Raw genomic sequence first — 56,943 nt, forward strand, 5'->3', positions numbered from 1 at the left:
GCTTTGCCTTTGTAGGCAACTCCGAATAGGCTGTAGGAAAATTCATCCTATGATTGGACGAAAGCGTAAAGCTCATGACAGACATCGCCCCGTTGATCAAACGCTCCCTGGTGGACCAAGCCCTGGAGCAGTTGCGTTGGCGCATAACCGAAGGAAAATGGGCCATCGGCGAACGCCTGCCCACCGAACCGGAGCTCTCCGCCGAGCTAGGCATCAGCCGCAACACCGTACGAGAGGCCATGCGTGTATTGGCGTTTTCCGGCTTGATCGAAATCCGCCAGGGCGATGGCAGCTATTTGCGTTCGATGACCGACCCGCTGGGGGCGATGCGTGCGTTGTCCCATTGCTCGCTGGAACAGGCGCAGGAAACGCGGCAGATCCTCGAAGTGGAAGCCATCGGGCTCGCGGCGTTGCGCCGTAGCGATGACGACCTCGTCGCGCTACGCCAAGCTCTCCAGGCCAGCGCCGCGTTGTATCACGGTGAACTGGAGGCCTACATCAGCGCCGACCTGGTGTTCCACCAATGCTTGGTGGACGCGGCGCACAACCCAGCCCTAAGCGAGCTGTACCTTTATTTTTCAAGCATCGTCGGCGCCCAACTGCGCCAGACCCTGAACACCTCGCCGCGTCGCCAGGCCGTGTTCGACCTGCATGTCGCCCTGCTCGACGCCGTGGAGCACCAAGACCCGGAACGCGCCAAATCCCTCTGCCGGCAGTTGATCAATGAACCTTGAAGCCCCAAACAAACAACGCGCAACCGAACTGGAAGAACTGCTGATCGATGCCGAAGCCGACGACGAGCTGGTCCAGCAGCACGAGCCGGTGGTCAGCCGGCCGTGGCTGTTGCTGCTCGGCCTGGTCCTGGTGGCGTTGAACCTGCGCCCGGCGTTGTCGAGCCTGTCGCCGCTGCTCAGCGAAGTGTCCGCCAGCCTGGGTTTGTCGGGGGCCAGGGCCGGTTTGCTGACCACCTTGCCGGTGCTGTGCCTGGGGCTGTTCGCGCCGCTGGCGCCGATCCTGGCCCGGCGTTTTGGCGCCGAGCGCGTGGTCCTGGGGATTCTGCTGACACTCGCCGGCGGCATCATCCTGCGCAGTTCTCTCGGGGAGTTCGGGCTGTTCGCCGGTAGCCTGCTGGCCGGTGCGAGCATCGGCATCATCGGTGTGTTGCTGCCGGGCATCGTCAAGCGTGATTTCGCCAGGCAGGCCGGCGCCATGACCGGTGTCTACTCCATGGCCCTGTGCCTGGGCGCGGCCCTGGCTGCTGGCGCGACCGTGCCCTTGAGCCATTATTTCGCGGGCAGTTGGGCCATCGGCCTGGGCTTCTGGATGGTCCCGGCCCTGGTGGCGGCGCTGTTCTGGTTGCCCCAGGTCGGCCAGAAACACAGCGCCCATCAGGTGGCTTACCGGGTCAAGGGCTTGCTGCGCGACCCGCTGGCCTGGCAGGTCACCGTGTACATGGGCCTGCAATCCTCCCTGGCCTACATCGTGTTCGGCTGGTTGCCGTCGATCCTGATCGGTCGCGGCTTGAGCGCCACCGAGGCCGGGCTGGCGCTGTCGGGCTCGATCATCCTGCAGTTGTTCAGTTCCCTGGCCGCGCCGTGGCTGGCCACACGCGGCAAGGACCAGCGCCTGGCAATCGTGGTGGTGATGCTGCTGACGCTCGGCGGTCTGTTCGGTTGCCTGTATGCGCCACTGGATGGCCTGTGGGGCTGGGCGATTCTGCTGGGCCTGGGGCAGGGCGGTACCTTCAGCCTGGCGCTGACCTTGATCGTGCTGCGCTCCCGGGACTCCCATGTCGCCGCCAACCTGTCAGGCATGGCCCAGGGCATTGGCTACACCCTCGCGTCGATGGGCCCGTTTGCGGTCGGCCTGGTGCATGACTGGACTGGCGGCTGGACGGCGATCGGTTGGATCTTCGCCGTGATCGGACTCGGCGCGATTATCGCGGGCCTTGGCGCCGGTCGTGCACGCTACGTAAACGTCACCAGCGAGAAAGTCTGAAGGCAGACACTTTCGACAGTGCCTGCATGGCACGCCACTCCAGTGCTCTGCCAGTGGATGGTGGCTTTTTCGTAGTTGTTGTATCGGCTTTCAATCACTCAAAAGGTTATCTGTTTCTGGTCGATAACGCCCAACAGGATTAGGCAATCATTCCTGCACTGGGCCCTCATGGCGATTGCATCAGTGTCACAGGTTGCCGCTGGATCAATAGCCATGGAGAGGGAGTGATGGTTTCGCCGCAAGGTTCAACCCCAGGAGCGAGCCGTAAACCAGATCCGCCGGTTGTCCCCCCGCTTCATTGGCAGCACATGAATATCCTGGTGGTGGAGGATCATTCAGCCTACCGGCTGCTGTTGGGCTGGATGTTGCAGAAGCTGGGCCTGGGGTACGAATTGGCCGCCGATGGGTTCATGGGGCTGAAGGCGTTTACCCGCCGGCCCTTTGATTTGGTGATCTGCGATTGTCAGATGCCGTTTATGGATGGTTACAGCATGGCCAGCGCCATTCGCCAGCATGAGCACGACCACGGATTGAGGCGAGTACCGATCATTGCCTTGACCGCCAATCTGCAAAACGATACCCCCCGGCGCTGTCGCGAAGCGGGCATGGATGCCTGGCTGCTCAAACCACTGACCCTGGAACAATTGCACGCCGTGCTGATGCACTGGCTGCCTGGCAGTGATGCTCCGCAAGCCGGCCAGGAGACTGCCCCAGCCCCTGGCTGGCCAACCCGCGCCACGCTTGTCGCGACGTTTGGCAGCGACGCGATCGTCGATCAACTGCTCGAAGGCCTGCTGGTGGAAGCCTGGGAAGACTATCGCGTCTTGCGCCACGCCCGTTCAACGCTGAACGCCTCACTGGCTGCCGAGCGCCTGCATCGCCTGGTGGGTAGCCTGGTATTTCTGGGCGGCAGCGACCTTGAGTCCACTGCCACGCAATTGATCGAGCAGGTCCAGTCCGGCGATGTTGCTTCCCACTCGGTGCAACTGGAGCTGTTCCAGGCACGTTTGTGCGTTTATCTCGAATACTTGTCCCGTCTCTGAATCCGCGCCTGCAAGGGCTTTTCGTTTCCGAGTGAGCTTGACTGTAGGTGTTTTCCTGTTGTTTTGTAGGCAAAAATTTAGCTAGTACAGAACATTGGGCGTGGCTGCAAGTGACGCTTTGTTAGCTGTTGTTGATGATTGCCGGCGGAGGTATTTTGCGCTGATTCAAGTTGCAATCATTCGTGGGTACCTATGCTTCGAGTAATTATTGCTGACGATCACCCTATTGTTCGCATCGGGCAAAGGGTCGTGATCGAGGCGAATGGAAGATGCACAGTGGTCGGTGAGGCCGACGGTCCTGATCAGTTGCTTGACGTGTTGAGCACAACCCCGTGCGACGTGCTGGTCACGGATTTCGCCATGCCAGGTGGCCAGCAGGCCGATGGCTACGGTTTGTTGGGCCTGCTGCACCGCCAGTATCCGCAGGTGCCGGTGATTGTGGTGACGATGTTCGCCAGCATCGCCATCTTGCGTGCAGCTTTTTCCCATGGTGTGCGCGGCTTGGTCGCCAAGAGTGCTTCGGCCAAGGAGTTGCCCCAGGCGATCAAGGCCGTGTGTGCGGGCCAGACCTTCACCAGCGAATCCCTGCGCTTGCAGTTGGTGGAGTCAGGGGTGGGCGACCAGTCCGGGCAGCCTAAATTGTCCGACAAGGAGCGCGAGGTGGTGCGAATGTTGGCCAGCGGCATGACAGTCAGCCAGATTGCGGCGCAGGTCAACCGCAGTATTTCCACCATCAGCAAGCAGAAAAGCACGGCCATGCAACGTTTGAGTATTTCGACGGATGTCGATTTGTTTGCTTATGCGCGCGATACGGGAATGGTGCCGTAGAAAGCAATGGCATTCTCGTGTTACGCGGACTATCGTTCGGCATCCCTGTTCATCCTGCGAAAACTGCCCATGAGTGATGCCCATAACGCCCTGATCACTGAGTTCTATAGCGCCTTTCAGCGCCTGGATGCCGAAGCCATGGCCGCCTGTTATACCCAGGACGTGGTGTTCAGCGATCCGGCCTTCGGCGAACTGCGCGGGCAGGACGCCGGCGACATGTGGCGCATGCTCACCACTCGGGCCAAGGATTTTTCCCTGACCTTTGACAACGTGCGCAGCGAGGGCAACGCGGGCAGCGCGCACTGGGTGGCGACATACCTGTTCAGCGCGACCGGCAATACGGTGGTCAACGATATTCAGGCGCGCTTCGTGTTTCGTGACGGCAGGATTTGCGAGCATCACGACCATTTCGACCTGTGGCGCTGGTCGCGCCAGGCGTTGGGCACCAAGGGCCTGTTACTGGGCTGGACGCCCTTGGTGAAAAATGCCGTACGCGCCCAGGCGCGCAAAGGTTTGAAGGCATTCCAGGCCGGTCGTTGATAAGCTGGGTGCTTCTGTACAGTGCCGAATCCCGTCGTGAACACGCCTGAATCCAAACCCTGGTTCGTCTACCTGGTGCGCGCCGCTAATGGCTCGCTGTATTGCGGCATCAGCAATGACCCGGTGCGCCGGTTCGCCACGCATCAGAGCGGCAAGGGCGCGCGGTTTTTCCTCTCCAGCCCCGCCGTTGCGCTGGTGTATACCGAGCAATGTGCGAGCAAAGGCGAAGCACTGCGCCAGGAACGCTTGATCAAGAAATTGAAGAAGAGCGCCAAGGAGTGCCTGGCGACCAGTGGTTCATCAGGCTGACTGACAGGTTCCCATCAGGCGCCATAACAAAATATTTGCAATCAAGGGTGAGGTAAACCGCTCGCCCATCCGTGTAGTGCTTGAAACTGCGATCAATTCGCATTAACAGCGTTTTTACACGGGTGCTCACAGCATGAAATCGACGGCGGGCGGTAGGGTCAAACAATGGCTGGGAGCCTCGGTATTTTCAGTCTCGGCGCTGGCGTTGCTGCCCTTGGCCGTGGCACAGGCGCAGGAACAGCAAAGCGCCCAGTTCACGTTTGCTCTGGCGGCCAAACCACTGCCCCAGGCGCTGAGTGATTTCAGCCGGGTCACCGGGATCAGCGTGATCTATACCGATGAAGCGCCTTACGGCCTCAACGCCCCGGCGCTCAACGGGCAGATGAGCGCGACCCAGGCGCTGCAACGCCTGCTGGGCAACTCCGGCTTCACCTTCCGCCAGATCGACGCCCGTACCCTGGCGCTGGAACCGCTGCCCGCCGACGGCGCGGTCAATCTCGGCGCCACCACCATCAGCGCTGCCAGCCCTGGCCAGGACAGCACCAGCTACCAGCCGCCGCCGACCAGCTCGGTGATGCGCTCCCAGGGCCTGCTGCTGGAAACCCCGCAAACCGTCAACGTGGTACCCGCCCAGGTCTTGCGCGATCAACAACCGCGCAACCTGGATGACGCGCTGGGCAATATCAGCGGCATCACCCAGTCCAACACCCTCGGCAGCACCCAGGACGCGGTGATGCTGCGCGGCTTCGGCGACAACCGCAACGGCTCGATCATGAAGGACGGCATGCCGGTGGTGCAGGGCCGTGCGTTGAACTCCACCGCCGACCGCGTGGAAGTGCTCAAGGGGCCGTCGTCGTTGCTGTACGGCATCCAGGACCCGGGCGGCGTGGTCAACATCGTCAGTAAAAAGCCCGAGTTGGTGCAGTCCACGTCCTTGACCGCGCGCGGTTCGACCTTCGGCAGCGGCAAGAATGGCAGTGGCGGCAGCCTGGATACCACCGGCCCGATTGGCGACAGCGGCCTGGCCTATCGCCTGATCGTCGACCATGAAGACGAAGACTACTGGCGCAACTACGGCACCCACCGTGAAACCCTGGTGGCGCCGTCGCTGGGTTGGTATGGCTACGCGACCCAAGTGGTGTTCGCCTATGAGCACCGCGAGTTTCTGTCGCCGTTCGACCGCGGCACGGCCATCGATCCAAAAACCAATCACCCGCTGAACATCCCCGCGACCCGCCGCCTGGATGAGCCGTTCAACGATATGGAAGGCCGCTCCGACCTGTACCGCCTGACCGTCGACCACGACCTGAACGACGACTGGAAAGCCCGCTTCGGCTACAGCTGGAACCGTGAAACCTATGACGCCAGCCAGGTGCGCGTGGTCAAGGTCAACACCAACGGCACCCTCACCCGCAGCATGGACGGCACCCAGGGCGCGCTGACCACTGACCGCTTCGCCACCGCCAGCCTTGAAGGCAAGGTCGACGTGGCCGGCATGCGGCACGACCTGGTGTTCGGGCTGGACGATGAATACCGCAAAATCCACCGCGCCGAGCTGATTCGCCAGGCGCCACGTGGCAGTTTCAACTTCAACGATCCGGTCTACGGCAATGAAGTGGCGGGCTCTAACGTCAGCGCGCCGGACAGCAACCAGACCGATCTTCTGCGCAGCGATTCGCTGTTCTTCCAGGATGCCCTGCACCTGAACGACCAGTGGATCCTGGTGGGCGGCGCGCGCTACCAGATGTACGACCAATACGCCGGTAAAGGCGTGCCGTTCACTGCCAACACCGACGGCAACGGCCAGAAGTGGGTGCCGCGTGCCGGGCTGGTGTACCGCTACACCGACGAACTGTCGTTCTACGGCAGCTACACCGAGTCGTTCAAACCCAACTCCACCATCGCGCCGTTGGCCAACAAAACGGTGCTGGACGGCAGCCTGCAGCCGGAAGAATCCAAGGCCTGGGAGCTGGGTACCAAGTTTGACCTGCCGGGGCGCATCACCGCGAGCGCCGCGCTGTTCACCATCGATAAGCGCAACGTACTGGTGCAGGTGGGCGAGGGGTTGACCTCGGTCTACAGCGTGGCGGGCAAGGTGCGTTCCCGTGGCCTGGAACTGGATGCCAGCGGCCAGCTGAGCGATAAGTGGAGCCTGATCGGCAGTTACGCCTACACCGATGCCGAGGTCACCGACGACCCGACGCTCAAAGGCAACCGCCTGCAAAACGTGGCGAAAAATACCGCGTCGTTGTCGGCCGTGTATGACTTCGGCAGCCTGCTGGGTGGCGATCAACTGCGCGTCGGTGCCGGTGCGCGCTACGTCGGCGAGCGGGCAGGGGATGCGGCCAACAGCTTCGAATTGCCGAGCTATACCGTGGCCGATGCGTTCGCCAGCTATGACACCAAAATCGACGGGCAGAAGGTCAAGTTCCAGCTCAATGTGAAAAACCTTTTCGACCGCACTTACTACACCTCTTCGGTGAACACACAGTTCGTGTCCATCGGTGATGCGCGGCAGGTGTCGGTGTCCAGCACCCTTACCTTCTGACCGGATTTGCTTTTTTGTGGGAGGAGGGGGATTGCACCCTCCCACATTGACACCTGAGCTGTTAGCGTTGCCGGCATTCGATGCCTACGGAAAACGCTACTGATGCACTTTGGACGATGGTTACACACCAGCGCGCTGCTGGTCGGCTTGAGCTTGTTACTGGGCGGCTGCGCCAGCGTTTCACACCCCGCCACCCCAGCGGCGCTCGACCAACTGTTGGCCGACCCGGCGTTGCGTGGCGCCACGGTTTCACTGACGGTGCGCGACGTACGCAGCGGCGACATGCTGTATCAACACAATCCGAGCACGCGGTTGGTGCCGGCTTCCAACCTCAAGCTGCTGACCACCACGGCGGCGATGGATGTGCTGGGCGCGCAATACCGCTTCGCCACGCAGCTGCTCAGTGACGGCACGCGCCAGGGCGAACGCCTGACCGGCAACCTGTACCTGCGCGGCCTCGGCGACCCGACCTTGCAGCTCGCCGACTACCAGGCCCTGGCGGCGCAATTGGCCAGCCAGGGCATCCGCCAGGTCCAGGGCGACCTGGTGTTCGACGACACCTGGTTCGACGCTGAGCGCTTGGGGGTCGATTGGTCCCAGGATGATGAAACAACCTATTACGGCGCGCAGATTTCGGCGCTGACCGTGGCGCCCAACGCCGATTTCGACGCCGGCAGCGTGCTGGTCACGGCCACGGCACCGATGCGGACCGGCCTGCCGGTGACGGTCGAGATTTATCCGCCCACCGACTACCTTCAACTGAGCAACCGCGCCCTCAGCGGGCCGGGCAACACCTATGGCGTCAACCGCCGGCATGGCACCAACCTGTTGCAGCTCAGCGGCACCGTTGCGCCGGGCAGGCAGAGCGAGCAACTGGTCAGCGTATGGGAGCCGACGCAACTGGTGGCCAACCTGTTCGAGCAGGCGCTGGCGCGGCAATGCATCCAGGTGATGGGGCGCCGGGTGATCGGTGCTGCGAGCCCGGCCACGGCGAACGTGCTGGTCGAGCATCGATCGGCGCCCTTGCAGGAATTGATCACACCGCTGCTCAAGCTCTCCAACAACAACATGTCCGAAGCCTTGCTCAAAGCCATGGGCCGCAAGACCGCCAACAGCGGCACGGCGGCGGCGGGCGTGGCGGCGGTGGCCGGGTTTCTCAAGCGACAGGGGGTGGATACGAGTACCTTGAGCCAGGTGGACGGCTCGGGCCTGTCACGGCGTAACCTGCTGTCGTCGCAAACCCTGACCGACCTGCTGCTGGCCGCAAGCAAACAGCCGTGGTTCGATGCCTGGTACAACGCATTGCCAATTGCCGGCAACAGCGATCGTATGACCGGCGGCAGCTTGCGCTATCGGCTGCACGCCACGGCCGCCGAGAACAACCTGCACGGCAAGACCGGTTCCATGAGCGGGGTGTCGTCCCTGAGCGGTTACCTCACAGATGCCCAAGGACGGCGACTGGTGTTTGCGATGATCAGCAATAACTACCTGAGCGACACCGCCAGCATCCATGCTCTGGAAAACCGCCTGGCCGTGGCTCTGGCGCAGTGGCACGACTGACTCAGGGCTGATAACCCATACGCCAACTCACGGCCCGGGTCGCCGCCAGCAAGCGCTGCGCCGCCGGGCCGTCTTCATCGGCGTGGAACAGCGAAGTAGGGCCGACCACGGTCATCACCGCCGCCACGTGCCCCACGGCGTTGAACACCGGCGCCGACAACGCATCCACCCCCGGCATCAGCAAACCATGCACAAAGTGCAGGCCACGCTGACGGATCTGCTCGCAGGTGATGGCGTAGGCCTGGTCGTCCGCCAGGGTATGGGCGGTGCCGGCCTGGATTTCGCGCTCGCGCAATTCCACGGTTTCCCGAGTCGGCAGATAGGCGCTGAACACCAGCCCGGTGGACGAACTGAGCAGCGGCAAGACTGAACCCAGTTGCGTCACCACCGTAACCGCGCGCACCGCCGGTTCGATGTGCACCACGGTCGCGCCCTGGTTGCCCCACACCGCCAGAAAGCAGGTTTCATTCAAGTCATCGCGCAGCTCCGCCAGGGGCATCGCGCCGACTTTCAGCACATCCATGCTGCCCAGCGCAGCCAAGCCTACGCGCAAGGCTTCGCGCCCCAGGCCATAGTGGTTGGTGGCGGCGTTCTGTTCAGCAAAGCCCGAGGCGATCAGCGCCTGCAGGTAACGATGGACCTTGCTCGCCGGCATCTGCACATGCTCGGCCAGGCGCGACAGTGAAGTGGCCGGCGACAGTTCGGCCAGGGCCTTGAGGATATCGGTGCCCACTTCGGCCGAGCGGACTTTCTGTTTACCGGTGTCGCGGGGCTTTTCCATGGGGGAGCGAGAATCCGAGAGATGAGTGGGCGTCTTTATAGCTTGACGGTCCATGGCGATCAAATTACGTTAAGCGTAACTGGATTACGATAAAAACAACTGACCCCCAGAGGATGCTCCATGAACCTCGAATACCTGTCGGGCTTCGGCAATGAATTCGCCAGCGAAGCCCTGCCCGGCGCGCTGCCCGTCGGCCAGAACTCGCCGCAGAAAGCGCCCTACGGGCTGTATACCGAACTATTCTCCGGCACCGCGTTCACCATGGCGCGCAGCGAAGCCCGGCGTACCTGGCTGTACCGCATCCAGCCATCGGCCAACCACCCGGCCTTTAGCAAATTGGAGCGGCAGTTGGCCGGCGGGCCCCTGGGCGCGGTGACGCCGAACCGGCTGCGTTGGAACCCGCTGGACATCCCAGGCGAGCCGACTGACTTTATCGACGGGCTCGTAGGCATGGTCGCCAACGCCGGGTCGCAAAAACCGTCAGGCATCAGCATTCACACTTACCTCGCCAACTGCTCAATGGAGCGCGTGTTCTTCAATGCCGACGGCGAACTGTTGATCGTGCCCGAACAGGGCCGTTTGCGGATCGCCACGGAGCTCGGCGTGCTGGAGGTCGAGCCGCTGGAGATTGTGGTACTGCCACGCGGGCTCAAGTTCCGCGTCGAACTGCTCGATGCCCAGGCGCGCGGTTACGTCGCCGAAAACCATGGCGCACCGCTGCGCCTGCCGGACCTGGGCCCCATCGGCAGCAACGGCCTGGCCAATCCGCGCGATTTCCTCAGCCCGGTCGCCCACTACGAAGACCTCAAGCAGCCGACCACGCTGGTACAGAAATTCCTCGGCGAACTCTGGGCCTGCGAGCTCGACCATTCGCCGCTTAACGTGGTCGCCTGGCACGGCAATAACGTGCCGTACAAGTACGACCTGCGTCGCTTCAACACCCTCGGCACGGTGAGTTTCGATCACCCGGACCCGTCGATCTTCACCGTATTGACCTCGCCCACCAGCGTGCACGGCCTGGCCAACCTCGACTTCGTGATCTTCCCGCCGCGCTGGATGGTCGCCGAGAACACCTTCCGCCCGCCGTGGTTCCACCGCAACCTGATGAACGAATACATGGGCCTGATCCAGGGTGCCTACGACGCCAAGGCCGAGGGCTTCCTGCCCGGCGGTGCGTCGCTGCACAGCTGCATGAGCGCCCATGGCCCGGACGGCGAGACCTGTACCAAAGCGATCAACGCGGATCTGGCGCCGCACAAGATCGATAACACCATGGCATTCATGTTCGAGACCAGCCAGGTGCTGCGCCCCACCCAGTTCGCCCTGGAATGCTCGCAACTGCAACCCGCTTATGACGCGTGCTGGGCTTCGCTGCCCGCCACCTTCAACCCGAATCGGAGATAACCCATGACTCAACCCACACAACCCCGCAGCTGGGTCGCCTGCGCCAACGGTCACGCGGATTTCCCCCTGCAGAACCTGCCGCTGGGGGTGTTCAGCATCAACGGCTCGGCGCCGCGCAGTGGCGTGGCGATTGGCGACGCGATCCTTGACCTGCACGCCGCCCTGGATGAGTTTGACGGTGAAGCGCGGCGTGCCGTCGAGGCGACTGCAGGCGGTCAGTTGAACGCCTTTTTCGAACTCGGCCGCGGCCCACGCGTGGCTTTGCGCGAGCGCCTGCTGGAACTGCTCGCCGAAGGCAGCAAGCTGCAAACCCGCGAGGCGCAGGTGTTGCACCGTGCCGCCGATTGCCAGATGCACCTGCCGGCCAAAATCAATGATTACACCGACTTCTACGTCGGCATCGAACACGCGCAGAACGTCGGCAAACTGTTCCGTCCCGACAACCCGCTGTTGCCCAACTACAAGTACGTGCCGATCGGCTATCACGGCCGTGCCTCGACCATTCGTCCCTCGGGTACGGACGTGCGCCGCCCCAAAGGCCAGACCCTGCCGGCCGGCCAGGCCGAGCCCACCTTCGGCCCTTGCGCGCGCCTGGACTATGAACTGGAACTGGGCATCTGGATCGGCCAGGGCAACACCATGGGCGACGCGATTGCCATCGGCGATGCGGCCGAACATATCGCCGGTTTCTGCCTGCTCAACGACTGGTCGGCACGCGATATCCAAGCCTGGGAATACCAGCCGCTCGGGCCGTTCCTATCCAAGAGCTTCATCACCAGCATCTCGCCCTGGGTAGTCACGGCCGAAGCGTTGGAGCCGTTCCGCAAGGCGCAACCGCCGCGGCCCGAAGGCGATCCGCAGCCGTTGCCGTACCTGCTGGACCCTCGCGATCAAAAGGCGGGCGCCTTCGATATCGAATTGGAAGTGCTGCTGACCACCGCTTCGATGCGTGAACAGAACCTGCCGGCCCATCGCCTGACCCTGAGCAACACCCAGCATATGTACTGGACCGTGGCGCAAATGGTTGCGCACCACAGCGTCAACGGGTGCCAGTTGCAAGCTGGTGACCTGTTTGGTTCGGGTACGTTGTCGGGGCCGCAGCCGGGGCAGTTCGGCAGCCTGCTGGAGATCACCGAAGGCGGCAAAAAGCCGATTGAACTGGCCTCCGGCGAGGTGCGCAAATTCCTCGAAGACGGCGATGAAATCATCCTGCGTGCGCGCTGCAACCGCGAAGGCTTTGCCTCCATCGGTTTCGGCGAATGCCGTGGCACTGTGGTCGGCGCACGCTGAGGGGGCGGGGTGATGGAACTCTATACGTACTATCGTTCGACCGCGTCCTACCGGGTGCGCATCGCCCTGGCACTCAAGGGCCTGGATTTCACGGCGGTGCCGGTCAACCTGCTGGTGCCGGCAGGCGGAGCCAATCGCCAGCCTGAGTACCTGGCGATCAATCCGCAAGGGCGTGTGCCGGCCTTGCGCTGCGATGACGGCGAGCTGTTGATCCAGTCGTTGCCGATCATCGAATACCTGGAGGAATATTATCCACAGGTGCCGCTGCTTTCCACGGACCTTGCCGCCCGAGCCCACGAACGCGCCGTGGCGTCGATCATTGCCTGCGACATTCACCCGTTGCACAACTCCAGCACCCAGAACCTGCTGCGCCAGTGGGGCCATGATGAGGCGCAATTGCTCGATTGGATCGCGCATTGGATCAGCCAGGGGCTCGGGGCGGTGGAGCAGTTGATTGGCGATCACGGGTTCTGCTTTGGCGAACAGCCGGGCATGGCCGATGCGTTCCTGATCCCGCAGCTGTATGCAGCCGAGCGTTTCAAGGTGCCATTGGCGGCGTACCCGCGTATCGGGCGGGTGGCCGCACTGGCGGCGCAGCATCCGGCGTTCGTGCAGGCGCACCCGGCCAATCAACCTGACACACCATAATTCCCATAACTTGCACAGAAACAAAATGTGGGAGTGGGCTTGCCCCCGATAGCGGTATGCCAGCTATGAATATGTCGACTGGCACACCGCCATCGGGAGCAAGCCCCCTCCCACAGTTTTTGATCAGCGCCAGCCAATAAAAATAATGAAAGGTACCTTGCGATGCACAATCAGATTGCCAGCTTTCGCGCGGCACTCGACGCCCGTCCGGTGTCGCGCTATCAGTGGTTGATTCTCCTGCTACTGGCATTGCTACTGGTGACCGATGGCTACGACGCCCAGGTGCTCGGCTATGTCGTGCCGGCATTGGCCAAGGACTGGGGCCTGGAAAAAGCCGCGTTCGGTCCGGTGTTCAGCGCCAACCTGCTCGGCCTCACAGTGGGCTCGCTGCTGGTGACGCCACTGGCGGACCGGTTCGGTGTGCGGCGTATCCTGCTGGCCTGTGTGCTGATCTACGCCAGCCTCACGGTATTGATGGTGTTCGCCAACTCCCTGACCACGCTGATGGCCGCACGCTTTATCTGCGGCATCGGCATGGGCGGCGCGATGCCCAGCGCCATGGCCTTGATGTCGGAATATTCGCCGCCACGCATGCGCACCCTGATGGTGACCCTGGCAGCCTGTGGCTTCTCGTTCGGCGGCGCGGCCGGTGGGTTTGTGGCGGCGGGGTTTATCGACGGTTTTGGTTGGCAGGCGGTGTTCCTGGCGGGCGGCGTTACGCCGCTGCTGTTGTTTCCGTTCCTGGTGTGGCGGTTGCCCGAATCCCTGCCGCGCCTGCTGCGCGATGCGCCGCCCTACGCGCGCTTGCACAAGGTCACGGCGCGCATGTTGCCCGATTGGCGGGCGCCCCTGGCGAGCGATGCGCAGAATCGCCAGGAACAGGGCAGCCGGTTGACCGTGGTGGAGCTGTTCCGTCACGGCTACGCGCGCCCCACGGTGCTGATCTGGGCGACCTTTTTCGTCAGCCTGATCCTGCTGTATTTCATGATCAGTTGGCTGCCGTCGCTGTTGCTCGAAAGCGGGCTGGCGCTGAACCTGGCCAACCTGGTGACCTCGATGTTCCTGTTTGCCGGCACAGTGGGCGCCATCGGCATGGCCTGGTTCGCCGATCGGCTGAAAAGCAAAGTGCGCCTGTTGTCCGCTGTGCTGGCAGCGGCGGCGGTGTGCACGGTGCTGCTGGGCCTGAATCATGACAATCCGCGTTACCTGGTGGCGTGCGTGTTTGCCGCCGGGTTCTGCATCATCGGCGGGCAACTGACCCTCAATGCGTTCGCCAGTAATTTCTACCCGGCGCACGTGCGCGCCACCGGTACGGGCTGGGCATTGGGGGTGGGGCGATTCGGCTCGATCCTGGGGCCGTTGTTCGGCAGCCTGCTGCTGGCGATGCATATTCCGGTGCAGCAGATTTTCTTCTTCTGTGCGATTCCGGCGGTGATTGCGGCGCTGTTGATTATTCAGGTGCGGTCGCCAGGTACGAGCGAAGCCATGAAGCCGTCGCCGGGCGACCTGCTCAAAGCGCCCTAATGCACTACGGAATTGGGCGGCAGGTGCCCCAGCCGCTCGGTCAGGCGCAGGCGCTGGATAGGGTCTTCGCTGAGCATCAGCGCGTGTTCCAGGTCAAACCGCTCGGCGCTCGGGCAGTCCAGGCGCTGATACAGGCTGGCCCGCGCCAGGTAGTCGGCGGCGCTGGCATTGCCCAGTTCGAGCACACGCTCGGCATCCGCCAGGGCGGCCAGTGGTTCGTCGTTGGCGAGGTACAGCTGGCGCAGGTTACGTGACAGCCGCTGCAGGATCGCGCGCGGATCGGCGCTGTGCAGGTGCTCTGCCTGCAGTTTGAGATTGGCTCCGTACTGGCGGTGCAGCAGTTCGCGACAGTCGTTGGGGTACAGCCGCCGACCGCCGCACGGGTCCAGCAGGTGATCGGCGCCGGGTACCCGCAGCAGGAAGTGGCCGGGGAAATTCACCCCGACCAGGGGAATCTCCAGGCGCCGTGCCAGCTCCAGCGCGATCAGGCCCAGGGCCAGGGGTTGCCCGCGTTTACGTTGCAATACCTTGTCCAGCAACGCGGCGGCGGGGCGCAGCGGGGTGAAGTCATCCTGGGCAAAGCCAAGGTCGTTCATGCAGCGCAGCAGCGGCTGGCCCAGTTCATCGGCCGGCAGCGTGGGCATGCCCAGGCTGACCTGTTGGTGCAGCAGGCCGAACGCCTGCAGGATCAGCTGTGGCTGTACGCCAGCGTCATGCTCGGCCGCAATCCACAGCGCGGCTTCGAACAGCGCAGGGGGTGAACGGTCCAGGCAGGCGAAAAAGGCTGTGCGGGGATTCATTGCATTCTCCGGCGGATGCCCTCGTTTTAGCCTTGCTGCGAATTTTCGTCCAGCATCTTAAGTAAATATCCCACGCTCTTATGCCGCGAGTCCCACGAAACGGGGACGCTTATTCCAGTGCGATCGAGCAGTTTGCTGCTGTCAGCCTATACTTGGGCCACTACCAGAAGTGATTCGGGAGCACGACGATGTTTGCGCTCATGCACAGCACCCGCCTGGAATCGCTGCACCTGAGCGTCGACCCGGTGAGCGGGCTGAAGGCGATCATCGCCATTCATAACAGCCGCCTGGGCCCGGCCCTGGGCGGCTGCCGCTATCTTGCCTACCCCGATGATGAAAGTGCCATGGCGGATGCCGCGCGCCTGGCTCAAGGCATGAGCTACAAGGCCGCTTTGGCGGGCTTGCCGGTGGGCGGCGGCACGGCGGTGATCCTGCGCCCCGCCCATGTGGAGAGCCGCGCAAGCCTGTTTGAAGCCTTCGGTCGCTGTGTGGAGCAACTGGGCGGGCGCTACATTACCGCCATCGACAGCGGCACCTCTGTCGCCGACATGGATTGCATCGCCCAACACACCCGGTTCGTCACCAGCACCACGGCCGCCGGTGACCCTGCACCGCATGCGGCCATGGGCGTGTTCACCGGCATCCGCGCCACCGCCATGGCTCGCCTGGGCAGCGACAACCTCGAAGGCCTGCGCGTGGCGGTGCAGGGCCTGGGCAATGTCGGTTACGCCCTGGCCGAACAACTGCACGCGGCGGGTGCCGAACTGTTGGTCAGCGACATCGACCATGGCAAGGTGCAACTGGCCATGGAGCAATTGGGTGCCCACCCCATCGCCAACGACGCTTTGCTCAGCACGCCCTGCGATATCCTCGCGCCTTGCGGCCTGGGTGCGGTGTTCAATCGCCAGAGCGTCGGCCAACTGCGCTGCGCCGCCGTGGCTGGCTCTGCCAGCGCGCAATTGACCAACCTGCAAGTGGCCGACCAACTGGAAGGGCGCGGCATCCTCTACGCCCCGGACTACGTGATCAATTCCGGCGGCCTGATCTATGTCGCGCTCAAACACAGCGGCGCCGAGCTGGCGAGCATCACCGCGCACCTGTCCAACATCGGCAAGCGCCTGACCGAAGTCTACGCCCATGCCCAAGCCGAAAAACGCTCCCCGGCACGGGTCGCGGATGAGCTCGCCGAGCGCCTGCTGTACCAATGAACAGGCATTAAAAAGGCCCTGAATCCATGATTCAGGGCCTGTTCAATTCGGGCTTTATTCCGCCGCCGCGTTCAGCAACTCGGACAACGCGTCCGGCTGGCTCTTGAACGCCTTGGCAAATACATCGCGGTTCTTCGCCATGTAGATCCCGGCTTCCTCCACCTGCTGCTCGCTCAAGGACGGCACGGCTTTTTGCAACACTTCTGCCAGCAACTCAGCGAGTTCAAGCATCTTGTCATGACGGTCAGCTTCGGCTTTATCCATGAACAAACGCTCCAGATCTCGGCTGCTGCGGTATACCACTTCGACGGCCATTCACCACCTCACATGCCTTCACGATAGTTGTCTTTTGCGACTACTGTATTTATATACAGCGAAAAGCATAAGCCAAACGCGGGGGTTTGGATAGTAGGTTTTTAATGTAGTTGGGAAATGGGGGTTTGCTACAGCGCAAATGCTCATTGTGGCGAGCACGCTCGCCCCTTTGCTCTAGGTCTGGTGAGCGCCCTGATTAATCTGTGTCTCATGCCATCGAGCCATCATCTTATGCACGTGCTGGCCTTTTTTCTGCATGCAGAACAACCGTCACGTCCCTCCCGCATTATCCGGTCGAGCCGACCTAAGGAAACATCATCGTGAAAATCAACTGGGCCGAAAAGCTGCGTCAACAAGTCCATGGGCTGGCCGAGTCGCTGGGCAATCTGTTTGTGGAGTCGTTCCACTACCTGGCGCTGTTCGCCATCGGGGCGGTCACTGCCTGGGCGGCGGTGATGGAGTTTCTCGGGATGCTGGAGAACGGGCATATCAAGATCGATGACATCTTGCTGCTGTTCATCTACCTGGAATTGGGCGCCATGGTCGGGATCTATTTCAAGACCAACCACATGCCGGTGCGCTTCCTGATCTACGTGGCAATCACCGCGCTGACGCGTCTGCTGATCTCCAACGTGTCCCATCACAACCCGCCGGATGTGGGCATTATCTACCTGTGCGGTGGGATTCTGCTGCTGGCCTTCGCGATCCTAGTGGTGCGCTACGCGTCGTCGGCCTTTCCGTCGGTGAAGGTCGAAGGCCCGCGTCGTAAGGGCGAGGCGAGCCTGGAAACCGAGAAGGGCGAGCTTTAAAGCCCGACGCTGAACGGCAGGCTACGGGTGGGCGGTGGCTGCAAGAGCTTGTGATTGTCGCCATCGGTCATCACCGCGAGGATTTCCATGGCGCTGTGACCCTGCTCGATGGCGATGCCGAACTGGATGCTCTGCACCAGGCGCTTGAGCCGTTGCGGGTCGTTGCGTTGTTCGGCGCTGATCATGCGTTTGGCCACTACGCCGCTGTCATCGGAGAGCGTGAGCATGATGCTGCCGTCCAGCCGCTGGATGCTCAGGTTGACGCGGTATTGGGGGCTGAAGGTGTCGGTGATGATCTGAAAAGGGTTGTCCATGGTGCGTTACCGCCTGATAAGAACATGCAGTCATTGACGACCGGTGTCGGGAATAGTTCGCGTTGCCTGACCACCGGCCAAAGTCCGTTTTCCTCAGAGGCTGTACAGCAAGGGCCGTGCCGTACAGCGCACTGCCAGACGATCAGCAACTCATGTGGGAGGGGGCTTGCCCCCGATAGCGGTCTTCCAGCCGAGCATTTATTGGCTGACACACCGCTATCGGGGGCAAGCCCCCTCCCACATTTGATACAGGTTGTGCTGGGAACGGTGATCCGTTTCAGGGCAGTACGCAAAAAACGACCGCTGACGGCGCAGTCATCCCGGTCAGCACTCCACCCAGCTGACCGCCAGGCCGCCCCGTGACGTTTCTTTGTATTTGTCATGCATGTCGGCGCCGGTATCGCGCATGGTGCGAATCACCCGGTCGAGGGAAATAAAGTGCTTGCCGTCGCCGCGCAGGGCCATTTGGGTGGCATTGATCGCTTTGACCGCCGCGATGGCGTTGCGCTCGATGCACGGCACCTGCACGAGGCCGCCAACCGGGTCGCAGGTCAGGCCGAGGTTGTGTTCCAGGCCGATTTCGGCGGCGTTTTCCAGTTGCTCAGGTGTAGCGCCGAGGATCTCTGCCAGCCCGGCGGCGGCCATGGCGCAGGCCGAGCCGACTTCGCCCTGGCAGCCGACTTCGGCACCGGAGATCGAGGCGTTTTTCTTGCAGAGGATGCCGACGGCGGCGGCGGCCAGAAAGAAATTGACGACGTCGTCATCGGACGCGTCGGCGTTGAACTTCATGTAGTAATGCAGCACCGCCGGGATGATCCCTGCCGCGCCATTGGTCGGTGCGGTGACCATGCGCCCGCCTGCGGCGTTTTCTTCGTTGACGGCGAGGGCGAACAGGTTGACCCACTCCATGGCTGACAAGGTCGAAGTGATCACGTTGGGCTTGCCGATTTCCAACAGGCTGCGGTGCAATTTCGCAGCGCGACGCGGTACATCCAGCCCACCGGGCAGAATGCCTTCATCGCGCAGGCCTTGTTCCACACACTCGCGCATCACCGACCAGATATGCAGCAGGCCGCTGCGGATGTCTGCGTCGCTGCGCCACGCTCGTTCGTTGGCCATCATCAACTCCGAAACCCGCAGGCCGTGCTGGTTGCACAAGGCCAACAGCTCGACGGCGCTGGAAAACTCGTAGGGCAATTGCACATCGCTGGTCGGCGCAATGCCCGACGCGGCTTCGGCAGCTTCGATGATGAAACCACCGCCCACCGAATAATAGGTTTGCTCGCTTAGCAGGCCGCTGTCGCCATAGGCGTGCAGGGACATGGCGTTGGGGTGGTAGGGCAGGCTTTCGTCGAGCAGCAGCAGGTCGGTGTGCCAGTCGAAGGCAATGTTCTGCTGGCCGGCGAGGAGCAGTTGACCGGACTCGCGCAGTTGCTGGATGCGCGCGTTGATCGAGGTGGGGTCGATGCGATCCGGCCATTCTCCCATCAAGCCCATCACACAGGCGCGATCGGTAGCGTGGCCGACGCCGGTAGCTGACAGCGAACCGTATAAACGCACTTCGACGCGGCGGGTTTCACTGAGCAATCGCTGGTCGATCAATGCCTGGGCAAAGGTCGCCGCAGCGCGCATCGGGCCGACGGTATGGGAGCTGGACGGGCCAATGCCCACCTTGAATAGATCGAAAACACTGATAGCCATGCTAAAGCCTTACAAGCAATGGAGTAGAAATCGCTGCCATGTTTTGTAGAGCAGGCGGAATTGACGCGATACTGAGCCTCTGGATCAGCACTGACCAACGAATTATCCTAAGACACTCTTTAGCAGGACTAAACGCTATGACCCGCCCCCTTCATGGCCAGACGTATGGCTGGCTGCATGTGTTTTCATGCGCTGCACGGCACTTGTCGTTCACCCGCTGCGCCGAAGAACTGCACATCACGCCGGGGGCGGTGAGCCAGCAGATTCGCCAGTTGGAGGAGCGCCTGGGCTTTCGACTGTTTCATCGGCGCGCCAGGGGCGTGGAGCTCAGCGCCGAAGGGCAACGCCTTGCGGCGGTGGTGGGGGAGGCCTATGGCAGCATTGACGCCGAATTACAGCGCCTGGACGCTGGGATGATCAGCGGCACCTTGCGCCTGCGTTCGATCCCGTCGTTTCTTGGCAAGTGGCTGACCCCGCGTCTGCCACGGTTGCAGCAGCGCTTTCCAGACATTCAACTGCGCCTGGTCGCCGAAGACAGCAGCATCGCCCTGCACGAGGGCGACTTCGACCTGGCCGTCGACCTGAACGACGGTAGCTACCCAGGCCTGTTATCCACAGCGCTGCTGGACGAACAGATCTTTCCGGTCTGCGCCCCCAGCCTGCTACGCGGGCGCCCGCCGTTGCATGGGCCGGCGGACCTGGTGCATTTCCCGCTGTTGCACGACATCACCGCCTGGCGTGGGAGTTATGAGTATGCCGAATGGGAGTTTTACCTGGATGCCATTGGTTACCACGACGCCGATGTGCGCCGCGGGCACACCTTCAACCGCAACCACCTGACCATCGAGGCCGCCATTGCCGGTATGGGCGTCGCGATTGCGCGACGCACATTGCTCAACGATGAACTGGAACGCGGCAGCCTGATCGTGCCGTTCGGCCTGGCCGTGCCCAACCACAAACGCTACGTGCTGCTGTATGCGCCAGGCGCATTGAACCATCCGGGCGTGCGTGCGGTGCATGATTGGCTGGTGGAGGAGGCGGGGATTTTCCGGGCACTGCACCCAATGGGAGCGGGGCAATTGTGAGGATATTCAGGGGTAAGAAGATGTAACTAACTCCCCACCCTAACAGCGTTTTTGCTTGTCGTCAGGGTTAATTTGTAATGTAGGATTTATCTTTGCAAAGGGGTTGAATTGTTTCAGCGAGTGCTCAATTGTGTAATCAGGAGGTCATGGTTTCACCACCCCGGTGTTGCAGTTTGTGATCTCTGGCGAGCTAGCTGAAAAGGGAAGAACTATGCAAATCCAAGTCAATAGCGATAACCATATTGAAAGCAGCATCCGACTGGAGGAGTGGGTACGTACTACCATTGAGAGCACGCTCGAACGTTATGAAGAAGACCTGACCCGTGTCGAGGTCTACCTGCGGGATGAGAACGGCGACAAGCCCGGTCCCCACGATTTAAGTTGCCGTCTGGAGGCACGTCCAAAAGGCCATCAAGCGATTTCGGTCTGCCATAAAGCCGATACGCTGGAACAAGCGATCGATGGCGCGGCCACCAAGCTCGACCACGCGCTGGAACATCTATTCGGCAAACTGCAAGGCAAGCCCCGCGCTGCCGGTAAAAACCAGCCGACCACCAAAGTCAATGAAGATGAGCTTGAACAGGAGTTTCTGGAAAAAGAACGGGCCGTATTCAACGGCTGATAGTTTTTTTCACTCCCCATTGAAAACGGGCCTGCGCATGCAGGCCCGTTTTCGTTCAACGGCGCTGTTTGAAGAAATACCCGCTAAGCATCGCCAGCCCGCAAGTACCCAACCCTGCAAAGAGCATGGCCCAGCCGGCGCCGTTGCGCAGCGCCGCCTGGGCCTCGTTGAACGCCAATCCCGGCGCGTCCAGCTTGCCCGCCGCGATGTGCTGGCTGAGGGCCGGCCAATCTATTGCCGTGCTTGGCGGCATGACCTCGGCCAGGTAATGGCTGATCCCCAGCAACAGCACCAGGCCCATCAACGCGATGTTGAGCGCCAGGGTGATCAGCCGTGCGCTGAAGTCGATACCTGAGGCCATGCCCGCGCGGTCAGCCGAGACGGCGCCCGTAGTGGTGTTGGTGGTAGGCGAGTTGGTCAGCGCCAGGCCGATGCCGGCGATCACGCAACTGAGCAGCACCAGCAGCGTGCTTGGCTGCGCGGCGCCATTGGCGGCGGCCATTGCCAGAAACCCCGTGCCCATCGTCGCCAGGCCCACGGGTATGATGCGTTCGGCGCCGTAGCGCAGGGCCAGGCGCTCGGCCAGCGGCGGCACCAGCAAGGTGGGCAAGGTGTAGGCGAGCAGGGCGCCGCCGGTGGTCAGGGTGTCGTAGCCCAGGCCGGCCTGGAAATACAGCGGCAGGTAGATCATGAACGGCCAGAAGCTGAAGTTCATGCCGATCGAGCCCATCAGTGCACCGGTGAAGCGCTGGATGCGCAACACCGAAAAATCGAACATCGGATGGGCGCTGCGCTTTTCAACCACGATGAACAGCAGCAACGCCACCAGCGCCAAACCCGCCCAGCCGAGCATGCCCGGTGTGGTGAAGCCATGCTCGGCGCCCTGGGTGATGAAGTACACCAGGGCGAACACCGCCAGCGTCAAGGTCAGCATGCCAGCGATATCGAGACGATGGCTGGCCGGGTCGCGGGATTCATGCACGCTGATGCGCAACAGCACCAAGGTGAACAGGGTGAGAGGCACATGCGCAAGAAACACCCAGCGCCAGTCCGCGACTGCCAGGATTAGCGCACCGACCATCGGCCCGAACCCCAGGCCCACGCCGGCAATCACGCCCCAGATCGCGAATGCCCGGGCGCGTGCCGCCGGTTCCCGAAACAAGTGCGACAGTATCGCGAACTGGCAGATCATCATCGCGCCGGCGCCGATGCCCTGGACGAAACGCGCCACGATCAGCGTCGACGCGTCGTTGGCCAAGCCACAGGCCAGCGAAGCCAGGCCGAAGACCCACAGGCACAGCACCAGCACGCGTCGACGGCCAAAGCGATCGGCCAGGGTGCCTGCTGCCATCAGCACGCTGGTGCAGGCCAGGGTGTAGGCATTCATGATCCATTGGGCATCTTGAAACCCCGTGCCCAGTTCGCGCTCCAGGGTGGGCAGGATGACCGGCACGCTAGAGATTTCCAGGCCGAACATCAGGGCCACAAGGCACACGGCGGTGAGCGCCAGACCGTTTCTGGCGACATGCGGTGGGCTGAGGGCCGATAGCGTGGCGGCGGGTGGCATGCGACGTTCCTTTCGAGAGTGGGAGGGATTATTCTCTCGGGAATCTGGTGCTTTATTTGCGATGATTTTTCCATGGATAAGGGAATGCAGGGCGACAAACTATGATGAGCACCCCACGTTTCGATGGCGTCGAGCTGTTTGTGCAAATCGTCGAGAGCGGCAGCCTGAGCGCAGCCGCCGACCGGCTGAATCTCACCCGTTCGGCAGTGGGCAAGGGCCTGGCGCGGTTGGAAGCGCGGTTGGGCACTTGCCTATTGCAACGCTCTACGCGCCGCCAGCGTCTGACCGAGGATGGGCAGGCGTATTACGAGCACTGTCTGCGCGCGCTGGCAGAGCTGGAGGCGGCCGAGTCGGTGCTGGAAAGCGGCCGTCAGCAGCCACGCGGGCGCTTACGCGCGAGTTTGCCGCTGGCGTTTGGTCACCACTATGCCGCGCCTGCGCTGTGGGGCTTGATGGATCGCTATCCACAGTTGGAGATCGATATCAGTTTCTCCGACCGCATGACCGATCTGTCGCAGGAAGGCTTCGATCTTGCCGTGCGCATCGGCCCACTACCGGATACCGACCGCCTGAGTGCGCGGCGCCTGGGCGAGCAGGTCATGGGCCTGGCGGCGTCGCCTGCGTATTTGCAGCGCACGGGCCCCATTGCCTGTATTGAAGACTTGTCGGCTCATCGCGGCATTGCCTACCGCACTAACAGCGCTCATCGCTCGCGCCTGGTCACGCCCTTGGTGTTGGACGACCTCCAGGCCGTGGCCGATGCGGCCATCGCGGGTGTGGGGCTGGCCTGGTTGCCGAGTTGGTTGATCGCCCACTATGCGCTGCGCGGGCAACTGGCGGCGGTGCTGGCCGATTTCCGCGAACAGCCGGCCCCCATCCATGTGATCTGGCCGACGGCGACGCACATGCCGGCCAAGACCCGATGCGCCATCGACGCCCTGGTCGCGGCCACCCCCAGTTGCCTGGCGGGCAGTTAGAACCCGAAATCCCGGACACACCGAGACTCAAATGTGGGAGGGGGCTTGCTCCCGATAGCAGAGTGTCAGTCAGTATATTTTTAACTGACCCACCGCCATCGGGGGCAAGCCCCCTCCCACATTTGACCGAGTACCGCTTAGAGATTCGGTCTGGCCATCGAGCTGAAGTCGATGAACCAGTCCGGGGCTTGAATAACACCACAGATACAATGTGGGAGGGGGCTTGCCCCCGATTGCGGTGGGTCAGCTATAGATAAGCCGACTGACACTCCGCCATCGGGAGCAAGCCCCCTCCCACATTTGGATTTTTTGTGATCTACAAAGGCAGGCAGTCAGAACGCGATAGACGTTTGCACATACACCGTGCGCGGCTCACCCACGTACTTGCCCTTGTTGTTATCGTCGAACGAGCGCGTGTAGTACTGCTTGTTGAAGATATTCTTCACGCCGACCGCCACGTTCAAGTCCGACAGCTGTGGGCCGAAGTCATACGCTGCGCGGCTGCTGAACAGCATGTAGCCGGGGATGCGTCCATTCGCGCCGTCGGCGCTTTCGGCCTGGGTGTTGGCGTTGTCGGCGAATTGGCTGCTCTGGTAGCTGCTGTCCAGGTTGAGCTTCCACGGGCCTTCGGTGTAACCCACGCCGAGGGTGCCTTTGTGCCTGGACGAGAAGGGCACGCGGTTGCCTTTGTTCGGGCCGTCTTCGCGGATGGTCGCGTCGACATACGCATAGGTGGCGTACACATCGAAGCCGGCCAGCGCAGGATTCAAGCCGTCGAGGGCATAGTTGATGCTCGACTCGATGCCCTGGTGCCGCGTTTCACCGCGTGCGATCACGGTGTCACTGGTTTGGTTGCTGTCGTACTGGTTGTCGAAATTGATCAGGAACGCACCGATTTCCGCGCGCAGGCTGCCGTTGTCATAGCGCGTACCGAGCTCCCAGGTGCGGGCTTTTTCCGGTTTCACTTCACCGCTGCTCACGCGGTTGGGCATCTGGCTGTACTGCACGCTGCCGAACGAGCCTTCAGTGTTGGCATAGAGGTTCCAGTCGTCGGTGAGGTGGTAGAGCACGTTCAACGCCGGCAGCGCAGTGTTGTAGTCGCCTTTGTAATTGACGTTGCTCAGGTTGTTGGTCTGCTGGGACTTGATCATCTCGTAGCGGATGCCCGGCGTGAGGGTCCACTTGCCGATATCGATGCGGTCGTCGATGAAGAACGCATTGGCCTCGGTGCCGCCGCGCGTGTCGCGGTCGTTGCGGCTGTCGGTGGTCGGGATTTGCTGGTTGGCCGCAATCGGCGTGCGGTAGCGCAGCTCGTGGCCGGCTTCATTGATGTAGCGGTAGCCGACGCCGACTTCGTGTGTGGTGGGGCCGAGGTCGAAGCCTTGGGCGAAGCGGGTTTCCAGGCCGCGTACCCAGTACTCGCGCGGTGACAGCGAGAGGAAGTTGCCCTGGTCGAGGTAACCGCTGCGCAGCGTCTTGGTGAAGAAGCTGTTGACCGTGAACTCACGGCGGTCCTGCTCGTAGCGGTAGCCTAAGTTGAACATCGTACGGCGGCCCCAGAACTTATCGTAGGGGCGGGTCGACTGGTACGGGTCAGCCTTGTAGTCCTTGACGTTCAAGCCGCCGGGCATATCGGCCTGGCCTTCGTAGTACTGCGCCATGGCGTTGAAGCTGTTGGCGTCGTCCAGTTGGTATTTGCCCTTGAGGATCAGGTCGTCGATGCGCGTGTCACTGTTTTCGCGCCAGTCGCCGCCACGGGTGCCGGAGTACAGGAGCGCGCCGCCCAGGCCATTGTCGGCGGTGCCACCGGCCAGCAGGTTGCCGGTGGTCTTGAAGCCGTCGTGGCTGGAGGACGGGCTGGTTTCGGTTTGCAGGCCGCCTTTGACGGTGGGCGCATCCGGGATCGCACGGGTCACGAAGTTGACGATGCCGCCGACGTTTTGCGGGCCGTAGCGCACCGCGCCGCCGCCGCGTACCACGTCGACCGCGTCCATGTTGCCCATGCTGATCGGTGCGAATGACAGTTGCGGCTGGCCATATGGTGCGAAAGGCACGGGAATGCCGTCCATCAATACCGTGGAGCGCGACGCCAGGCGTGGGTTGAGCCCGCGAATACCGAAGTTCAGCGCCATGTCGTGGCTGCCGGTGCCGTTGTTGTCCGGGGCGTTGACGCCGGGGATGCGGTTGAGCACGTCGCGGGCCTGGGTCGCGCCCTGGCGTTCGAAGGCTTCGCGGCGGATCACATCGCGCGCGCCGGGGTGTTCGAACACGTTGGTCTGCGCTGCATCGCCGAGCCAGTTGCCGACCACGTTGGAGGTCTGCAGCTCGAGGGTCACCGGGGCGCTGGCCGGTTGCAGGCTGTAGGCGTTGTCGCCCTCGGCACGGGCTTGCAGGCCACTGCCTTCCAACAGTTTATTCAGGCCTTCGGCGGTGCTGTAGGTGCCCGACAAGCCCGGGCTTTGCAGGCCGGCGGTGACCTCGGAGCCGAAAGACACCAGCACCCCGGCTTCGCGGCCGAACTGGTTCAGGGCCGCTTCCAGGCTGGTCGGTGCGATGTGATAGGCCTTGGCTTCGCCCGCCATCACTGGGGGCAGCGCGGTCAGGCTGAGGCTGGCGCCGAGGAGGAGTTGGCGCAGGGAACGGGCAAGAAGCGTCGGTTGCAGGGGCATGAAGGGCGGTCCTGAGAAGGAAGGATCAAGGTGGCTTTCCTTCTCTGTCACGCGAGGACTGGAAAACGGCTCACTGTTTTTCTGAATAATTTCAGGCGCGGGCCTGAACCGTCACCCAGTAGCGGGTAAAGCGTCGCACGGTGACCGGCAGGCTGACTTCCAGCAGGTCGAGGATGCGTTCGCTGTCATCCAGTGGATAGCTGCCTGACAGCAACAGGTTTGCCACCTGCGGGTCGCAATTGAGCTGGCCGCGACGGTAGCGCCCCAGTTCGCCGAGGAAATCCTCCAGGCGCATATGCGCAGCCACCAGCATGCCGTCTGCCCAAGCGCCGCTGTTGGCGTCAGTGGGGCGAGGGCTGTCCCAGCCTTTGCGGGTGTAATTGACCTGATGCGCGGCCTCGACGGTCAGCGGCAGGCCGCTGTAGTGGTTGGGCATCACGTCGACCCGGCCGTCGAGCACCGCCAATTGAGTATGGTCGCTGAACTGCCGCACGTTCAGGCGCGCCGCCTGGCTGCTGAGCAGACCCTGGCTGGTGAGTACGCGCAGCGGCGTGGCACCGGCGCGGGCGGTCAGCAGGATTTCACCTTCGAGCAGGCGGATCAGTCGCTGCTGGCTATCGACATGCACATCCACCGCGCTGCCGGTGTTGAGCTGCAACTGGCTGCCGTCGGCCAACTGCACGGTGCGGCGCTGGCCGACAGGGCTGCGGTAGTCGGCGGTCAGCGGCGGCAGAATACGCTGCTGGCGCAGGCTCCAGGCTGCCGCCGAACCGGCGCCGAGGAGCAACAGAAGTTTCAGCGCCTGGCGCCGGCTGTTGGACGCCGGTGCATTCAACGCCGCGTGCGCCAGGGGCGAAGGCACGCCGCGCAGGCGCTGGTTGACGCGCTGGATGTGGTCCCACGCGCGCTGGTGCTCGCTGTGCGCATCCAGCCATTGCTGCCAGGCGGCCTGTTGGCGCGGGTCGAGCGTGCCTTGCTGCATTTGCAGCAACCAGTGCACGGCTTGTTCGGCAACGGTGGGCGAGATGTTCATAGAGCGAAGTAGCAGCGCAGGGCGGCTTTATGCAGATGGCGTTTGACCGTGGCAATGGAGATACCCAACTGCGCACCGATTTGCGCATAGGTAAGGCCATCGAGCTGGGCCAGCAGGAAGGCGCGCTTGACCTGGACCGGCAGGCCGTCGAGCAATTGGTCCAGCTCCACCAGGGTTTGCAGGATGATGGCGCGGTCTTCCTCAGACGGCGTCACCTGCTCCGGCAGTTGCGCCAGGGCATCGAGGTAGGCGCGTTCCAGGTCCTGGCGACGGTAAAAGTTGAACAGCACGCGCTTGGCGACCGTGGTGAGAAAGGCGCGGGGTTCGTTCAGCGTTGGCGCTTCCCGTGCGCTGAGTACACGGATGAAGGTGTCCTGGGCCAGGTCGGCGGCGCTTTCCGGGCAGCCGAGCTTGCGTCGCAACCAGCCGGTAAGCCAGTGATGATGGTCGTTGTACAGAACTTCGACGGTGTGGGACGGTGGCAACGGGATCACTCCATCAGCATCGGCATGCTTTAGAGAACAAGAATTGTTCGCATTGTAGGGGCGGGGACGAGGTTCGGCAATCCGCGAAGCCGGTGATTCATCCGTTCTCTTTTGCTTATGAGAATATTTATCATTAATATTGCGCGCTGATGAACTTGGCGCCTGTCGCATGAACAGCAAAACCCCACTGCCCGCGTCCTATCGCCTTGCCGTCACCTCCCGGGTGCTGGCGGCGGTGGTCGGCGGTTATCTGATGGCCTCCCTGGCCGCTATCTGCCTCGCACTGTGGCTGCCCACGACCCGCGCCGATGCGGTGATCACCGGCATGATGAGTTCGTTCGTGTTCTACCTGCTGGCAGTGCTCTGGTGTTTTGCCTGCCGCACGGCATGGCGTGCCTGGGCGGGGGTGATGCTGCCAAGCGCGCTGTTCGCCACCCTGGCGGGCATCGGTTTCTGGGTGGCGCGCACATGAAGGAAGGCTTTCGCCAAGCCATGGCCTGGCTGCACACCTGGGCGGGGTTGATCTTCGGCTGGCTGCTGTTCGCGATTTTCCTGACCGGCACCCTGGCTTATTTCAAGGACGAAATAACCCACTGGATGCAGCCCGAAGTGCAGGCCCACCCGTTGGACGACGCGCGCAGCCTCGCCGTGGCGCAGCGCTATCTGCAGCAACAGGCGCCCACTGCCGCGCACTGGTTCATCACCTTGCCCACCCGCCGCGACCCCGGCCTGTCGGTGATGTGGCAAGACAAGGTCGACCCCGGCAAGCGCGGCAATTTCACCCGGAAAATCCTCGACCCGGTCAGCGGCCAAGCGGTGCAAGCCCGTGAAAGCATGGGTGGCGAATTCTTCTACCGTTTCCACTTCCAGCTGCAAATGCCTTACCCGTGGGGCCGCTGGCTGTCGACCATCGCCGCCATGGTGATGTTCGTCGCGCTGATCACCGGCATCATCACCCACAAGAAAATCTTCAAGGACTTCTTCACCTTCCGCCCGCGCAAAGGCCAGCGTTCCTGGCTGGACGGGCACAACGCGGTGGGCGTGCTGGTGTTGCCGTTCCACCTGATGATCACCTACAGCAGCCTGGTGATTTTCATGAACATGGTGATGCCGGCGCCGATCATGGCTTCGTATGGCAACGACAGCCGTGCGTTCTTCAATGAGGTGTTCCCCAGTGCCGATAACGCGCCGGCGCTCGGCCAGCCGGGCACCTTGCTGGCATTGTGGCCGATGTACCAGCAGGCGCAGCAACAGTGGGCGGGTGGGCATGTCGGACGCTTGGCGGTGAATAATCCGAGTGACGTCAACGCCGCGGTGAATGTGTTCCGCGCCGGGTCCGACAGCGTGGCGCAGGATTTCGGCAGCAGCCTATCGTTCAGCGGCACCACGGGCGAACTGTTGCGGGCCAGTGGCGAGCCGTCGTTGCCGGCGGTCATCGGCGGCGGTTTCTACGGTTTGCACATGGGCCATTTCGCCGGCCCGATGCTGCGCTGGCTGTACTTTGTCTGTGGCCTGGCCGGCACGGCGATGATCGGTACCGGGCTGGTGATCTGGATCGGCAAGCGCCAGTTCAAGCACGCCAAAACCGGCATGATGCCGTTTGAGCTGCGCCTGGTGGAGGTGCTGAATATTGCCAGCATGTCCGGCCTGGTGATCGCCATCGCACTGTTCTTCTGGGCGAACCGTTTGTTGCCGGTGAGCTTCGCCGAGCGTTCCGACTGGGAAGTGCGCGCCTTCTTTATCGCTTGGGCCCTGAGCCTGCTGCACGCGCTGTTGCGGCGCGGCCGCCCGGCGTGGGTCGAGCAATTGAGCGTGGGCGCGCTGCTGTTGGTGGCCATCCCGCTGGTCAATGCACTGACCACTTCCCACCATTTGGGCGTTTCCCTGGTGAGTGGCGACTGGGCCATGGCCGGCTTCGACCTGACGTGCCTGGCCTGCGGCCTGTTTCTGGGCTGGGCCGCCTGGAAGATGCAGCGCCGCACCGCAACGCAGCCCAAGGCGCCGCGCGCAGGTGCATTGACGTTCAAACAGGAGGCCAGCTGAATGCTGCTCGCGCTGCTCATGTGCTACGCCGGGTTTACCGCGCTGTGCCTGTCGACCGACCGCCATCACGGCGAGTTGCTGCGCAGCAAACCCTCGCCTTTACGGCGTCTGGGGTTGCGTGCGGCCGGTTGGTCGCTGCTGGCGCTGTCGCCCTGGCCGGCGGTGGCCGCCATGGGCTGGGGCCAGGGATTGGTGGTGTGGTGCGCGGTGTTGATGCTCAGTGCTTTGCTGCTGGTGCTGCTGCTGCCGTATCGGCCACGGCTGGCGTTGAGCCTCGCGGGCGTAGGCCTGCTGGCCAGCCCGGTCGCGGCGTTCGGCCTGTTCTGAGTTGCCCAGGATGATCAGCCCTGCGCCGAAGCCTCAAGACCGTTCGCACCCGGACGCCGCCGGTGGGCGGGCGCATTTCCTGCAGGTGTTCCTGTCCCAGCGTTCGCAGATGGAGGCGCTGGTCAGCCGCCGTGTCGGTTGCCGCGCCACGGCGGCGGATCTGGTGCAAGACCTGTTCCTGCGCTTCTGGCGTCGCCCGCTGGTGCAGGTCGAAGAGCTCAGCACCTACCTGCTGCGCTGCGCCAGCAATATCGCCATCGACCATTTGCGCAGCGAAGGCGCCCGCGTGCGCAGTAATGAAGGCTGGCTGCCGGAACAGCAGGGCAACCAGGGCTGCGAACCCCAGGCGGCCCTCGAAGCGGGCAATGATTTGCGTCATGTCGAAGCCGCCTTGCGCAGTTTGCCCGAGCGCACTCGCCAGATTTTCCTGCTCAACCGCATCCACGGCCGCAAATACGCGCAAATCGCCAAGGCGATGGGCGTGTCCCAAAGCGCTGTGGAAAAACACATGATGCGTGCCCTCCAAGCCTGCAAGGCGAGCCTGAGCGAACCGTCGCCCCCACGCACGCCAGGAAAAGCACCGTGAACGTGACGCCCACGCCTGCCCAGGAACAGGCCGCGCTCGCCTGGCTGAGCCTGCTGCACGACCAGCCCAGCAGTGGCGATCAAGCCAGCTTCAGCCAATGGTTGCGGGCCGACCCCGCCCATGTCCACGCCTATTCCCAGGCCCAGGTGCTGTGGGAGTTGAGCGAAGTACCGGCACGCACCTTGGCCGACGAAGACGCGCAGGCGTTGCAGGGCTATCTCAATGTGATGAACCGTTCCACGCGCTCGCGCACGTTGCGCTGGTCTGGCGCCTTGGCCGCGGCCGCCTGTGTGTTGTTGATGGTAGCGGTGGGCGCCGGTTGGCAACCGTCGCGCTGGGTCGATGACTTCGGCGCCGATTACGTGACGGCGCCAGGGGAAGTGCGGACCGTGACCCTGGCCGATCAGTCCCACGTTACCCTCGACGCCGACAGCGCCATTGCCGTGGATTTCAGCCACGGCGAGCGGCATGTCCAGTTGCGTCGAGGGGCCGGGTTTTTCCAGGTTGTCCACACCGGCCAGCCGTTTATGGTCGAGGCGGGCAGCGGAGAAACGCGGGTGCTGGGCACGCAGTTCGAAGTGCGCCTGCAACCGGCGGGGGCACAGGTGACCGTGTTGTCCGGTCGGGTTGGTGTGACGCCCTCCAAACAGGCGCCGCAGCAAATTCTGACGGCAGGCCAGCAAGTAGCCTACGCCGAGGGTGTAGCCGAGCCGCTGCATGCGGTAGACAGCGAAGCACGCCTGGCCTGGCGCGATGGATGGCTCAATTACTACAAGGCGCCGCTGGCCGAGGTGATCGAGGATTTGGCGCGCTATTATCCCGGCCGCATCCTGTTGCTCAATGACGAGATGGGCGCCAAACGCGTCAGCGGCAGCTTTCCAAGCAAGGACCCGCTAGCGGTGCTCAATGCCCTGCAAGCGGTGCTGGGCTTTGAGCAGCACACAGTGCTGGGCCGGATGATTGTGGTGCGCTAAGCCCTCACCACAAAACCAATGTGGGAGGGGGTGTTACTTCAACGCGGCCATGATCGCATCCGGGTTGTAATCGCGGATCAACGTGCCATTGACGTCGACAAACGGAATCCCGCCCCCGCCCAATGCTTCATACGCCTTGCGCGCCTGGGCGTCCTTCTCGATATCGAAGGCCTGGTAAGGAATGCCTTTCTGGTCCAGGAAACGCCGGGTCTGCTTGCAGTAGCCGCACCACTCGGTGGCGTAGAGCACCACGCGCGCCGAGGCGCGTTCCTGCTCCGAAACCACCTGCGAGGGGTTGAACAGCCGCTCGATCTTGCCCCAGTTCTGAATCACCACGACCACCAGCAGCACCAGCAGGACTTTCTTGAGCACGCCGCCAAGCATCAGTTACGGCGCTTGAGCTGATCGGTCAGTTGGGTCGGCAGGCCCTTGATGATCAAGGTGCCGGCGGCTTCGTCGTATTCGATCTTGTCGCCCAGCAGGTGCGCTTCAAAGCTGATGGACAAGCCTTCGGCGCGGCCGGTGAAACGGCGGAACTGGTTGAGGGTGCGTTTGTCGGCAGGGATTTCCGGCGACAGGCCGTAGTCCTTGTTGCGAATGTGGTCGTAGAACGCCTTGGGCCGATCTTCATCGATCAAACCGGACAGTTCTTCCAGGCCCATGGGCTCGCCGAGCTTGGCCTGGCTGCTGGCGTAGTCCACCAGGGTCTTGGTTTTCTCGCGGGCCGATTCGTCAGGCAGGTCTTCACTTTCAACGAAGTCGCTGAACGCCTTGAGCAGGGTGCGGGTTTCGCCCGGGCCGTCGACACCTTCCTGGCAGCCGATAAAGTCGCGGAAATACTCCGAGACCTTCTTGCCGTTCTTGCCTTTGATAAAGGAGATGTATTGCTTGGACTGCTTGTTGTTCTGCCATTCGGATACGTTGATCCGCGCCGCCAGGTGCAGTTGGCCCAGGTCCAGGTGGCGCGAGGGGGTCACGTCCAGCTCGTCGGTCACCGCCACACCTTCGCTGTGGTGCAGCAGGGCGATAGCCAGGTAGTCGGTCATGCCTTGCTGGTAGTGGGCAAACAGCACATGGCCGCCAGTGGACAGGTTGGACTCTTCCATCAGCTTCTGCAGATGCTCCACCGCCGTACGGCTGAACGCGGTGAAATCCTGACCACCGTCAAAGTAGTCCTTCAACCAGCCGCTGAACGGGTGCGCGCCGGACTCGGCATGGAAGAAACCCCAGGCCTTGCCTTGTTTGGCGTTGTAGCTCTCGTTGAGGTCGGCGAGCATGTTCTCGATGGCGGCGGATTCGGACAGCTCCGAGTCACGGGCATGCAGAACTGCGGGTGTGCCGTCGGGTTTTTTGTCGATCAGGTGGACGATGCAATGACGGATCGGCATAGGCTTCTCGGCTGGTTGAAGGGGAGCGGTGAGCCTCCCCAAAAAGTTGCCCAGTGTACCGCACCCATTGGTCAAGACGCGCCTGGAAGGGCGTTTTGGACGTTGTCCGACCGGGTATATGCCTTTTTTTCACGGTTTAGAGCGATAAAGCTGACCAAATGGGTATGTTGAGGCGGATATTTCCCCGTCTCTGTGCTAGTTTTGCCCGGTCTTACGCCAAGTCTCGGCGTTAAGCGTGCATTCAGCATTTGTCAGGTCGAACCAATCCCCGTTTCAAGCATCTATAACCCCGTTCTCCGAGGTTATAACCGGGGTGCCAGGCCAAGAAGGTCGGGCTCGACGGCTGACACTGCACTCTGCAATCCATATGAATTTGATAGGGAAGGAACACCACAATGGCTATTACTAAAGACCAACTGATCGCCGACCTGGCTGAAGCAGTAGACGCACCGAAAACTACCGTGCGCGCTCTGCTGGACCAACTGAGCCAGGTTGTTGCTGATCAGCTGGAAAACGGCGGCGAAATCACTCTGCCAGGCGTTGGCAAACTGAAAGTGACCGAGCGTCCTGCCCGTACTGGCCGTAACCCTTCGACTGGCGCTGCCATCGAAATCGCTGCCAAGAAAGTTATCAAGCTGGTTGTGGCCAAAGGCCTGACCGACGCTGTTAACAAGTAAGACGCAGTAAAAAAAACCGTGCACCGGAGCGATCCGGGCACGGTTTTTTGTTGCCTGCGATATCAGTCGCGAACCCAGCGCTGGCGCCAGAGCTGCTGTTCGTTCTTGGTCTGGAAGGTCCAGGCCACAAAGCGGCTTTGCTTCTGCCCCTGGGACATTTCCACCACCTGGCTTTCCAGCACACCGGCTTTTTTCAGCGCAGTCTCGATCGCCGGCAGGTTCGACGCTTTTGACACCAGAGTGCTGAACCACAACACCTTGTGGGCAAAGTGCGCACTTTCAGCGATCAATTGCGTGACGAAACGCGCTTCACCGCCCTCGCACCACAGCTCGGCCGATTGGCCGCCGAAGTTCAACACCGGCAACTTGCGCTTGGGATCGGCCTTGCCCAAGGCGCGCCATTTACGCTCGCTGCCCTTGGTCGCTTCATCCATCGAGGCATGGAACGGCGGGTTGCACATGGTCAGGTCAAAGCGCTCGGCAGGTTCCAGCAGGCCCAGCAGGATATGCTTGGGATTGGGTTGCAGGCGCAGCTGGATGACTTTGCTCAGGTCGTTGGACTGCACGATGGCTTTGGCGGCGGCCACGGCGATAGGATCGACCTCCGAGCCCAGGAAGTTCCAGCGGTACTCCATATAGCCAATCAGCGGGTAGACGCAATTGGCGCCCATGCCGATGTCCAGCACCTTGACGATGGAACCGCGCGGAATCTTGCCGTCGTTGACGCTGGCCAGCAGGTCGGCCAGGCAGTGCACGTAGTCGGCACGCCCCGGCACCGGCGGGCACAGGTAATCGGCCGGGATGTCCCAGTGCTGGATGCCATAGAAAGCCTTGAGCAGCGCCCGGTTGAACACCCGCACCGCGTCCGGGTTGGCGAAGTCGATGCTTTCCTTGCCGTAGGGGTTGATGATCACGAATTGCGCCAGTTCCGGCGTGGTCTTGATCAGCGCCGGGAAGTCGTAACGGCCGGTGTGGCGGTTGCGCGGGTGCAGGGTAGCCTCTTTGCGCGGCGCGACGGGTTTGGCCGTGGCTGCGGTTTTAGGCTTCTTGCGTGGAGGTTTTGGCGTAGTGGGGGCGGTCATGATGATTCTGGTGTTGGCTCAAAGTGATGGGCATTGTCACACATCCTGAGCCCAACTCGTTCAAATGTGGGAGGGGGCTTGCTCCCGATGGCAGTATGTCAGTCATTTATCTGCCAGCTGACCCACCGCCATCGGGAGCAAGCCCCCTCCCACATTGACCGCATGCACAAAAAAAGAGACCCGAAGGTCTCTTTTTTTTCACACGGTTTGGCCCTTACAGGCTGGCAATCCGTGCATGTTGTTCCGCCAGCTTGCCCAGGGCTTGTTCAGCCTCGGCCAACTTGGCGCGTTCTTTGTCGATCACTTCGGCCGGCGCCTTGTCGACGAAGGCCGCGTTGGACAGCTTGCCGCCCACTCGCTGCACTTCGCCTTGCAGGCGGGCGATTTCCTTGTCGAGTCGGGCCAGTTCCGCGCCCTTGTCGATCAGGCCGGCCATCGGCACCAGTACTTCCATGTCGCCGACCAGCGCGGTCGCCGACAGCGGTGCTTCGGCGCCATCAGCCAATACGGTAATCGACTCCAGTTTCGCCAGCTTCTTGAGCAGCGCATCGTTCTCGCTGAGGCGACGCTGGTCTTCGGCACTGGCGTTCTTGACGAACACGGCCAGCGGCTTGCCCGGACCGATATTCATCTCGGCGCGGATGTTGCGCGTGCCGAGCATCAAGGTCTTGAGCCATTCGATATCGCTTTCGGCGGCCTCATCGATACGTGCTTCGTTGGCCACAGGCCAAGGTTGCAGCATGATGGTCTTGCCTTCGATACCGGCCAGCGGCGCCAGGCGCTGCCAGACTTCTTCGGTGATGAACGGCATGAACGGATGCGCCAGGCGCAACGCCACTTCCAGCACGCGCACCAGGGTGCGACGGGTGCCGCGCTGGCGCTCGAGCGGCGCGTTTTCGTCCCACAGCACTGGCTTGGACAGTTCCAGGTACCAGTCGCAATACTGGTTCCAGATGAACTCGTACAAGGCTTGTGCGGCCAGGTCGAACCGGAACTGGTCGAGCTGGCGGGTGACTTCGGCTTCAGTGCGCTGCAACTGCGAAATGATCCAGCGGTCGGCCAGGCTCAGCTCAAAGGCTTCGCCGTTCTGGCCGCAGTCTTCGCCTTTATCCAGCACGTAGCGCGCGGCGTTCCAGATCTTGTTGCAGAAGTTGCGATAGCCTTCGACGCGGCCCATGTCGAACTTGATGTCGCGGCCGGTGGACGCCAGCGAGCAGAACGTGAAGCGCAGGGCGTCGGTGCCGTAGCTGGCGATGCCGTCGGCGAACTCGTCGCGGGTCTGCTTTTCGATCTTTTTCGCCAGCTTCGGCTGCATCAGGCCCGAGGTGCGTTTCTGCACCAGGGTTTCCAGGTCGATGCCGTCGATGATGTCCAGCGGGTCCAGGACGTTACCCTTGGACTTGGACATCTTCTGGCCCTGGCCATCGCGCACCAGACCGTGCACATAGACGGTCTTGAACGGTACCTGCGGGGTGCCGTCTTCGTTCTTCACCAAATGCATGGTCAGCATGATCATCCGGGCAACCCAGAAGAAAATGATGTCGAAACCGGTGACCAGCACGTCGGTGGAATGGAACTTCTTCAGGAACTCGGTCTGCTGCGGCCAGCCCAGGGTGGAGAAGGTCCACAGGCCGGAGCTGAACCAGGTGTCCAGTACGTCGTTGTCCTGTTGCAGCGCGATGTCGGCGCCGAGGTGGTGCTTGGCACGCACTTCGGCTTCGTCGCGGCCTACGTAGACCTTGCCCGACTCGTCATACCAGGCCGGAATGCGGTGGCCCCACCACAACTGGCGGCTGATGCACCAATCCTGGATGTCGCGCATCCACGAGAAGTACATGTTCTCGTACTGTTTGGGCACGAACTGGATGCGACCGTCTTCAACGGCGGCAATCGCAGGCTCGGCCAGGGGTTTGGTCGACACGTACCACTGGTCGGTCAACCATGGCTCGATCACCGTGCCGGAACGGTCGCCCTTGGGCACTTTCAGGCCGTGGTCGTCCACGCTCACCAGCAAACCGGCGGCGTCGAAGGCGGCAACGATCTGCTTGCGCGCTTCAAAACGGTCGAGGCCGGCGTATTCGGCCGGGATCTTGCCGTCGATGCTCTCGTTCAGCGTACCGTCCAGGTTGAATACCTGGCAGGCCGGCAATACGGCGGCGTTCTTGTCGAAGATGTTCAGCAGCGGCAGGTTGTGGCGCTTGCCGACTTCGTAGTCGTTGAAATCGTGGGCCGGGGTGATTTTCACGCAGCCGGTGCCGAATTCAGGGTCGCAGTAGTCGTCGGCGATGATCGGGATGCGGCGGCCAACCAGTGGCAACTCGACGAACTTGCCGATCAGCGCCTGGTAGCGCGCGTCGTTCGGGTTAACTGCGACGGCGGCGTCGCCGAGCATGGTTTCCGGACGGGTGGTGGCGACGATCAGGTAATCGTTGCCTTCAGCGGTCTTGGCGCCGTCAGCCAGCGGATACTTGAGGTTCCACAGGAAGCCTTTCTCGTCGTGGTTTTCCACTTCGAGGTCGGAAATCGCCGTGTGCAACTTGGTGTCCCAGTTGACCAGACGCTTGCCGCGGTAGATCAGGCCGTCTTCATGCAAGCGCACGAAGGCTTCCTTCACGGCTTCCGACAGGCCGTCATCCATGGTGAAACGCTCGCGGCTCCAGTCCACGGACGAACCCAGGCGACGGATCTGACGGCTGATATTGCCGCCAGACTGGTCTTTCCATTCCCAGATTTTCTCCAGGAATTTCTCGCGGCCCAGGTCGTGACGGCTTTGGCCGGTGGCTTCCAGTTGACGTTCCACCAGCATCTGGGTGGCGATGCCGGCGTGGTCGGTGCCAGGCTGCCACAGCGTGTTACGGCCTTGCATGCGGCGGAAACGGATCAACGCATCCATGATCGCATTGTTGAAGCCATGGCCCATGTGCAGGCTGCCAGTGACGTTCGGCGGTGGGATCATGATGGTGTACGAGTCGCCCGCACCTTGTGGGGCGAAATAGTTCTCGGACTCCCAGGTGTTGTACCAGGAAGTTTCGATAGCGTGGGGCTGATAGGTCTTATCCATGCGCGGCGGGACCCTAGTTGGCATTTATTCAGGAAAGCCGGCAAGTATAACGGGGCAGGGCGAGGAGGGCGAGTTGGCGTACAGCAAATGTGGGAGGGGGCTTGCTCCCGATAGCGGTGGATCAGTCACAACATCACTGACTGACACTCAGCTATCGGGAGCAAGCCCCCTCCCACATTGGATCTTTGTCTGGCTCAGGATTGGTACTGACTCAGCAGTCGCTCCATCCGCGCATCCATCCGCCGCTTGATCTCGGCTTCGATGTGCGGGGCAAAGTCGGCGATCACGTCTTGCATGATCAGTTGCGCGGCGGCGCGCAGTTCGTTGTCCAGGTGCAGCAGCAATGCGTCGGGCGCTTTTTCTGCGGCGGGAGCGGGCGGCGTGGCCACGGGCTTGGGCGCAGCCGGCTGGTGGTCGACCATGTCGGACAACAATGGAATCTGTACCCCGGCCTCGACCGATTCGGTCAACAGCGGCGGTTGCAGGTCATCATCACCGAGCAACTGACGGATGGACTCGAGGTCGTCCAGCAAGTGGTCGTCTTTTTTCATCGGGTTGGGCGTGTCCATCATGTACTCAAAGTCGTTGTAGCCGGTGATCCTGCAGAGAATAGCCCTGTTCGCGGTAGAAACGGAAACTCTCCCGCGCGGCCTGACGAATAGCCGGGTCCTCCACCACCACTTCCGCCACACGGGCGAAGTCCTTGGCGAAGGCCGGCACTTTCAGGTCGAGGTTGACCAGCAGGTCATGGTGGTCGCCGCAACTGTCGCCCAGACCCAGCACGACCAAGCCGTCGGGTTCGGATTCGGCGGGGCCGTGGGGCACGAAGCTTTCGCCCTTGAAGCGCCAGAGGCGGGCATCGAGGTCCTCGCGTTGGGCGGCATCGCTGCAATGCAGGTAGATGCGATGGCCCATGCGCCAGGCTTTTTCGGTGAGCTTGCAGGCAAAGTCCAGCCGCGCTGAAGGATCGGCGCTGGGCAGGATGTAGAAATCGACTTGGGTCATTGCGGTTCCTGGAGCCCGAGGCGGCTATATGAATAGCCGCCCGGGATCTTCAGTTTCAGGCCTTGGCGCGGTCCAGCAGGTACTGGGTCAGCAGGGGGACCGGACGGCCAGTGGCGCCCTTGTCCTTGCCGCCGCTGGTCCATGCCGTACCGGCGATGTCCAGGTGCGCCCAGTTGAAGTTCTTGGCAAACCGCGACAGGAAGCACGCTGCGGTGATGGTGCCGGCTTTCGGCCCGCCAATATTGGCGATGTCGGCGAACGGGCTGTCCAGTTGCTCCTGGTACTCGTCGAACAGCGGCAGTTGCCAGGCGCGGTCGTCGGCGGCCTTGCCGGCGCTGAGCAATTGCTCGATCAGCTCGTCGTTATTGCCCAGCAGGCCCGATGTGTGGGCGCCCAGGGCAACCACGCAGGCACCGGTCAAGGTGGCGATGTCGATCACTGCCTGCGGCTTGAAGCGTTCGGCGTAGGTCAGCGCGTCGCACAGCACCAGGCGGCCTTCGGCGTCGGTGTTGAGGATTTCCACGGTCTGGCCGCTCATTGTCGTGACGATATCGCCTGGGCGGGCAGCACCGCCGCTCGGCATGTTCTCGGCGCAGGCCAGGATGCACACCAGGTTGATCGGCAGCTTGAGTTCCAGCACGGCGCGCAGGGTGCCGAACACGCTGGCGGCGCCGCCCATGTCGTACTTCATCTCATCCATGCCGGCGCCCGGCTTGAGGCTGATGCCGCCGGTGTCGAAGGTGATGCCTTTGCCGACCAATGCGTATGGTTTCTCGGACTTCTTGCCGCCGTTGTACTGCATCACGATCAGGCGTGGCGGCTGGTCGCTGCCCTGGCCCACGGCATAGAAGGAGCCCATGCCCAGGTCCTTGATCTTTTTCTCGTCCAGCACTTCGACCTTGAGGCCCTTGAATTCTTTGCCCAGCGCCTTGGCCTGTTCGCCGAGGAAGGTTGGGTGGCAGATGTTCGGCGGCAGGTTGCCCAGGTCGCGGGTGAACGACATGCCGTTGGCGATAGCCGTTGCATGAGTGACGGCGCGCTCGACTTCAGCCTGGGCAGCCTTGATGGTCAGCAGGGTGATTTTTTTCAGCGCGCGGGGTTCGGCTTTCTGGCTCTTGAACTGGTCGAAAACGTAGCCGCCGTCCACCAGGCTTTCGGCCAGCAGACGGGTCTTGCCGTAGCTGTCACGGCCTTTTACGACGATTTCATCGAGTGCCAGTGCCGCATCGCTGCCGCCCAGGCCTTTAAGGGTGGTAAGGATGGCGCTGATGATCTTGCGGAACGGACGGTCGCCCAGTTCGGCGTCCTTGCCCACACCCACCAGCAATACGCGCTCAGCCTTGAGGTTCGGCAGGCTCTGCAACAGCAGGCTCTGGCCGACTTTGCCGGCCAGGTCGCCGCGCTTGAGCACGGCGCTGATGGCGCCGCCGCTCAGTTCATCGAGTTGCTTGGCGGCAACGCCGAGTTTGCGGCCTTCGCCGACAGCGACCACGAGGGTGGCGGTTTTCAACGTTTCGGGGCTAACGCTTTTTACAACCAATTCCATTTTCGGGTCCCTTATAAGGTCGGTGAGCCTGGCACGTGTACCCAGGCTTTAAAGCGTGGCAGCCTTGTAAACCGCCAGCGACAAAGGCCGCAGTTTGAACCTCGCCGGCGGAGCCTGACAACCCTCGAAGCACGCTTTGTGCGTGCGCATGAGGTTGCGCAGTGACAGGCGCGGTCAATCACAGGATAATGCGCCATCTTTTTAGCCGGCCCGCGCAAACGGGTCGACTCGGTATGCTTGCTTGTTTGGCCGCCTTAGCCTGACAACCCTGGAGTGTCTGGTTTGATCGTCTTCCGTTATCTATCCCGCGAAGTCCTGTTGACCCTGAGTGCCGTGAGTGCGGTATTGCTGGTCATCATCATGAGTGGTCGTTTCGTCAAATTCCTTGCGCAGGCCGCCTCGGGCGCCCTGGATCCGGGCTCTTTGTTCCTGATCATGGGCTTTCGCCTGCCGGGCTTCTTGCAACTGATCCTGCCGCTCGGCCTGTTCCTTGGCATCCTGCTGGCATATGGCCGGCTGTATCTCGAAAGCGAGATGACCGTGCTGTCGGCCACCGGCATGAGCCAGCAGCGCCTGCTGGCCATGACCATGGTGCCGGCCGCCGGCGTTGCCCTGTTGGTGGCTTGGTTGAGCCTGAGCCTGGCGCCTCAGGGGGCCATGCAGTTCCAGCTGTTGCTGAACAAGCAGGACGCGATGACCGAGTTCGACACCCTCGAACCCGGGCGCTTCCAGGCGCTCAACGACGGCACGCGCGTGACCTATACCGAAGAAATGACCGAAGACCGTTCCAACCTGAGCGGCGTGTTCATTTCCCAGAAAAACCTCGGCAAGGACCAGAAAGATCGGGGCATCTCGATCCTGGTGGCCGACGGCGGCCGCCAGGAAGTGCGCCCCGACGGCAGCCGCTACCTGATCCTGGACAACGGCTATCGCTACGATGGCAGCCCGGGGTTGGCCGATTACCGTGTGATCAAGTACGACACCTACGGCGTCATGCTGCCCAAACCCGAGATCAGCGACGAGGTCACCGACCGCGATGCGCTCCCGACCGCATCACTGTTCGGTAGTCAGGAGCTGCGCTCGATCGCCGAGCTGCAATGGCGCCTGTCGCTGCCGCTGCTGGTATTCATCGTGACCTTGATGGCCGTGCCGCTGTCGCGCGTCAACCCGCGTCAGGGCCGTTTTCTCAAGCTGCTGCCGGCGATCCTGTTGTATATGGCGTACCTGACCATTCTGATTTCCGCCCGTGGCTCCCTGGAAAAGGGCAAGATTCCGCCCGCCCTGGGCCTGTGGTGGGTCCACGGGATTTTCCTGGTGATCGGCCTGGGGCTTCTCTACTGGGAGCCTATCCGTTTGAAAATGAAGAGCCGTCGTGGCCTGAAGGAGTTGGCTCGTGGCTAAGCTCGATCGCTACATTGGTAGCAGCGTACTGATCGCCATTCTGGCGGTATTGGGCATCATCCTGGGCCTGGCCTCGCTGTTTGCGTTCATCGACGAAGTGGGCAACGTCACCGATACCTACACGGTCACCGACGTGCTGAGCTTCGTGGCGCTGACCGCGCCGCGCCGGCTCTACGACATGATGCCGATGGCCGGCCTGATCGGCTGCTTGATCGGCCTGGGCACCCTGGCCAGCAACAGCGAATTGACCATCATGCGCGCGGCGGGCGTGTCCATCGGGCGTATCGTCTGGGCTGTGATGAAGCCAATGCTGCTGCTGATGGCGTGCAGCGTGCTGATCGGCGAATACGTCGCGCCACCGTCCGAAGCCACCGCCCAGGCCAATCGCGCCCTGGCCCAGGGTTCGGGCGATGCGCAAAGTTCCAAGCACGGCCTGTGGCACCGCCAGGGTGACCAGTTCATCCACATCAACGCCGTGCAGCCAGGTGGGCTGTTGGTCGGGGTGACGCGCTACACGTTCGACAAGGAGCGGCACATGCTCAGCTCCAGTTTCGCCAAGCGCGCGCAGTATGACGGTGAAAAATGGCAACTGAGCGACGTCACCACCACGCTCTTCCATAACGTGGGCCAAGGCATCAAGGCCAGTACCGAAGTGGTCAATGAGCCCACCCAGGCATGGGACATCGCGCTCAAGCCGGAACTGCTCAATACCGTGATCATGGTCCCGGAAACCCTGCCGATCTCGGGGCTGTGGAGCTACATCCACTACCTCAAGGACCAGGGCCTGAACAATGGTCGCTACTGGCTGGCGTTCTGGGTCAAGGTGCTGCAGCCGGTGGTCACCGCCGCGCTGGTATTGATGGCGATCTCCTTTATCTTCGGCCCGTTGCGTTCCGTGACCCTCGGCCAGCGGGTATTCACCGGCGTGCTGGTGGGCTTCACCTTCCGCATCGCCCAGGACCTGCTGGGGCCGTCGAGCCTGGTATTTGGCTTCTCGCCGCTGTTTGCAGTGCTGGTGCCGACGTTTATCTGCGCCGTGGCCGGGTTCTGGTTGTTGCGCCGAGCCGGTTGATTGCGCGCTTATGCATAAAAAATGCCCCGCTTATCCCAGCGGGGCATTTTTGTTCTGGTCAGCAAAGATGACGTCTGGCCTGAGCATCAGGTACAATTCCCGGCTATTTTTCAGCGGGCAATCTGCCTGCAGCCTTTTTGAGTGTTGATCCGTGAGTGATTTGAGTCATATCCGCAATTTCTCCATCATCGCCCACATTGACCATGGCAAGTCGACGCTGGCCGATCGATTCATCCAGATGTGCGGCGGCCTTGCCGAGCGTGAGATGGAAGCCCAGGTCCTGGACTCCATGGACCTCGAGCGTGAACGCGGGATCACCATCAAGGCCCATAGCGTCACCCTGTACTACACCGCCAAAGACGGTATCAAGTACCAGCTGAACTTCATTGACACCCCCGGCCATGTTGACTTCACCTACGAAGTCAGCCGCTCGCTGGCGGCCTGTGAAGGTGCCTTGCTGGTGGTCGACGCCGGCCAGGGCGTCGAGGCTCAGTCCGTAGCCAACTGCTATACCGCCATCGAGCAGGGCCTGGAGGTCATGCCGGTGCTGAACAAGATCGACCTGCCCCAGGCCGATCCGGACCGCGTAAAAGAAGAAATCGAGAAAATCATCGGCATTGACGCCACCGACGCCGTCGAGTGCAGCGCCAAGACCGGCCTTGGCGTCGACGAAGTGCTCGAGCGCCTGGTCAAGACCATTCCGGCCCCTACCGGTAACTACGAAGATCCGCTGCAGGCGTTGATCATCGATTCCTGGTTCGACAACTACCTGGGCGTCGTGTCCCTGGTGCGCGTACGCCACGGCCGCGTGAAGAAGGGCGACAAGATCCTGGTCAAATCCACCGGCAAGATCCACCTGGTGGACAGCGTCGGTGTGTTCAACCCCAAGCACACGGCCACCACGGACCTGAAAGCCGGCGAAGTGGGCTTCATCATCGCGGGTATCAAGGACATTCACGGCGCGCCGGTAGGTGACACCCTGACCTTGAGTTCAACCCCCGATGTCGACGTGCTGCCGGGCTTCAAGCGCATTCAGCCGCAGGTCTACGCCGGCCTGTTCCCGGTCAGTTCCGACGACTTCGAAGACTTCCGCGAAGCCCTGCAGAAGCTGACCCTCAACGACTCGTCCCTGCAGTACACCCCGGAAAGCTCCGACGCCCTGGGCTTCGGTTTCCGTTGCGGGTTCCTGGGCATGCTGCACATGGAGATCATCCAGGAGCGCCTGGAGCGCGAGTACGACCTGGACCTGATCACCACCGCGCCAACGGTTATTTTCGAGCTGGCGCTGAAAACCGGTGAAACGATTTACGTCGACAACCCGTCCAAGCTTCCAGATCTGTCTTCCATCGAAGATATGCGCGAGCCGATCGTGCGGGCCAATATCCTGGTTCCGCAGGAACACCTGGGCAACGTCATCACCCTGTGTATCGAAAAACGTGGCGTGCAGCACGACATGTTGTTCCTCGGTACCCAGGTGCAAGTGACCTACGATTTGCCGATGAACGAAGTGGTCCTGGACTTCTTCGACCGTCTCAAATCCACCAGCCGCGGCTATGCTTCGCTGGATTACCATTTCGATCGTTACCAATCGGCTAATCTGGTGAAACTGGATGTGCTGATCAACGGCGACAAGGTCGATGCCCTGGCATTGATCGTGCACAAGGACAATGCGCACTACAAAGGTCGCCAGTTGACCGAGAAGATGAAAGAACTGATTCCGCGCCAGATGTTCGACGTCGCGATCCAGGCCGCCATCGGCGGGCAGATCATTGCGCGGACCTCCGTCAAGGCACTCAGAAAGAACGTACTGGCCAAATGCTACGGCGGTGACGTAAGCCGTAAGCGCAAGCTGCTTGAGAAGCAAAAGGCCGGTAAAAAACGCATGAAGCAAGTGGGCAACGTGGAAATTCCACAAGAAGCCTTCCTTGCGGTGCTCAGGTTGGATAGTTAGGTCCTATGTCACTAAATTTCCCGCTGTTGCTGGTCATCGCCGTCGCCGTTTGCGGCCTCCTGGCGTTGCTCGATCTGGTGTTCTTCGCCCCGCGTCGGCGGGCGGCTATCGCCTCCTATCAGGGCAGCGTCAGCCAGCCCGATGCGGTGGTGGTCGAGAAGCTGAACAAGGAGCCCTTGCTGGTTGAATACGGCAAGTCGTTCTTCCCGGTGTTGTTCATCGTGCTGGTGCTGCGTTCGTTCCTGGTGGAGCCGTTCCAGATTCCGTCGGGGTCGATGAAACCTACCCTGGACGTGGGCGACTTCATCCTGGTGAACAAGTTTTCCTACGGGATCCGCTTGCCGGTGATCGACAAGAAGGTCATCGAAGTCGGTGACCCCCAGCGCGGTGATGTGATGGTGTTCCGCTACCCAAGCGACCCGAACGTCAACTACATCAAGCGGGTGGTCGGCCTGCCGGGCGACGTTATCCGCTACACCAGTGACAAGCGCCTGTTCGTCAACGGTGAGTCGGTGGCCGAGAAACTGCTGGGCGCCGAGCCGAATACCTTGGGCAGCGCCGAGCTGTACCAGGAAAAACTCGGTACGGTCGAGCACCAGATCCGCAAGGAAATGAGCCGCTACCGCGCGATGCCCGATGGTCAGTGGAAAGTGCCTGCCGGGCACTATTTCATGATGGGCGACAACCGCGACAACTCCAATGACAGCCGCTACTGGGACGACCCCAGTATTCCCAAGGACCTGCTGGGCATGGTGCCCGACGAGAATATTGTCGGCAAAGCCTTCGCGGTCTGGATGAGTTGGCCGGAACCCAAGCTCAGCCACCTGCCGAACTTCTCGCGGGTAGGGCTGATCAAGTAATACAAGCGGCGCTGTGAACACAGCGCCGAATGCTTTTCTGGGGCTTGGACATTTTCCGCTGCCCCGCAGCACCCATCAGGATTTGAATTTGAACACTGCGTCAATCGTCGATGGCCGCCGGTGCCACCAACTAGATATGGATAAACCGTGACCGTTTCTCTCAGTCGTCTCGAGCGTCAGCTCGGCTACACCTTCAAGGACCAGGAATTGATGGTTCTTGCCCTCACACACCGCAGCTTTGCAGGGCGCAATAACGAGCGCCTGGAATTCCTCGGTGACGCCATCCTCAACTTCGCCGCCGGTGAGGCGCTCTTCGAGCGTTTTCCCCAGGCCCGTGAAGGCCAGCTTTCGCGCCTGCGTGCACGCCTTGTGAAGGGCGAGACCCTGGCCGTGCTGGCCCGAGGTTTCGGCCTGGGCGAGTACCTGCGGCTGGGCTCCGGTGAATTGAAAAGCGGCGGTTTCCGGCGCGAGTCGATCCTGGCTGATGCCCTGGAAGCATTGATCGGTGCGATCTACCTCGATGCCGGGATGGAAACGGCCAAGGAGCGCGTGGTCGCCTGGTTGGCGTCGGAAATCGAGAGCCTGACGCTGGTCGACACCAACAAAGATCCCAAGACTCGCCTGCAGGAATACCTGCAATCGCGCGGTTGCGAACTGCCACGCTACGAAGTGGTGGATATCCAGGGTGAGCCGCATTGCCGCGTGTTCTTCGTGGAATGTGAAATCACCTTACTGAACGAAAAAAGCCGAGGTCAGGGTGTGAGCCGTCGTATTGCCGAACAGGTAGCGGCCGCTGCAGCACTGATTGCCCTGGGCGTGGAGAATGGCCATGACTGATTCAACCGCAACACGCTGTGGCTATGTTGCCATCGTCGGCCGCCCGAACGTGGGCAAGTCCACGCTGCTGAACCACATCCTCGGCCAGAAGCTCGCGATCACCTCGCGCAAGCCGCAGACCACCCGCCACAACATGCTGGGCATCAAGACCGAAGGCAACGTGCAAGCGGTCTATGTGGATACCCCTGGCATGCACAAAGGCGGCGAAAAGGCGCTTAACCGCTACATGAACAAGACCGCTTCGGCGGCGTTGAAAGACGTCGACGTGGTGATCTTCGTGGTTGACCGCACCAAGTGGACCGACGAAGACCAGATGGTCCTCGAGCGTGTGCAGTACGTCACCGGCCCCTTGATCGTCGCGCTGAACAAGACCGACCGCATCGAAGACAAAGCCGAGCTGATGCCGCACCTGAGCTGGCTGCAGGAACAACTGCCAAACGCCCAGATCATGCCGATCTCGGCGCAGCACGGCCACAACCTCGAAGCCCTGGAACGCGTGATCGCCGGCTACCTGCCGGAGAACGAGCATTTCTTCCCGGAAGACCAGATCACCGACCGCAGTAGCCGCTTCCTTGCCGCCGAACTGGTGCGCGAGAAAATCATGCGCCAGATGGGCGCCGAGCTGCCGTACCAGATCACCGTTGAAATCGAAGAGTTCAAGCAGCAGGGCAAAACCCTGCACATCCATGCCTTGATCCTCGTTGAGCGTGACGGCCAGAAGAAAATCATCATTGGCGACAAGGGCGAGCGCATCAAGCGCATCGGCACCGAGGCGCGCAAGGACATGGAATTGCTGTTCGACTCCAAGATCATGCTTAACCTGTGGGTGAAGGTTAAGGGTGGCTGGTCTGATGATGAGCGTGCGTTGCGCTCCCTCGGTTACGGCGACCTGTAAGCACACCGCAGGGAAAAAAATGTGGGAGGGGGCTTGCTCCCGATGGCAGTCTGTCAGTCACTTATGTGTTAACTGACCCACCGCCATCGGGAGCAAGCCCCCTCCCACATTAGGTTTATGTTGTTTTCAAGATCGAGAACCCATGTCCCCAACCCCACCCCCCAGCCAGCTCGCCTACGTCCTGCACAGCCGCGCCTACCGTGAGACCAGCGCGCTGGTGGACTTCCTCACGCCTCAAGGTCGCCTGCGCGCGGTTTTGCGCAGTGCGCGGGGCAAGGCCGGTACGTTGGCGCGGCCCTTCGTGGCGCTGGACGTGGAGTTTCGCGGCAAGGGCGAGTTGAAGAACGTGGGCCGCCTGGAAAGCGTTGGCACCTCTGCCTGGCTCAATGGCGATGCGCTGTTCAGCGGGCTCTATCTCAATGAGCTGCTGATCCGCCTGTTGCCCGCCGAAGACCCGCACCCGGCGGTCTTCGATCACTACGCCGCCACCTTGCTCGCCCTCGCTGAAGGCCGTCCCCTGGAGCCGCTGCTGCGCGCCTTCGAATGGCGCCTGCTGGATGACCTGGGCTACGGTTTTGAACTGCACAACGACCTGCACGGTGATCCCGTCGCCGCCGACGGCATGTACCGCCTGCAAGTAGACGCAGGCCTCGAGCGTGTGTACTTGTTGCAACCCGGTCTGTTCCAGGGCACCGAACTGTTGGCCATGAGTGAGGCGGACTGGACCGCCCCCGGCGCCTTGTCCGCCGCCAAGCGTCTGATGCGCCAGGCCCTGGCCGTGCACCTGGGCGGACGGCCGCTGGTCAGTCGCGAGTTGTTTCGAAAGCCCTGACATCCCCGTGTATGCTGTGCACCGATTCTTTCCCTTTTCAGGAGCGCTTCCGTGAGCACCAGCAATCGCATTCTTCTTGGCGTCAACATCGACCACGTCGCCACCCTGCGCCAGGCCCGGGGCACCCGTTACCCTGACCCGGTCAAGGCTGCGCTGGACGCCGAAGAAGCGGGTGCCGACGGCATCACCGTGCACCTGCGCGAAGACCGCCGCCACATCCAGGAGCGCGACGTGCTGCTGCTCAAGGACGTGCTGCAGACCCGCATGAACTTCGAAATGGGCGTCACCGAAGAAATGATGGCGTTCGCCGAGCGCATCCGCCCGGCGCACATTTGCCTGGTGCCGGAAACCCGCCAGGAACTGACCACCGAAGGCGGCCTCGACGTGGCCGGCCAGGAAGTGCGGATCAAGGCAGCGGTGGAGCGCCTGTCGAAGATCGGCAGCGAAGTGTCGCTATTCATCGACGCCGACGAGCGCCAGATCGAAGCCTCGCGCCGCGTCGGCGCGCCGGCGATCGAACTGCACACCGGCCGCTACGCCGATGCCACCACGCCGACCGAAGTGGCCGAGGAGCTGCAACGCATCATCGACGGTGTGAACTGCGGCCTCACTGAAGGCCTGATCGTCAACGCCGGCCATGGCCTGCACTACCACAACGTCGAAGCCGTGGCCGCGATCAAGGGCATCAACGAACTGAACATCGGGCACGCGCTGGTGGCTCATGCGCTGTTCGTCGGGTTCAAAGGCGCCGTGGCCGAGATGAAAGCCCTGATTCTGGCCGCCGCCAAGCACTAGAAAACAATGCAAATCCAATGTGGGAGGGGGCTTGCTCCCGATAGCGGTGGATCAGTCAATATATGTACTGACTGACACCCTGCTATCGGGAGCAAGCCCCCTCCCACATTGGGACCCCAGTGAATTGTAGAATTGCACCATGCGGCAATGCGAACCCTTACTGTTTAGCCCGCGCAGGTGTATCGTATCTGCCCTTTGCGGGCCCTGGCCTGCGACAGATACGTGAGGTTGTTGTGTCCCAATCGTTTTCCCGTCGACAGATCCTCGGTGGCCTTGCTGGCCTGGCCGTCGTAGGTGTGGGCGCCGGTGGCGCCTATCGCTACTGGCTGGGCAAGGTTGCCGATGCCAACGCAGGAAGCGACTACCAACTGATCGCCGCGCCGCTCGATGTGGAGCTGGTGCCGGGCCACACCACCCAAGCCTGGGCGTTCGGCCCCTCTGCGCCGGGCACCGAGCTGCGCGTACGCCAGGGCGAATGGCTGCGGGTGCGCTTTATCAACCACCTGCCGGTCGCCACCACCATCCACTGGCATGGCATCCGCCTGCCGCTGGAAATGGACGGCGTGCCCTACGTCTCGCAATTGCCGGTATTGCCAGGGGAATACTTCGATTACAAGTTCCGCGTGCCCGACGCCGGAAGCTACTGGTACCACCCCCATGTGAACAGCAGCGAAGAACTCGGCCGTGGCCTGGTCGGGCCGTTGATCATCGAAGAGCGCGAGCCCACCGGTTTCAAGCACGAGCGCACCCTCAGCCTGAAAAGCTGGCACGTGGACGAAGAGGGCGCCTTCGTGGCGTTCAGTATTCCCCGCGAGGCGGCGCGTGGCGGTACGGCAGGGCGTCTGTCCACCATCAACGGCGTGGCCCAGGCGGTGATCGACCTGCCGGCCGGGCAGATCACCCGAGTGCGCCTGCTCAACCTCGACAACACCCTGACTTATCGCCTCAACATCCCGGATGTCGAAGCGCAGATCTACGCGCTGGACGGCAACCCCATCGAGCCGCGCCCGCTGGGCAAGGAATACTGGCTGGGCCCTGGCATGCGTATTTGCCTGGCGATCAAGGCGCCGCCGGCAGGCGAAGAGCTGTCGATCCGCAATGGCCCGGTGCGTCTGGGTACGTTCCGCTCGGTGGCCAATACCGACGCGCCGAGCGAATGGCCGCCCGCATTGCCGCCCAACCCGGTTGCCGAACCGGACCTGGCCAATGCAGAGAAACTCAACTTCAATTTCGAGTGGGTCGGCTCGGTGTCGGTCAACCTCGACAACGGCAAGCCACCAAGCTTGTGGCAGATCAACGGCCAGGCCTGGGACATCACCGACAAAACCTGCGCCGACCGCCCGATCGCCAAGTTGGAGAAGGGCAAGAGCTATATTTTCGAATTGAAGAACATGACTCAGTACCAGCACCCGATCCACCTGCACGGCATGAGTTTCAAGGTGATTGCCTCGAACCGCCACAAGGTCATCCCGTATTTCACCGACACCTATCTGCTGGGCAAGAACGAACGCGCCCGCGTGGCGTTGGTGGCGGATAACCCGGGGGTGTGGATGTTCCACTGCCATGTGATCGACCATATGGAAACCGGCTTGATGGCCGCCATCGAGGTGGTGTGATGCGCCAGATTCGCCCGGCGATCATCGACCGCAGCCGCGACCAAACCTTCATGCGCGAAGCCCTGGCACTTGCCGCCCAGGGCGCGGCGCTGGGTGAAGTGCCGGTGGGCGCGGTCCTGGTGCAAAACGGTGAGATCATTGGCCGCGGTTTCAACTGCCCGATCAGCGGCAATGACCCCAGCGCGCATGCCGAGATGGTCGCCATCCGCGCCGCTGCGCAAGCGATCAGCAACTATCGCCTGGTGCGCAGCACGCTGTATGTGACGTTGGAGCCGTGCAGCATGTGCGCCGGCCTGATCGTGCATTCGCGGGTTGCACGGGTGGTGTATGGCGCGCTGGAGCCCAAGGCCGGGATTGTGCAGAGCCAGGGGCAGTTTTTTACCCAGGGCTTTCTGAACCATCGGGTGTTGTTTGAGGGTGGGGTGCTGGCTGAAGAGTGTGGAACGGTATTGAGCGAGTTCTTCAAGGCCCGCCGAGCCAAGCCACCGCTCTAAAGAACACTGGAGATCAAATGTGGGAGGGGGCTTGCTCCCGATGGCGGTGGGTCAGCTACAACCATGCTGACTGACACACTGCTATCGGGAGCAAGCCCCCTCCCACATTTAGATCCATGTTGTTTCAGGGAGATCGGGTTACTTTCTGGCGATGATCACCGCCCGCATCGGCGCCGGCAGCCCCTCAATCGTCTTGCTGGGATCTTCTGAATCGAGAAAATCACTCAGCGACTGATATTTCATCCAAGCTGTCCCACGCTGTTCCTCCACCGTGGTCACGCTCACATCCACGCAACGCACATCACTGAAACCAGCGCGGCGCAGCCAGAGCATCAATGCCGGGACCGAGGGCAGGAACCATACGTTACGCATCTGCGCGTAGCGGTCTTCCGGTACCAGCACTTGTTGCTGGTCGCCTTCCACCACCAGGGTTTCCAGTACCAGTTCGCCGCCCTTGACCAGGGTGTCTTTCAGCGCCAGCAGATGTTCGATCGGCGAACGACGGTGATAGAACACGCCCATGGAAAACACCGTGTCGAAGCCTTCAAGGTTCGCCGGCAGGTCTTCGAACGGGAACGGCAGGTGCCAGGCCCTGGGTGCTGACAGGTACCGCTGCACCGCCTGGAACTGGCAGAAAAACAGCCAGTTCGGGTCGACGCCAATCACGCTGTCGGCGCCGGCGCCGAGCATGCGCCACATGTAGTAGCCGTTGCCGCAGCCCACATCGAGGATGCGCTTGCCGTTCAAATCCAGGTGCGGCGCCACCCGCGACCACTTCCAGTCCGAGCGCCATTCGGTGTCCACATGCACGCCGAACAGGTGGAACGGCCCCTTGCGCCACGGGCTCAGGCCCATCAGTGCGGTGTGCATTTGCGCACGGGTGGCGTCATCGCATTCAGTGTCCAACACCAGGCCTGTGAGCAAGTCGACGTGGCTGGGCTGGATCTTCGGCAGCGCGTCCAATGCACTTTGCCAGCGCTCCAGGTCGCCATGGCCTTTTTCCATTTTGCTATCGAGCTGCGCTTGCAGGCCCTGGGCCCACACGGCCAAGGGAGTGCCGACCAGATGGCGGGCGAGGGGAGACAAATCAATCATGGCAAGGCAATCAACGAGGCAAAGTTAAGACACTGGAACCACGGCACGACTTTCGAGAACCCGGCCGCCAGCAGGCGTTCGCGGTGTTCTTCGAGGCTGTCGGGCTTCATGACGTTTTCGATGGCGCTGCGCTTCTGGGCGATTTCCAGCTCGCTGTAGCCGTTGGCGCGTTTGAACGCGATATGCAGGTCGGTCAGCAGCGCCTGTTCCTGGGCATCGTTGAAGCGCAGCTTTTCCGAGAGGATCAGTGCACCGCCCGGCAGCAGCGACTGACGGATGCGCCCGAGCAACGCCAGGCGTTCATCGGGGGCGATGAATTGCAGGGTGAAGTTCAGCGCGACCACCGAGGCCGGCTGGAAGTGCAGGGCGAGGATATCGCCCTCGATCACCTCCACCGGCAGCAATTCCTGGAACATCGAATCCTGGCCATTGAGGTATTCGCGGCAGCGTTCGACCATCGCCGTCGAGTTATCCACCGCGATTACCCGGCAACCGTCGGTACGCACATGGCGGCGCAGGGCCTGGGTCACGGCGCCCAGAGACGAGCCCAGGTCATACAGCACACTGCCCGGTTGGGCGAACTGGGCGGCGAGCACGCCGAGGTTTTCAACGATGGTCGGGTAACCGGGCACCGAGCGCTTGATCATGTCCGGGAACACCCGCACCACGTCTTCGTTAAAGGCGAAGTCCGGCACCTGGGGCAGGGGCTGGGCGAATAGGCGATCGGGTTCTTTGCTCACGGTTGTTCCGGCGACGAGGAAGGAAAGGCCGGCATTTTAGCCAACTTGGCCCGCGGATGCGCGGGTTGTCTGATGGAAAGCCGAGGGCCGGCAGCGGCTAAGGTCAGCCCGTCAGTTCACCGTAATGGCGCAGTCGAACGTCTGGGCGGGTTCGGCCTCCGGCTCCCATGGTTGCTGGGAGGTCAAGCGCAAACGGCCTTGCCCGGCGGTAAAGGCATGGAAACGCCAGGTGGACTGGCCGCCGCCACCAATCACGCCGGATTCGCTGCTGCTGTACACCTCCGGGCTCAGCGCCCGCAACACGCCGCCGGCGGAATCCTGGATGGCCCAGCGGTAGCCGGTGGTGGGGTTGCTGGGCAGGGTGAGGATCAGGTTCTGACCGGAAGTGAGCTGGAGCGGGCAGGCGCTCTGGTCATCCACGCTGATGTTTTGCTTCGGCGCGCTGGCGCATGCGGCCAGCAGGGCAAGGCTCAAGGGGAGAAACAGGCGGGCAACGGTCATGGGGGCTCCGGTTGTACACGACGAAGGGCGAGCATAACCGAAGATGAGACAAGGTGTGACAGGAGGGGGGTGTGTTGGCAGGTCTGGCCTCATCGGGAGCAAGCCCCCTCCCACACTTGAAGGCATTCACAAATCAAAGTGTGGGAGGGGGCTTGCCCCCGATAGCGCCAGCTCAGGCACTACATAACTGTCAGAACAACACTTTGGCCACATCCGCAAAGCGCTTGGCAAAGTGCACCGTCATGCCTTCTTTCAGGTACTCCGGCAGCTCTTCAAAGCTGCCACGGTTGGGCTCCGGCAAGATCAACTCGTGAATCTTCTGGCGCCGCGCCGCAATCACCTTCTCACGCACGCCGCCAATCGGCAGCACATGCCCGGTCAACGTCAGTTCGCCGGTCATCGCCACGCCTTTTTTCGGCGGCTGGTTGCGTGCCAGCGACAGCAGCGCGCTGGCCATGGTCACGCCCGCACTCGGTCCGTCTTTTGGCGTGGCGCCTTCCGGTACGTGCAAATGGACGAAGGCTTCATCGAAGAACTTCGGATCACCGCCAAACGACTTCAGGTTGGAGCTGATGAAGCTGTAGGCGATTTCTGCGGATTCCTTCATCACGTCACCCAGTTGCCCGGTGAGCTTGAAGCCGCGATTGAGCGTGTGGATGCGCGTCGCTTCGATCGGCAAGGTCGCGCCACCCATGCTGGTCCAGGCCAGGCCGGTAATCACGCCGGTGCCCGACAGCACTTGTTCATTGCGAAACACCGGCATGCCCAGGGACGCTTCCAGGTCCTTGTTCCCGATCTTGATCACCGAGTCCGGCTCATCCAGCAGCTTGACCACTGCCTTGCGCACCAGTTTGCCCAGTTGTTTCTCCAACTGACGCACGCCGGCTTCCCGCGCATAGCCATCGATCAACGCACGCAAGGCGCCATCACTGATGCTCAGGCTGGTTTTTGCCACGCCGGCTTTTTCCAGCTGCTTGGGCCACAGGTGGCGCTTGGCGATGGCGACTTTTTCTTCAGTGATATAGCCCGACAGGCGAATCACTTCCATGCGGTCGAGCAACGGGCCGGGGATCGAGTCCAGGGTGTTGGCGGTGCACACGAACAGCACCTTGGACAGGTCCAGGCGCAGGTCCAGGTAGTGGTCGAGGAATTCGACGTTCTGCTCGGGATCGAGGGTTTCCAGCAGCGCCGAGGCCGGGTCGCCCTGGAAGCTCTGGCCCATCTTGTCGATTTCGTCGAGCATGATCACCGGGTTCATCACCTCCACATCCTTGAGCGCCTGCACCAGCTTGCCCGGCAGCGCGCCGATGTAGGTGCGGCGGTGGCCCTTTATCTCGGCCTCGTCGCGCATGCCGCCGACACTGAAACGGTAGAACGGCCGCCCCAGGGACTCGGCGATGGATTTACCGACGCTGGTCTTGCCCACGCCCGGCGGGCCCACCAGCAGCACGATGGAACCGGCGACTTCACCTTTATAGGCGCCTACCGCGAGGAACTCGAGGATGCGGCTCTTGATGTCGTCCAGGCCCGCATGATGTTTATCCAACACCTTGCGCGCATGTTTCAGGTCGAGTTTGTCTTCGCCATACACGCCCCACGGTACCGAGGTGGCCCAGTCCAGGTAGTTGCGGGTGACGGCGTATTCCGGCGAGCCGGTTTCGAGGATCGACAGCTTGTTGAGTTCTTCATCGATACGTTTCTGCGCCTGGGCCGGCAGCGTCTTGCCCACCAGTCGCTGCTCGAATTGTTCGACATCGGCGCTGCGGTCGTCCTTGGTCAGGCCCAGCTCTTGCTGGATGACCTTGAGCTGTTCCTTGAGGAAGAACTCGCGCTGATGTTCGCCGATCTTGCGGTTCACTTCGGCGGAGAGTTCTTTCTGCAGGCGCGCAACTTCGACTTCCTTGCGCAGCATCGGCAAAACTTTTTCCATGCGCTTGAGCATGGGCACGCAATCGAGCACTTCCTGCAGCTCGTTACCGGTGGCCGAGGTCAGCGCAGCGGCGAAGTCGGTGAGCGGTGACGGGTCGTTGGGGCTGAAGCGGTTGAGGTAGTTCTTCAGCTCTTCGCTGTACAGCGGGTTGAGCGGCAGCAGTTCCTTGATCGCATTGATCAGCGCCATGCCGTAGGCCTTGACCTCGTCGGTCGGCTCGCTCGGCTGGTGCGGGTATTCGACCTCCACCAGGTACGGTGGGCGGTGGTGCTTGAGCCAGGTCTTGATGCGCACGCGCGTCAGGCCCTGGGCCACGAATTGCAGCTTGCCGTTTTCGCGGCTGGCGTGGTGCACCTTGACCAGGGTGCCGTACAGCGGCAGGGCAGAGGTGTCGAAGTGGCGCGGGTCTTCGGGCGGTGTATCCATGAAAAACAGGGCGAGGGAATGGTGATCGGATTTGCTCACCAGTTCCAGGGTTTCGGCCCAGGGTTCTTCATTGACGATGACCGGCAACACCTGCGCCGGGAAAAACGGCCGGTTGTGGATCGGGATGATGTAGACCTTGTCCGGCAGGTTTTGCCCAGGCAGGGCCAGGCCGGTGTTGGACGAAGTTTCAGCGTTTTCGGGGTCGGCGTAGTCGTTCAGGTCGTAATCAGGGACGTCTTGCTGGTCGCTCATGGGGCACCTGCATAAGGAAGTATGCAGCTTAGATGGGGCAGGGCAGCGGTGGTTTCAATGGTAGGGGTGAGATAGGAACATATTACATAAAGTTACTGCAGCGACGCGGTCAGCTGATTTTGTGGAGGTAGGCCGGCAGTGGCTGCTCGGGCAGTACCGAGAGCACCTTCAAGCGCTGCAACATTCGCTGCCGCGCCCGTTGCAGGTGCTCGCGCAGGTTCAGCGCGGCGGCATCGAAGGCACCGTGGAGCAAAAGCTCCAGGATCAGGCGATGTTCGGCGAGCATGGCCGGATCGGCGCCGATTCCCAGCAATCGATGGAAAATCCGACTGATGATCATCGGGCTCTGGCCCTGGCGGATCAGCGCGGCGATCTTGCGGTTCTGCAGGCCGGCCAGGCAGCGCTGGTGCAAGTCCTCTTCGATCTGCTCGATGGCTTCCAGGCTGCATTGCGGGTTCTGCTGGGCCGCCGTGACCCGCTGCAACATGGCTTCGAGGAC

General features: G+C 62.0%; 54 protein-coding genes (1 of these 54 running past the window's edge). 33 read left to right on the forward strand and 21 right to left on the reverse strand.

Annotated elements, in window-relative coordinates; translation table 11 throughout:
• Positions 1-74: 74 nt before the first annotated feature.
• The 8 genes from C4J93_RS05120 (at position 75) to dacB (ending at position 8,826) form a co-directional block, all read left to right on the forward strand.
• Positions 75-734 carry a FadR/GntR family transcriptional regulator gene (locus C4J93_RS05120; protein ID WP_124428743.1) on the forward strand — a complete coding sequence of 220 codons (660 nt, stop codon included), beginning with the start codon at positions 75-77 and terminating at the stop codon, positions 732-734.
• On the forward strand, positions 724-1,998 hold the full coding sequence (locus C4J93_RS05125; RefSeq protein WP_124365920.1) for a CynX/NimT family MFS transporter: 1,275 nt from the start codon (positions 724-726) through the stop codon (positions 1,996-1,998). Before C4J93_RS05120 ends, C4J93_RS05125 begins: the two co-directional genes overlap by 11 nt.
• 308 nt (positions 1,999-2,306) lie before the next feature.
• Positions 2,307-3,041 carry a response regulator gene (locus C4J93_RS05130; protein ID WP_256660141.1) on the forward strand — a complete coding sequence of 245 codons (735 nt, stop codon included), beginning with the start codon at positions 2,307-2,309 and terminating at the stop codon, positions 3,039-3,041.
• A 192-nt stretch (positions 3,042-3,233) separates the two neighbouring features.
• The gene (locus C4J93_RS05135) at positions 3,234-3,869 is read left to right on the forward strand and encodes a response regulator transcription factor (RefSeq protein ID WP_124428745.1); all 636 of its coding nucleotides are present in this window, start codon (positions 3,234-3,236) and stop codon (positions 3,867-3,869) included.
• A 69-nt stretch (positions 3,870-3,938) separates the two neighbouring features.
• Positions 3,939-4,409 (forward strand): nuclear transport factor 2 family protein, encoded by a 471-nt coding sequence (locus C4J93_RS05140; RefSeq protein WP_124361412.1) that lies wholly within the window; start codon positions 3,939-3,941, stop codon positions 4,407-4,409.
• A 36-nt stretch (positions 4,410-4,445) separates the two neighbouring features.
• Positions 4,446-4,718: a GIY-YIG nuclease family protein gene (locus C4J93_RS05145; RefSeq protein WP_124403161.1), complete on the forward strand. Its 273-nt coding sequence runs from the start codon at positions 4,446-4,448 to the stop codon at positions 4,716-4,718.
• Between the two features lie 133 nt (positions 4,719-4,851).
• Positions 4,852-7,266 carry a TonB-dependent receptor gene (locus tag C4J93_RS05150; protein WP_124428746.1) on the forward strand — a complete coding sequence of 805 codons (2,415 nt, stop codon included), beginning with the start codon at positions 4,852-4,854 and terminating at the stop codon, positions 7,264-7,266.
• Positions 7,267-7,368: 102 nt separating this feature from the next.
• Positions 7,369-8,826, forward strand: coding sequence for a D-alanyl-D-alanine carboxypeptidase/D-alanyl-D-alanine-endopeptidase (gene dacB, locus C4J93_RS05155; RefSeq protein WP_124428747.1), 1,458 nt, complete (start codon positions 7,369-7,371; stop codon positions 8,824-8,826).
• Between the two features lies 1 nt (position 8,827).
• Here dacB and C4J93_RS05160 read toward each other — a convergent pair whose 3' ends face one another.
• Positions 8,828-9,607, reverse strand: a complete 780-nt coding sequence (locus tag C4J93_RS05160; protein WP_124369728.1) for an IclR family transcriptional regulator — start codon at positions 9,605-9,607, stop codon at positions 8,828-8,830.
• A gap of 120 nt (positions 9,608-9,727) precedes the next feature.
• Between C4J93_RS05160 and hmgA the strand changes: the two genes are divergently transcribed.
• The 4 genes from hmgA to C4J93_RS05180 all read left to right on the forward strand — a co-directional run bounded on the left by hmgA (position 9,728) and on the right by C4J93_RS05180 (position 14,473).
• Positions 9,728-11,011, forward strand: coding sequence for a homogentisate 1,2-dioxygenase (gene hmgA / locus C4J93_RS05165; RefSeq protein WP_124428748.1), 1,284 nt, complete (start codon positions 9,728-9,730; stop codon positions 11,009-11,011).
• Positions 11,012-11,014: 3 nt separating this feature from the next.
• Positions 11,015-12,301 carry a fumarylacetoacetase gene (fahA, locus tag C4J93_RS05170; RefSeq protein ID WP_124428749.1) on the forward strand — a complete coding sequence of 429 codons (1,287 nt, stop codon included), beginning with the start codon at positions 11,015-11,017 and terminating at the stop codon, positions 12,299-12,301.
• A gap of 12 nt (positions 12,302-12,313) precedes the next feature.
• A complete protein-coding gene (gene maiA / locus C4J93_RS05175; RefSeq protein ID WP_124428750.1) occupies positions 12,314-12,949 on the forward strand; it encodes a maleylacetoacetate isomerase in 636 nt (211 codons plus the stop codon).
• 162 nt (positions 12,950-13,111) lie between these two features.
• Complete coding sequence (locus tag C4J93_RS05180) at positions 13,112-14,473, forward strand: aromatic acid/H+ symport family MFS transporter (RefSeq protein ID WP_124428751.1); 1,362 nt, start codon at positions 13,112-13,114, stop codon at positions 14,471-14,473.
• On the opposite strand, the gene C4J93_RS05185 is transcribed toward C4J93_RS05180, so the two are convergent.
• On the reverse strand, positions 14,470-15,273 hold the full coding sequence (locus C4J93_RS05185) for a SirB1 family protein (RefSeq protein WP_124428752.1): 804 nt from the start codon (positions 15,271-15,273) through the stop codon (positions 14,470-14,472). The genes C4J93_RS05180 and C4J93_RS05185 overlap by 4 nt on opposite strands.
• A gap of 188 nt (positions 15,274-15,461) precedes the next feature.
• On the opposite strand from C4J93_RS05185, the gene C4J93_RS05190 reads away from it, so the two are divergent.
• Positions 15,462-16,481: a Glu/Leu/Phe/Val dehydrogenase dimerization domain-containing protein gene (locus C4J93_RS05190; protein WP_124403169.1), complete on the forward strand. Its 1,020-nt coding sequence runs from the start codon at positions 15,462-15,464 to the stop codon at positions 16,479-16,481.
• Between the two features lie 54 nt (positions 16,482-16,535).
• Here C4J93_RS05190 and C4J93_RS05195 read toward each other — a convergent pair whose 3' ends face one another.
• Positions 16,536-16,796 carry a YebG family protein gene (locus C4J93_RS05195; protein ID WP_003171979.1) on the reverse strand — a complete coding sequence of 87 codons (261 nt, stop codon included), beginning with the start codon at positions 16,794-16,796 and terminating at the stop codon, positions 16,536-16,538.
• Between the two features lie 320 nt (positions 16,797-17,116).
• Between C4J93_RS05195 and C4J93_RS05200 the strand changes: the two genes are divergently transcribed.
• Positions 17,117-17,605, forward strand: a complete 489-nt coding sequence (locus C4J93_RS05200; protein WP_057724703.1) for a phosphate-starvation-inducible protein PsiE — start codon at positions 17,117-17,119, stop codon at positions 17,603-17,605.
• Here the strand turns inward: C4J93_RS05200 and C4J93_RS05205 are convergent.
• Positions 17,602-17,919 (reverse strand): DUF3509 domain-containing protein, encoded by a 318-nt coding sequence (locus C4J93_RS05205; RefSeq protein WP_124361424.1) that lies wholly within the window; start codon positions 17,917-17,919, stop codon positions 17,602-17,604. The two genes, C4J93_RS05200 and C4J93_RS05205, sit on opposite strands and share 4 nt — an antisense overlap.
• 324 nt (positions 17,920-18,243) lie before the next feature.
• Positions 18,244-19,620, reverse strand: coding sequence for an L-serine ammonia-lyase (locus C4J93_RS05210; protein WP_124428753.1), 1,377 nt, complete (start codon positions 19,618-19,620; stop codon positions 18,244-18,246).
• 137 nt (positions 19,621-19,757) lie between these two features.
• Here C4J93_RS05210 and C4J93_RS05215 point away from each other — a divergent pair, with 137 nt between their 5' ends.
• Both C4J93_RS05215 and C4J93_RS05220 read left to right on the forward strand, forming a co-directional pair.
• Entirely contained in the window at positions 19,758-20,705 is a 948-nt protein-coding gene (locus tag C4J93_RS05215; RefSeq protein ID WP_124428754.1) for a LysR substrate-binding domain-containing protein, read from the forward strand.
• A 211-nt stretch (positions 20,706-20,916) separates the two neighbouring features.
• Positions 20,917-21,327 (forward strand): HPF/RaiA family ribosome-associated protein, encoded by a 411-nt coding sequence (locus C4J93_RS05220; RefSeq protein ID WP_124403172.1) that lies wholly within the window; start codon positions 20,917-20,919, stop codon positions 21,325-21,327.
• A 55-nt stretch (positions 21,328-21,382) separates the two neighbouring features.
• Here C4J93_RS05220 and C4J93_RS05225 read toward each other — a convergent pair whose 3' ends face one another.
• Positions 21,383-22,894, reverse strand: coding sequence for an MFS transporter (locus C4J93_RS05225; RefSeq protein WP_124428755.1), 1,512 nt, complete (start codon positions 22,892-22,894; stop codon positions 21,383-21,385).
• 104 nt (positions 22,895-22,998) lie between these two features.
• Here C4J93_RS05225 and C4J93_RS05230 point away from each other — a divergent pair, with 104 nt between their 5' ends.
• Complete coding sequence (locus tag C4J93_RS05230; protein WP_124430842.1) at positions 22,999-23,871, forward strand: LysR family transcriptional regulator; 873 nt, start codon at positions 22,999-23,001, stop codon at positions 23,869-23,871.
• Between the two features lie 332 nt (positions 23,872-24,203).
• Here the strand turns inward: C4J93_RS05230 and fecA are convergent, their stop codons facing one another.
• From fecA to C4J93_RS05245, 3 genes are all read right to left on the reverse strand, one after another.
• On the reverse strand, positions 24,204-26,540 hold the full coding sequence (gene fecA / locus C4J93_RS05235) for a TonB-dependent Fe(3+) dicitrate receptor FecA (RefSeq protein WP_124428756.1): 2,337 nt from the start codon (positions 26,538-26,540) through the stop codon (positions 24,204-24,206).
• 91 nt (positions 26,541-26,631) lie between these two features.
• On the reverse strand, positions 26,632-27,573 hold the full coding sequence (locus tag C4J93_RS05240) for a FecR domain-containing protein (RefSeq protein WP_124428757.1): 942 nt from the start codon (positions 27,571-27,573) through the stop codon (positions 26,632-26,634).
• Complete coding sequence (locus C4J93_RS05245; RefSeq protein ID WP_124428758.1) at positions 27,570-28,058, reverse strand: sigma-70 family RNA polymerase sigma factor; 489 nt, start codon at positions 28,056-28,058, stop codon at positions 27,570-27,572. The genes C4J93_RS05240 and C4J93_RS05245 overlap by 4 nt, the downstream gene beginning before the upstream one ends.
• Before the next feature lie 169 nt (positions 28,059-28,227).
• Between C4J93_RS05245 and C4J93_RS05250 the strand changes: the two genes are divergently transcribed.
• Genes C4J93_RS05250 through C4J93_RS05270 form a run of 5 tightly spaced genes read left to right on the forward strand, consistent with a single transcriptional unit; the run spans position 28,228 to position 31,988 of the window.
• Positions 28,228-28,530, forward strand: a complete 303-nt coding sequence (locus tag C4J93_RS05250) for a DUF3649 domain-containing protein (protein WP_124406358.1) — start codon at positions 28,228-28,230, stop codon at positions 28,528-28,530.
• Entirely contained in the window at positions 28,527-30,101 is a 1,575-nt protein-coding gene (locus tag C4J93_RS05255) for a PepSY domain-containing protein (protein WP_124428759.1), read from the forward strand. The genes C4J93_RS05250 and C4J93_RS05255 overlap by 4 nt, the downstream gene beginning before the upstream one ends.
• Positions 30,102-30,428, forward strand: a complete 327-nt coding sequence (locus C4J93_RS05260) for a DUF3325 domain-containing protein (RefSeq protein WP_124428760.1) — start codon at positions 30,102-30,104, stop codon at positions 30,426-30,428.
• 10 nt (positions 30,429-30,438) lie between these two features.
• Positions 30,439-31,014, forward strand: a complete 576-nt coding sequence (locus tag C4J93_RS05265) for an RNA polymerase sigma factor (protein ID WP_124428761.1) — start codon at positions 30,439-30,441, stop codon at positions 31,012-31,014.
• Entirely contained in the window at positions 31,011-31,988 is a 978-nt protein-coding gene (locus C4J93_RS05270; protein WP_124428762.1) for a FecR family protein, read from the forward strand. The genes C4J93_RS05265 and C4J93_RS05270 overlap by 4 nt, the downstream gene beginning before the upstream one ends.
• Before the next feature lie 33 nt (positions 31,989-32,021).
• Here the strand turns inward: C4J93_RS05270 and C4J93_RS05275 are convergent, their stop codons facing one another.
• The gene (locus tag C4J93_RS05275) at positions 32,022-32,372 is read right to left on the reverse strand and encodes a glutaredoxin family protein (protein WP_124428763.1); all 351 of its coding nucleotides are present in this window, start codon (positions 32,370-32,372) and stop codon (positions 32,022-32,024) included.
• A complete protein-coding gene (gene yejK, locus C4J93_RS05280) occupies positions 32,372-33,376 on the reverse strand; it encodes a nucleoid-associated protein YejK (RefSeq protein ID WP_124361438.1) in 1,005 nt (334 codons plus the stop codon). Before yejK ends, C4J93_RS05275 begins: the two co-directional genes overlap by 1 nt.
• Positions 33,377-33,771: 395 nt before the next feature.
• Here yejK and C4J93_RS05285 point away from each other — a divergent pair, with 395 nt between their 5' ends.
• Positions 33,772-34,053: an HU family DNA-binding protein gene (locus tag C4J93_RS05285; RefSeq protein ID WP_003188840.1), complete on the forward strand. Its 282-nt coding sequence runs from the start codon at positions 33,772-33,774 to the stop codon at positions 34,051-34,053.
• Positions 34,054-34,115: 62 nt separating this feature from the next.
• On the opposite strand, the gene rlmF is transcribed toward C4J93_RS05285, so the two are convergent.
• The 5 genes from rlmF to C4J93_RS05310 all read right to left on the reverse strand — a co-directional run bounded on the left by rlmF (position 34,116) and on the right by C4J93_RS05310 (position 40,747).
• Positions 34,116-35,135, reverse strand: a complete 1,020-nt coding sequence (rlmF, locus tag C4J93_RS05290) for a 23S rRNA (adenine(1618)-N(6))-methyltransferase RlmF (protein ID WP_124406363.1) — start codon at positions 35,133-35,135, stop codon at positions 34,116-34,118.
• 214 nt (positions 35,136-35,349) lie between these two features.
• Complete coding sequence (locus C4J93_RS05295) at positions 35,350-38,196, reverse strand: valine--tRNA ligase (RefSeq protein WP_124428764.1); 2,847 nt, start codon at positions 38,194-38,196, stop codon at positions 35,350-35,352.
• A 194-nt stretch (positions 38,197-38,390) separates the two neighbouring features.
• Positions 38,391-38,765 (reverse strand): DNA polymerase III subunit chi, encoded by a 375-nt coding sequence (locus tag C4J93_RS05300; protein WP_124369753.1) that lies wholly within the window; start codon positions 38,763-38,765, stop codon positions 38,391-38,393.
• Between the two features lie 7 nt (positions 38,766-38,772).
• Positions 38,773-39,201, reverse strand: coding sequence for a DNA polymerase III subunit chi (locus C4J93_RS05305; protein WP_124369754.1), 429 nt, complete (start codon positions 39,199-39,201; stop codon positions 38,773-38,775).
• A 55-nt stretch (positions 39,202-39,256) separates the two neighbouring features.
• Positions 39,257-40,747, reverse strand: a complete 1,491-nt coding sequence (locus C4J93_RS05310) for a leucyl aminopeptidase (protein WP_124406366.1) — start codon at positions 40,745-40,747, stop codon at positions 39,257-39,259.
• 282 nt (positions 40,748-41,029) lie between these two features.
• Here C4J93_RS05310 and lptF point away from each other — a divergent pair, with 282 nt between their 5' ends.
• From lptF to tadA, 10 genes are all read left to right on the forward strand, one after another.
• The gene (gene lptF / locus C4J93_RS05315; RefSeq protein ID WP_124428765.1) at positions 41,030-42,148 is read left to right on the forward strand and encodes an LPS export ABC transporter permease LptF; all 1,119 of its coding nucleotides are present in this window, start codon (positions 41,030-41,032) and stop codon (positions 42,146-42,148) included.
• A complete protein-coding gene (gene lptG / locus C4J93_RS05320; RefSeq protein ID WP_124428766.1) occupies positions 42,141-43,220 on the forward strand; it encodes an LPS export ABC transporter permease LptG in 1,080 nt (359 codons plus the stop codon). Before lptF ends, lptG begins: the two co-directional genes overlap by 8 nt.
• A gap of 151 nt (positions 43,221-43,371) precedes the next feature.
• A complete protein-coding gene (gene lepA, locus C4J93_RS05325) occupies positions 43,372-45,171 on the forward strand; it encodes a translation elongation factor 4 (protein ID WP_003210439.1) in 1,800 nt (599 codons plus the stop codon).
• A gap of 5 nt (positions 45,172-45,176) precedes the next feature.
• Entirely contained in the window at positions 45,177-46,031 is an 855-nt protein-coding gene (gene lepB / locus C4J93_RS05330; RefSeq protein ID WP_124369757.1) for a signal peptidase I, read from the forward strand.
• A gap of 147 nt (positions 46,032-46,178) precedes the next feature.
• Positions 46,179-46,868, forward strand: a complete 690-nt coding sequence (rnc, locus tag C4J93_RS05335; RefSeq protein ID WP_003188856.1) for a ribonuclease III — start codon at positions 46,179-46,181, stop codon at positions 46,866-46,868.
• Positions 46,861-47,763: a GTPase Era gene (era, locus tag C4J93_RS05340; RefSeq protein ID WP_029297473.1), complete on the forward strand. Its 903-nt coding sequence runs from the start codon at positions 46,861-46,863 to the stop codon at positions 47,761-47,763. Before rnc ends, era begins: the two co-directional genes overlap by 8 nt.
• A gap of 142 nt (positions 47,764-47,905) precedes the next feature.
• Positions 47,906-48,595: a DNA repair protein RecO gene (gene recO / locus C4J93_RS05345; protein ID WP_124361446.1), complete on the forward strand. Its 690-nt coding sequence runs from the start codon at positions 47,906-47,908 to the stop codon at positions 48,593-48,595.
• 51 nt (positions 48,596-48,646) lie between these two features.
• A complete protein-coding gene (pdxJ, locus tag C4J93_RS05350) occupies positions 48,647-49,390 on the forward strand; it encodes a pyridoxine 5'-phosphate synthase (protein ID WP_124428767.1) in 744 nt (247 codons plus the stop codon).
• Positions 49,391-49,623: 233 nt separating this feature from the next.
• On the forward strand, positions 49,624-51,006 hold the full coding sequence (locus tag C4J93_RS05355; RefSeq protein ID WP_124428768.1) for a multicopper oxidase family protein: 1,383 nt from the start codon (positions 49,624-49,626) through the stop codon (positions 51,004-51,006).
• Complete coding sequence (gene tadA / locus C4J93_RS05360) at positions 51,006-51,500, forward strand: tRNA adenosine(34) deaminase TadA (protein ID WP_124369760.1); 495 nt, start codon at positions 51,006-51,008, stop codon at positions 51,498-51,500. The genes C4J93_RS05355 and tadA overlap by 1 nt, the downstream gene beginning before the upstream one ends.
• A gap of 138 nt (positions 51,501-51,638) precedes the next feature.
• Here tadA and cmoB read toward each other — a convergent pair whose 3' ends face one another.
• From cmoB to C4J93_RS05385, 5 genes are all read right to left on the reverse strand, one after another.
• Complete coding sequence (gene cmoB, locus C4J93_RS05365) at positions 51,639-52,595, reverse strand: tRNA 5-methoxyuridine(34)/uridine 5-oxyacetic acid(34) synthase CmoB (RefSeq protein WP_124428769.1); 957 nt, start codon at positions 52,593-52,595, stop codon at positions 51,639-51,641.
• Positions 52,592-53,335 (reverse strand): carboxy-S-adenosyl-L-methionine synthase CmoA, encoded by a 744-nt coding sequence (gene cmoA, locus C4J93_RS05370; RefSeq protein WP_124365955.1) that lies wholly within the window; start codon positions 53,333-53,335, stop codon positions 52,592-52,594. The genes cmoB and cmoA overlap by 4 nt, the downstream gene beginning before the upstream one ends.
• Positions 53,336-53,446: 111 nt before the next feature.
• Positions 53,447-53,836 carry a protease inhibitor I42 family protein gene (locus C4J93_RS05375; RefSeq protein ID WP_124428770.1) on the reverse strand — a complete coding sequence of 130 codons (390 nt, stop codon included), beginning with the start codon at positions 53,834-53,836 and terminating at the stop codon, positions 53,447-53,449.
• A gap of 190 nt (positions 53,837-54,026) precedes the next feature.
• Positions 54,027-56,444, reverse strand: a complete 2,418-nt coding sequence (lon, locus tag C4J93_RS05380; protein WP_124428771.1) for an endopeptidase La — start codon at positions 56,442-56,444, stop codon at positions 54,027-54,029.
• Between the two features lie 109 nt (positions 56,445-56,553).
• Positions 56,554-56,943 carry the end of a GntR family transcriptional regulator gene (locus C4J93_RS05385; RefSeq protein WP_124369763.1) on the reverse strand. 600 nt of this gene lie beyond the right edge of the window, so only the last 390 of its 990 coding nucleotides appear in the window; its start codon lies off the right edge, out of view — the gene reads right to left on this strand; its stop codon occupies positions 56,554-56,556.

This window comes from Pseudomonas sp. R2-37-08W, assembly GCF_003851705.1.
In the GTDB taxonomy this organism is placed as follows: domain Bacteria; phylum Pseudomonadota; class Gammaproteobacteria; order Pseudomonadales; family Pseudomonadaceae; genus Aquipseudomonas.

Coding starts and splice junctions, on each gene's coding strand:
- fahA (WP_124428749.1), top strand. CDS start 11,015: ATGACTCAACCCACACAACCCCGCAGCTGGGTCGCCTGCGCCAACGGT.
- C4J93_RS05150 (WP_124428746.1), top strand. CDS start 4,852: ATGAAATCGACGGCGGGCGGTAGGGTCAAACAATGGCTGGGAGCCTCG.
- lon (WP_124428771.1), bottom strand. CDS start 56,444: ATGAGCGACCAGCAAGACGTCCCTGATTACGACCTGAACGACTACGCC.
- dacB (WP_124428747.1), top strand. CDS start 7,369: ATGCACTTTGGACGATGGTTACACACCAGCGCGCTGCTGGTCGGCTTG.
- C4J93_RS05310 (WP_124406366.1), bottom strand. CDS start 40,747: ATGGAATTGGTTGTAAAAAGCGTTAGCCCCGAAACGTTGAAAACCGCC.
- C4J93_RS05205 (WP_124361424.1), bottom strand. CDS start 17,919: ATGGACAACCCTTTTCAGATCATCACCGACACCTTCAGCCCCCAATAC.
- C4J93_RS05185 (WP_124428752.1), bottom strand. CDS start 15,273: ATGAATCCCCGCACAGCCTTTTTCGCCTGCCTGGACCGTTCACCCCCT.
- C4J93_RS05220 (WP_124403172.1), top strand. CDS start 20,917: ATGCAAATCCAAGTCAATAGCGATAACCATATTGAAAGCAGCATCCGA.
- C4J93_RS05300 (WP_124369753.1), bottom strand. CDS start 38,765: ATGGACACGCCCAACCCGATGAAAAAAGACGACCACTTGCTGGACGAC.
- C4J93_RS05375 (WP_124428770.1), bottom strand. CDS start 53,836: ATGACCGTTGCCCGCCTGTTTCTCCCCTTGAGCCTTGCCCTGCTGGCC.
- C4J93_RS05215 (WP_124428754.1), top strand. CDS start 19,758: ATGACCCGCCCCCTTCATGGCCAGACGTATGGCTGGCTGCATGTGTTT.
- yejK (WP_124361438.1), bottom strand. CDS start 33,376: ATGCCGATCCGTCATTGCATCGTCCACCTGATCGACAAAAAACCCGAC.
- C4J93_RS05135 (WP_124428745.1), top strand. CDS start 3,234: ATGCTTCGAGTAATTATTGCTGACGATCACCCTATTGTTCGCATCGGG.
- C4J93_RS05295 (WP_124428764.1), bottom strand. CDS start 38,196: ATGGATAAGACCTATCAGCCCCACGCTATCGAAACTTCCTGGTACAAC.
- C4J93_RS05250 (WP_124406358.1), top strand. CDS start 28,228: ATGAACAGCAAAACCCCACTGCCCGCGTCCTATCGCCTTGCCGTCACC.
- C4J93_RS05265 (WP_124428761.1), top strand. CDS start 30,439: ATGATCAGCCCTGCGCCGAAGCCTCAAGACCGTTCGCACCCGGACGCC.
- C4J93_RS05305 (WP_124369754.1), bottom strand. CDS start 39,201: ATGACCCAAGTCGATTTCTACATCCTGCCCAGCGCCGATCCTTCAGCG.
- rlmF (WP_124406363.1), bottom strand. CDS start 35,135: ATGACCGCCCCCACTACGCCAAAACCTCCACGCAAGAAGCCTAAAACC.
- C4J93_RS05240 (WP_124428757.1), bottom strand. CDS start 27,573: ATGAACATCTCGCCCACCGTTGCCGAACAAGCCGTGCACTGGTTGCTG.
- C4J93_RS05130 (WP_256660141.1), top strand. CDS start 2,307: ATGAATATCCTGGTGGTGGAGGATCATTCAGCCTACCGGCTGCTGTTG.
- hmgA (WP_124428748.1), top strand. CDS start 9,728: ATGAACCTCGAATACCTGTCGGGCTTCGGCAATGAATTCGCCAGCGAA.
- C4J93_RS05125 (WP_124365920.1), top strand. CDS start 724: ATGAACCTTGAAGCCCCAAACAAACAACGCGCAACCGAACTGGAAGAA.
- C4J93_RS05225 (WP_124428755.1), bottom strand. CDS start 22,894: ATGCCACCCGCCGCCACGCTATCGGCCCTCAGCCCACCGCATGTCGCC.
- fecA (WP_124428756.1), bottom strand. CDS start 26,540: ATGCCCCTGCAACCGACGCTTCTTGCCCGTTCCCTGCGCCAACTCCTC.
- tadA (WP_124369760.1), top strand. CDS start 51,006: ATGCGCCAGATTCGCCCGGCGATCATCGACCGCAGCCGCGACCAAACC.
- recO (WP_124361446.1), top strand. CDS start 47,906: ATGTCCCCAACCCCACCCCCCAGCCAGCTCGCCTACGTCCTGCACAGC.
- C4J93_RS05210 (WP_124428753.1), bottom strand. CDS start 19,620: ATGGCTATCAGTGTTTTCGATCTATTCAAGGTGGGCATTGGCCCGTCC.
- C4J93_RS05285 (WP_003188840.1), top strand. CDS start 33,772: ATGGCTATTACTAAAGACCAACTGATCGCCGACCTGGCTGAAGCAGTA.
- C4J93_RS05190 (WP_124403169.1), top strand. CDS start 15,462: ATGTTTGCGCTCATGCACAGCACCCGCCTGGAATCGCTGCACCTGAGC.
- cmoB (WP_124428769.1), bottom strand. CDS start 52,595: ATGATTGATTTGTCTCCCCTCGCCCGCCATCTGGTCGGCACTCCCTTG.
- C4J93_RS05180 (WP_124428751.1), top strand. CDS start 13,112: ATGCACAATCAGATTGCCAGCTTTCGCGCGGCACTCGACGCCCGTCCG.
- maiA (WP_124428750.1), top strand. CDS start 12,314: ATGGAACTCTATACGTACTATCGTTCGACCGCGTCCTACCGGGTGCGC.
- C4J93_RS05260 (WP_124428760.1), top strand. CDS start 30,102: ATGCTGCTCGCGCTGCTCATGTGCTACGCCGGGTTTACCGCGCTGTGC.
- C4J93_RS05255 (WP_124428759.1), top strand. CDS start 28,527: ATGAAGGAAGGCTTTCGCCAAGCCATGGCCTGGCTGCACACCTGGGCG.
- C4J93_RS05275 (WP_124428763.1), bottom strand. CDS start 32,372: ATGCTTGGCGGCGTGCTCAAGAAAGTCCTGCTGGTGCTGCTGGTGGTC.
- C4J93_RS05140 (WP_124361412.1), top strand. CDS start 3,939: ATGAGTGATGCCCATAACGCCCTGATCACTGAGTTCTATAGCGCCTTT.
- C4J93_RS05160 (WP_124369728.1), bottom strand. CDS start 9,607: ATGGAAAAGCCCCGCGACACCGGTAAACAGAAAGTCCGCTCGGCCGAA.
- C4J93_RS05120 (WP_124428743.1), top strand. CDS start 75: ATGACAGACATCGCCCCGTTGATCAAACGCTCCCTGGTGGACCAAGCC.
- C4J93_RS05230 (WP_124430842.1), top strand. CDS start 22,999: ATGAGCACCCCACGTTTCGATGGCGTCGAGCTGTTTGTGCAAATCGTC.
- era (WP_029297473.1), top strand. CDS start 46,861: ATGACTGATTCAACCGCAACACGCTGTGGCTATGTTGCCATCGTCGGC.
- lepB (WP_124369757.1), top strand. CDS start 45,177: ATGTCACTAAATTTCCCGCTGTTGCTGGTCATCGCCGTCGCCGTTTGC.
- C4J93_RS05195 (WP_003171979.1), bottom strand. CDS start 16,796: ATGGCCGTCGAAGTGGTATACCGCAGCAGCCGAGATCTGGAGCGTTTG.